Annotated in this window: 50 protein-coding genes and 3 pseudogenes; 26 read left to right on the forward strand and 27 right to left on the reverse strand. The window is 73.3% G+C overall.

All coding sequences use genetic code 11. From position 1 onward, the window contains the following. Positions 1-148: 148 nt before the first annotated feature. On the reverse strand, positions 149-991 hold the full coding sequence (locus tag ACRWNP_RS29230; protein ID WP_431966576.1) for a nitrilase-related carbon-nitrogen hydrolase: 843 nt from the start codon (positions 989-991) through the stop codon (positions 149-151). Positions 992-1291: 300 nt separating this feature from the next. Here ACRWNP_RS29230 and ACRWNP_RS29235 point away from each other — a divergent pair, with 300 nt between their 5' ends. Together ACRWNP_RS29235 and ACRWNP_RS29240 are read left to right on the forward strand one after the other, a co-directional pair. After that, positions 1292-1948, forward strand: coding sequence for an ArsR/SmtB family transcription factor (locus ACRWNP_RS29235; protein WP_431966578.1), 657 nt, complete (start codon positions 1292-1294; stop codon positions 1946-1948). 169 nt (positions 1949-2117) lie between these two features. Next, positions 2118-2846: an SRPBCC family protein gene (locus tag ACRWNP_RS29240; protein WP_431966580.1), complete on the forward strand. Its 729-nt coding sequence runs from the start codon at positions 2118-2120 to the stop codon at positions 2844-2846. Between the two features lie 119 nt (positions 2847-2965). Here the strand turns inward: ACRWNP_RS29240 and ACRWNP_RS29245 are convergent, their stop codons facing one another. Continuing rightward, the gene (locus ACRWNP_RS29245; protein ID WP_431966582.1) at positions 2966-5185 is read right to left on the reverse strand and encodes an NADP-dependent isocitrate dehydrogenase; all 2220 of its coding nucleotides are present in this window, start codon (positions 5183-5185) and stop codon (positions 2966-2968) included. Between the two features lie 268 nt (positions 5186-5453). On the opposite strand from ACRWNP_RS29245, the gene ACRWNP_RS29250 reads away from it, so the two are divergent. Continuing rightward, a complete protein-coding gene (locus ACRWNP_RS29250; protein ID WP_431966584.1) occupies positions 5454-6830 on the forward strand; it encodes an MFS transporter in 1377 nt (458 codons plus the stop codon). Between the two features lie 48 nt (positions 6831-6878). Then, positions 6879-7325, forward strand: a complete 447-nt coding sequence (locus ACRWNP_RS29255) for a VOC family protein (RefSeq protein WP_431966586.1) — start codon at positions 6879-6881, stop codon at positions 7323-7325. Here the strand turns inward: ACRWNP_RS29255 and ACRWNP_RS29260 are convergent. From ACRWNP_RS29260 to ACRWNP_RS29270, 3 genes are all read right to left on the reverse strand, one after another. Further along, the gene (locus tag ACRWNP_RS29260) at positions 7268-9247 is read right to left on the reverse strand and encodes a helix-turn-helix domain-containing protein (RefSeq protein WP_431966588.1); all 1980 of its coding nucleotides are present in this window, start codon (positions 9245-9247) and stop codon (positions 7268-7270) included. The genes ACRWNP_RS29255 and ACRWNP_RS29260 overlap by 58 nt on opposite strands. Positions 9248-9313: 66 nt before the next feature. After that, positions 9314-10138 carry a 3-hydroxybutyrate dehydrogenase gene (locus ACRWNP_RS29265; RefSeq protein WP_431966590.1) on the reverse strand — a complete coding sequence of 275 codons (825 nt, stop codon included), beginning with the start codon at positions 10136-10138 and terminating at the stop codon, positions 9314-9316. A gap of 85 nt (positions 10139-10223) precedes the next feature. Continuing rightward, complete coding sequence (locus tag ACRWNP_RS29270) at positions 10224-10709, reverse strand: NUDIX hydrolase (RefSeq protein ID WP_431966592.1); 486 nt, start codon at positions 10707-10709, stop codon at positions 10224-10226. A gap of 109 nt (positions 10710-10818) precedes the next feature. Between ACRWNP_RS29270 and ACRWNP_RS29275 the strand changes: the two genes are divergently transcribed. Further along, a complete protein-coding gene (locus ACRWNP_RS29275; protein WP_431966594.1) occupies positions 10819-11070 on the forward strand; it encodes a hypothetical protein in 252 nt (83 codons plus the stop codon). Between the two features lie 256 nt (positions 11071-11326). On the opposite strand, the gene ACRWNP_RS29280 is transcribed toward ACRWNP_RS29275, so the two are convergent. Then, positions 11327-11455, reverse strand: a complete 129-nt coding sequence (locus ACRWNP_RS29280; RefSeq protein ID WP_431966596.1) for a hypothetical protein — start codon at positions 11453-11455, stop codon at positions 11327-11329. Between the two features lie 221 nt (positions 11456-11676). Between ACRWNP_RS29280 and ACRWNP_RS29285 the strand changes: the two genes are divergently transcribed. From ACRWNP_RS29285 to ACRWNP_RS29295, 3 genes and pseudogenes are all read left to right on the forward strand, one after another. Then, positions 11677-12714: a LacI family DNA-binding transcriptional regulator gene (locus ACRWNP_RS29285; RefSeq protein WP_431966598.1), complete on the forward strand. Its 1038-nt coding sequence runs from the start codon at positions 11677-11679 to the stop codon at positions 12712-12714. A gap of 75 nt (positions 12715-12789) precedes the next feature. Next, positions 12790-14187, forward strand: coding sequence for a GH1 family beta-glucosidase (locus ACRWNP_RS29290; protein WP_431966600.1), 1398 nt, complete (start codon positions 12790-12792; stop codon positions 14185-14187). Positions 14188-14294: 107 nt separating this feature from the next. Then, positions 14295-15133: pseudogene (locus ACRWNP_RS29295) on the forward strand (TIM-barrel domain-containing protein); the annotation flags it as partial. A gap of 85 nt (positions 15134-15218) precedes the next feature. Here the strand turns inward: ACRWNP_RS29295 and ACRWNP_RS29300 are convergent. After that, the gene (locus ACRWNP_RS29300; RefSeq protein WP_431966602.1) at positions 15219-15746 is read right to left on the reverse strand and encodes a hypothetical protein; all 528 of its coding nucleotides are present in this window, start codon (positions 15744-15746) and stop codon (positions 15219-15221) included. A 107-nt stretch (positions 15747-15853) separates the two neighbouring features. Next, positions 15854-16642: a glutamate racemase gene (locus ACRWNP_RS29305; RefSeq protein WP_431966604.1), complete on the reverse strand. Its 789-nt coding sequence runs from the start codon at positions 16640-16642 to the stop codon at positions 15854-15856. 96 nt (positions 16643-16738) lie between these two features. Between ACRWNP_RS29305 and ACRWNP_RS29310 the strand changes: the two genes are divergently transcribed. After that, positions 16739-17920 (forward strand): glycosyltransferase, encoded by a 1182-nt coding sequence (locus tag ACRWNP_RS29310; protein WP_431966606.1) that lies wholly within the window; start codon positions 16739-16741, stop codon positions 17918-17920. Here ACRWNP_RS29310 and ACRWNP_RS29315 read toward each other — a convergent pair. Continuing rightward, positions 17884-19041 carry a glycosyltransferase family 4 protein gene (locus ACRWNP_RS29315; RefSeq protein ID WP_431966608.1) on the reverse strand — a complete coding sequence of 386 codons (1158 nt, stop codon included), beginning with the start codon at positions 19039-19041 and terminating at the stop codon, positions 17884-17886. The two genes, ACRWNP_RS29310 and ACRWNP_RS29315, sit on opposite strands and share 37 nt — an antisense overlap. A 320-nt stretch (positions 19042-19361) precedes the next feature. Between ACRWNP_RS29315 and ACRWNP_RS29320 the strand changes: the two genes are divergently transcribed. From ACRWNP_RS29320 to ACRWNP_RS29335, 4 genes are all read left to right on the forward strand, one after another. After that, complete coding sequence (locus ACRWNP_RS29320) at positions 19362-19871, forward strand: DUF6643 family protein (protein ID WP_431966610.1); 510 nt, start codon at positions 19362-19364, stop codon at positions 19869-19871. A gap of 60 nt (positions 19872-19931) precedes the next feature. Further along, entirely contained in the window at positions 19932-20768 is an 837-nt protein-coding gene (locus ACRWNP_RS29325; RefSeq protein ID WP_431966612.1) for an MOSC domain-containing protein, read from the forward strand. A 132-nt stretch (positions 20769-20900) separates the two neighbouring features. Continuing rightward, entirely contained in the window at positions 20901-21509 is a 609-nt protein-coding gene (locus ACRWNP_RS29330; protein ID WP_431966614.1) for an Rv1733c family protein, read from the forward strand. A gap of 168 nt (positions 21510-21677) precedes the next feature. Then, positions 21678-24110 carry a right-handed parallel beta-helix repeat-containing protein gene (locus ACRWNP_RS29335; protein ID WP_431966616.1) on the forward strand — a complete coding sequence of 811 codons (2433 nt, stop codon included), beginning with the start codon at positions 21678-21680 and terminating at the stop codon, positions 24108-24110. On the opposite strand, the gene ACRWNP_RS29340 is transcribed toward ACRWNP_RS29335, so the two are convergent. Then, complete coding sequence (locus tag ACRWNP_RS29340) at positions 24080-26377, reverse strand: hypothetical protein (protein WP_431966618.1); 2298 nt, start codon at positions 26375-26377, stop codon at positions 24080-24082. The genes ACRWNP_RS29335 and ACRWNP_RS29340 overlap by 31 nt on opposite strands. A gap of 248 nt (positions 26378-26625) precedes the next feature. Between ACRWNP_RS29340 and ACRWNP_RS29345 the strand changes: the two genes are divergently transcribed. Then, positions 26626-27489, forward strand: a complete 864-nt coding sequence (locus ACRWNP_RS29345; protein WP_431966620.1) for a DeoR/GlpR family DNA-binding transcription regulator — start codon at positions 26626-26628, stop codon at positions 27487-27489. A 482-nt stretch (positions 27490-27971) separates the two neighbouring features. Here ACRWNP_RS29345 and ACRWNP_RS29350 read toward each other — a convergent pair whose 3' ends face one another. The 3 genes from ACRWNP_RS29350 to ACRWNP_RS29360 all read right to left on the reverse strand — a co-directional run bounded on the left by ACRWNP_RS29350 (position 27972) and on the right by ACRWNP_RS29360 (position 31856). Further along, on the reverse strand, positions 27972-29171 hold the full coding sequence (locus ACRWNP_RS29350; protein ID WP_431966622.1) for a hypothetical protein: 1200 nt from the start codon (positions 29169-29171) through the stop codon (positions 27972-27974). 89 nt (positions 29172-29260) lie between these two features. Further along, on the reverse strand, positions 29261-30661 hold the full coding sequence (locus ACRWNP_RS29355; RefSeq protein WP_431966624.1) for a hypothetical protein: 1401 nt from the start codon (positions 30659-30661) through the stop codon (positions 29261-29263). Between the two features lie 97 nt (positions 30662-30758). After that, positions 30759-31856: a PLP-dependent cysteine synthase family protein gene (locus ACRWNP_RS29360; RefSeq protein WP_431966671.1), complete on the reverse strand. Its 1098-nt coding sequence runs from the start codon at positions 31854-31856 to the stop codon at positions 30759-30761. A 158-nt stretch (positions 31857-32014) separates the two neighbouring features. Here ACRWNP_RS29360 and ACRWNP_RS29365 point away from each other — a divergent pair, with 158 nt between their 5' ends. Both ACRWNP_RS29365 and ACRWNP_RS29370 read left to right on the forward strand, forming a co-directional pair. Then, positions 32015-32323, forward strand: coding sequence for a hypothetical protein (locus ACRWNP_RS29365; protein ID WP_431966626.1), 309 nt, complete (start codon positions 32015-32017; stop codon positions 32321-32323). A 187-nt stretch (positions 32324-32510) separates the two neighbouring features. Then, a complete protein-coding gene (locus tag ACRWNP_RS29370) occupies positions 32511-33068 on the forward strand; it encodes an ATP-binding protein (protein WP_431966628.1) in 558 nt (185 codons plus the stop codon). Between the two features lie 301 nt (positions 33069-33369). Here the strand turns inward: ACRWNP_RS29370 and ACRWNP_RS29375 are convergent, their stop codons facing one another. After that, positions 33370-33675, reverse strand: coding sequence for an SHOCT domain-containing protein (locus ACRWNP_RS29375; protein WP_431966630.1), 306 nt, complete (start codon positions 33673-33675; stop codon positions 33370-33372). Between the two features lie 156 nt (positions 33676-33831). On the opposite strand from ACRWNP_RS29375, the gene ACRWNP_RS29380 reads away from it, so the two are divergent. Beyond that, positions 33832-34728 carry a DUF2797 domain-containing protein gene (locus ACRWNP_RS29380; RefSeq protein WP_431966632.1) on the forward strand — a complete coding sequence of 299 codons (897 nt, stop codon included), beginning with the start codon at positions 33832-33834 and terminating at the stop codon, positions 34726-34728. A 23-nt stretch (positions 34729-34751) separates the two neighbouring features. Here the strand turns inward: ACRWNP_RS29380 and ACRWNP_RS29385 are convergent, their stop codons facing one another. After that, a complete protein-coding gene (locus tag ACRWNP_RS29385; protein ID WP_431966634.1) occupies positions 34752-35975 on the reverse strand; it encodes an ROK family protein in 1224 nt (407 codons plus the stop codon). Between the two features lie 17 nt (positions 35976-35992). On the opposite strand from ACRWNP_RS29385, the gene ACRWNP_RS29390 reads away from it, so the two are divergent. The 3 genes from ACRWNP_RS29390 to ACRWNP_RS29400 all read left to right on the forward strand — a co-directional run bounded on the left by ACRWNP_RS29390 (position 35993) and on the right by ACRWNP_RS29400 (position 38860). Next, on the forward strand, positions 35993-37231 hold the full coding sequence (locus tag ACRWNP_RS29390; protein ID WP_431966636.1) for an MFS transporter: 1239 nt from the start codon (positions 35993-35995) through the stop codon (positions 37229-37231). Between the two features lie 345 nt (positions 37232-37576). Next, complete coding sequence (locus tag ACRWNP_RS29395; RefSeq protein ID WP_431966638.1) at positions 37577-38323, forward strand: maleylpyruvate isomerase family mycothiol-dependent enzyme; 747 nt, start codon at positions 37577-37579, stop codon at positions 38321-38323. 69 nt (positions 38324-38392) lie between these two features. Continuing rightward, positions 38393-38860 (forward strand): DUF4442 domain-containing protein, encoded by a 468-nt coding sequence (locus ACRWNP_RS29400; protein WP_431966640.1) that lies wholly within the window; start codon positions 38393-38395, stop codon positions 38858-38860. A gap of 29 nt (positions 38861-38889) precedes the next feature. On the opposite strand, the gene ACRWNP_RS29405 is transcribed toward ACRWNP_RS29400, so the two are convergent. Beyond that, the gene (locus tag ACRWNP_RS29405) at positions 38890-39285 is read right to left on the reverse strand and encodes a MarR family winged helix-turn-helix transcriptional regulator (protein ID WP_431966642.1); all 396 of its coding nucleotides are present in this window, start codon (positions 39283-39285) and stop codon (positions 38890-38892) included. A gap of 87 nt (positions 39286-39372) precedes the next feature. Here ACRWNP_RS29405 and ACRWNP_RS29410 point away from each other — a divergent pair, with 87 nt between their 5' ends. Further along, on the forward strand, positions 39373-40869 hold the full coding sequence (locus ACRWNP_RS29410) for an MFS transporter (protein WP_431966644.1): 1497 nt from the start codon (positions 39373-39375) through the stop codon (positions 40867-40869). A gap of 57 nt (positions 40870-40926) precedes the next feature. Here the strand turns inward: ACRWNP_RS29410 and ACRWNP_RS29415 are convergent, their stop codons facing one another. From ACRWNP_RS29415 to ACRWNP_RS29425, 3 genes are read right to left on the reverse strand one after another with little or no spacing between them, the layout of a single operon-like run. Further along, the gene (locus ACRWNP_RS29415; RefSeq protein WP_431966646.1) at positions 40927-41592 is read right to left on the reverse strand and encodes a response regulator; all 666 of its coding nucleotides are present in this window, start codon (positions 41590-41592) and stop codon (positions 40927-40929) included. Further along, on the reverse strand, positions 41589-42857 hold the full coding sequence (locus ACRWNP_RS29420; RefSeq protein WP_431966648.1) for a sensor histidine kinase: 1269 nt from the start codon (positions 42855-42857) through the stop codon (positions 41589-41591). The genes ACRWNP_RS29415 and ACRWNP_RS29420 overlap by 4 nt, the downstream gene beginning before the upstream one ends. A gap of 57 nt (positions 42858-42914) precedes the next feature. Further along, positions 42915-43637 carry a TetR/AcrR family transcriptional regulator gene (locus ACRWNP_RS29425; protein ID WP_431966650.1) on the reverse strand — a complete coding sequence of 241 codons (723 nt, stop codon included), beginning with the start codon at positions 43635-43637 and terminating at the stop codon, positions 42915-42917. A gap of 150 nt (positions 43638-43787) precedes the next feature. Between ACRWNP_RS29425 and ACRWNP_RS29430 the strand changes: the two genes are divergently transcribed. After that, positions 43788-44246 carry a nitroreductase family deazaflavin-dependent oxidoreductase gene (locus ACRWNP_RS29430; protein WP_431966652.1) on the forward strand — a complete coding sequence of 153 codons (459 nt, stop codon included), beginning with the start codon at positions 43788-43790 and terminating at the stop codon, positions 44244-44246. Here ACRWNP_RS29430 and ACRWNP_RS29435 read toward each other — a convergent pair. Beyond that, positions 44239-44853, reverse strand: coding sequence for a DUF4230 domain-containing protein (locus ACRWNP_RS29435; protein WP_431966654.1), 615 nt, complete (start codon positions 44851-44853; stop codon positions 44239-44241). The two genes, ACRWNP_RS29430 and ACRWNP_RS29435, sit on opposite strands and share 8 nt — an antisense overlap. Positions 44854-44967: 114 nt before the next feature. Next, positions 44968-46197, reverse strand: coding sequence for a geranylgeranyl reductase family protein (locus tag ACRWNP_RS29440; RefSeq protein WP_431966656.1), 1230 nt, complete (start codon positions 46195-46197; stop codon positions 44968-44970). 156 nt (positions 46198-46353) lie between these two features. Between ACRWNP_RS29440 and ACRWNP_RS29445 the strand changes: the two genes are divergently transcribed. Then, positions 46354-47712 carry a dipeptidase gene (locus tag ACRWNP_RS29445; protein ID WP_431966657.1) on the forward strand — a complete coding sequence of 453 codons (1359 nt, stop codon included), beginning with the start codon at positions 46354-46356 and terminating at the stop codon, positions 47710-47712. 49 nt (positions 47713-47761) lie between these two features. Here ACRWNP_RS29445 and ACRWNP_RS29450 read toward each other — a convergent pair whose 3' ends face one another. The 3 genes and pseudogenes from ACRWNP_RS29450 to ACRWNP_RS29460 form a co-directional block, all read right to left on the reverse strand. Further along, positions 47762-48802: an NUDIX hydrolase gene (locus tag ACRWNP_RS29450; protein ID WP_431966659.1), complete on the reverse strand. Its 1041-nt coding sequence runs from the start codon at positions 48800-48802 to the stop codon at positions 47762-47764. Positions 48803-48926: 124 nt separating this feature from the next. Beyond that, positions 48927-49202: pseudogene (locus tag ACRWNP_RS29455) on the reverse strand (carbohydrate ABC transporter permease); the annotation flags it as partial. A 120-nt stretch (positions 49203-49322) separates the two neighbouring features. Further along, entirely contained in the window at positions 49323-50330 is a 1008-nt protein-coding gene (locus tag ACRWNP_RS29460) for an ROK family protein (protein ID WP_431966661.1), read from the reverse strand. 86 nt (positions 50331-50416) lie between these two features. On the opposite strand from ACRWNP_RS29460, the gene ACRWNP_RS29465 reads away from it, so the two are divergent. Next, positions 50417-51403: a LacI family DNA-binding transcriptional regulator gene (locus tag ACRWNP_RS29465; RefSeq protein WP_431966673.1), complete on the forward strand. Its 987-nt coding sequence runs from the start codon at positions 50417-50419 to the stop codon at positions 51401-51403. 138 nt (positions 51404-51541) lie between these two features. Continuing rightward, complete coding sequence (locus tag ACRWNP_RS29470; RefSeq protein WP_431966663.1) at positions 51542-51820, forward strand: acetylxylan esterase; 279 nt, start codon at positions 51542-51544, stop codon at positions 51818-51820. A gap of 24 nt (positions 51821-51844) precedes the next feature. Here the strand turns inward: ACRWNP_RS29470 and ACRWNP_RS29475 are convergent, their stop codons facing one another. Next, positions 51845-52255, reverse strand: a complete 411-nt coding sequence (locus tag ACRWNP_RS29475; protein ID WP_431966665.1) for a Fur family transcriptional regulator — start codon at positions 52253-52255, stop codon at positions 51845-51847. A gap of 381 nt (positions 52256-52636) precedes the next feature. Here ACRWNP_RS29475 and katG point away from each other — a divergent pair, with 381 nt between their 5' ends. Further along, complete coding sequence (katG, locus tag ACRWNP_RS29480) at positions 52637-54868, forward strand: catalase/peroxidase HPI (RefSeq protein WP_431966667.1); 2232 nt, start codon at positions 52637-52639, stop codon at positions 54866-54868. A gap of 67 nt (positions 54869-54935) precedes the next feature. Here the strand turns inward: katG and ACRWNP_RS29485 are convergent, their stop codons facing one another. Together ACRWNP_RS29485 and ACRWNP_RS29490 are read right to left on the reverse strand one after the other, a co-directional pair. Then, the gene (locus ACRWNP_RS29485) at positions 54936-56216 is read right to left on the reverse strand and encodes a DUF6986 family protein (RefSeq protein ID WP_431966669.1); all 1281 of its coding nucleotides are present in this window, start codon (positions 56214-56216) and stop codon (positions 54936-54938) included. A 137-nt stretch (positions 56217-56353) separates the two neighbouring features. Further along, a pseudogene (locus tag ACRWNP_RS29490) lies at positions 56354-56516 on the reverse strand (electron transfer flavoprotein subunit alpha/FixB family protein); the annotation flags it as partial.

Here is a 56516-nt window from a genome sequence, read left to right on the forward strand (position 1 = left end):
CGTCCAGCCCTCGGCGACCGTGCTGCCGGTGGCGGCGAGGGCGACGATCCTCTCGTCCTCGACGAGGACGTCGGCGTGGACCTCCTCTGCGGCGGTGATGACCAGTCCGCCGCGGATCAGGGTTCGGCTCACCGGTTTTCCCCTCCTCTCAGGCCTCGGTCAGCGGGCCGTAGGCGTCGGGGCGGCGGTCCCGGTAGAAGGCCCACTGCTGACGGACCTCCTCGATCTTTCCGAAGTCCAGGTCGCGCACGACGAGTTCCTCCTCCTTGTCGGAGGCGACGTCGCCCACGAACTGGCCGCGCGGGTCGACGAAGTAGGACGTGCCGTAGAAGTCGTTGTCGCCGTACTCCTCCTGGCCGACCCGGTTGATGGCGGCGACGAAGTACTCGTTGGCGACGGCCGCGGCCGGCTGCTCCAGCTGCCACAGGTACGCGGACAGCCCGCGCGAGGTGGCGGAGGGGTTGTAGACCAGCTCGGCGCCGGCGAGGCCCAGCGCCCGCCAGCCCTCGGGGAAGTGGCGGTCGTAGCAGATGTAGACGCCGACCTTGCCGACCGCCGTGTCGAAGACCGGCCACCCCAGGTTCCCGGGCTTGAAGTAGTACTTCTCCCAGAAGCCCTTCACCTGCGGGATGTGGTGCTTGCGGTACTTGCCGAGGTAGCTGCCGTCGGCGTCGATCACGGCGGCGGTGTTGTAGTAGAAGCCCGCCTGCTCGATCTCGTAGACCGGGACGACCATCACCATGCGGAGCTCCTTGGCGAGCGCCTGCATCCGCACGATCGTCGGGCCGTCGGGCACCGGCTCCGCCCACCGGTAGTGCTCGGGCTCCTGCACCTGGCAGAAGTACGGGGCGTTGAACACCTCCTGGAAGCCGATGACCTGCGCCCCCTGGGCGGCGGCCTCGCGGGCGTACCGCTCGTGCAGGTCGGTCATCGACTCCTTGTCGCCGGTCCACTTCGTCTGGACGAGCGCGGCGCGCACTACTCGACTCATCGGTCTTCCCTCCGACGTCGCGGCAATGAGCGGGCCGCGAAGGTGAACTCCGGGCCGCTTGACGGCTGACACTAAGAGCCGCGGGGTGCCGGGTGCAGTACCACGCTGTAACGCACTGGGCCTCCCGGCGTTCCGCCGCGTCACCTGCGCGGACACCGCCCACAGCGATGTCAGGGGCGTTCGCGCGGCAGGTGAGATCGGTGTTTCGTCCCGGGCGCCGGCGTTACCGGCGGGTGTCGCCCACTCCCCGACAAGAAAAGTGGGCTGGACAAAAAAAATTTTCGGTGAGACGGTTGAGCCATGTTGGACGTGAGTGTGATCGAGGACTCGGCGGCGGCCGCCGCCACGCTGGAGCCCGTACGGGCCCGCCTCCTCGCCGAGCTGGCGGAGGGGCCCGCGTCGGCGGCCATGCTCGCCGCCCGGGTCGGGCTGCCCCGGCAGAAGGTGAACTACCACCTGCGGACGCTTGAGGCGCACGGTCTGGTCGAGCTGGCCGGCGAGCGCCGCAAGGGCAACGTCACCGAGCGGCTGATGCGGGCCACCGCGGCCTCGTACGTGATCTCGCCGCTCGCGCTGGCCGCCGTCCAGCCGGACCCCGGGCGCTTCCGCGACCAGCTGTCCGCGCGCTGGCTGCTGGCCGTGGCCGCCCGCCTCGTACGCGACGTCGGCACCCTGATCACTGGCGCGGCCAGGGCCCGCAAGCGCCTCGCGACGTACGCCCTCGACGGGGAGGTGCGCTTCGCCTCCGCCGCCGACCGGGCCGCGTTCGTGGAGGAGCTGACCCGCGGGGTGAGCGCGCTGATCGCCAAGTACCACGACGCGGACGGCGAGGGCGGCCGCGACCACCGCATCGTGGTCGCGCTCCACCCCACCGTGAAGGACCCCGCGCCCACGGCCGGGGAGTCCGCGCCGGCCGTGGAAGGCCGCGCGCCGACGGCCATCGATGAGTCCTCGTGAGCCAAGTCCCCGTGTCGGAGTCCCCGTGAGCGGAGTCCCCGTGAACGGTCCGTGACCCCTTCACGGCCGCCCACGTACGGCGGAACACGAGCGCCACCACCCACCACCCACCCCCCCCACCACGCCGTCCGGGCGTCCGGGCCCGGTCCCACGAGGAGCAAGCAGCACCATGTCAAAGGAATTCGAGATCGTTCGCGAGTTCGAGACCGAGGCCAGTCCGGAGGAGGTCTGGGAGGCCGTCACCACCGGCTCCGCCGGCTGGCTGTGGCCCCAGGAGTTCGAGCCGCGCGAGGGCGGCGCCGCGCCCTTCGGCGGCACCCTCACCGCCTGGGACCCGCCGCACCACCTGATCGCCCGGTCGGAGGGCCTGGACGTCGCCCACAACCAGACCTTCAACCAGCTCGAGCACGTCATCGAGGAGCGCGAGGGCGGTGGTGCCTGGGTGCGCTACGTGCACAGCGGCGTCCTCGTCGACGACTGGGACAACCAGTACGACGGCGCGAGCAAGCACACCGACTTCTACCTGCACACCCTGCGCCAGTACCTGACCCACTTCGGCGGGCGGCCGGCGGCCTTCGCCACCGTGGCCGGCCCCGCCGCGTCCACCGCGCCGGACGCCCTCGAGGTCGTCAGCCGCGCCCTCGGGGTGCCGGACGACGCGGCCGAGGGCGCGACCGTACGCGTCGAACTGCCCGGCGCCGGGCCGGTGGAGGCCGTGGTCGACTACCGCAACCGCTACTTCGTCGGCCTGCGCACCAAAGACGCGATGTACCGGGTCTTCGGCCGCAACCACTTCGGCGCCCCGGTCGGCGTGAGCGTGCACGACTTCGCCCCCGGCGCCGACGGCGGGCGGGCCGGTGAGCGCTGGCAGGCGTGGCTGGACGGCGTCTTCGCCTGACGGTCCGCCGCGGCCCGCCCGTCCCTTGCACCTTGCACCTTGCGCGCGAACCGCCCCGGCTGGTGATCCAGCCGGGGCGGTTCCCGTCGTACTGCGGTTCGGCCGTGCCGAGGGTCGCGTCAGACGAGGCTCGCCAGCGCCTCGTTGAAGGTCGCGGACGGACGCATCACGGCGGCTGCCTCGGCCGGGTCGGGCTGGTAGTAGCCGCCGATCTCGACCGGGGAGCCCTGGACGGCGATCAGCTCGTCGACGATCGTCTGCTCCTTGTCGGTCAGCGTCTGGGCGAGCGGGCCGAAGGCCTTGGCCAGCTCCGCGTCGTCCGTCTGCCTGGCCAGCTCCTGGGCCCAGTACATGGCCAGGTAGAAGTGGCTGCCGCGGTTGTCGATGCCGCCGAGCTTACGGCTGGGCGACTTGTCCTCGTTGAGGAAGGTGCCCGTGGCGCGGTCGAGCGTGTCGGCCAGGACCTGGGCGCGGGCGTTGCCCGTGGTGGTCGCCAGGTGCTCGAAGCTGACCGCGAGCGCCAGGAACTCACCGAGGCTGTCCCAGCGCAGGTAGTTCTCCTTGACCAGCTGCTGCACGTGCTTGGGGGCGGAGCCGCCGGCGCCGGTCTCGAAGAGGCCGCCGCCGTTCATCAGCGGCACGACCGACAGCATCTTGGCGCTGGTGCCCAGCTCCAGGATCGGGAAGAGGTCGGTCAGGTAGTCGCGCAGCACGTTGCCGGTGACGGAGATCGTGTTCTCGCCGCGGCGGATGCGCTCGAGGGAGAACTTGGTCGCCTCGACCGGGGACTTGATCTCGATCTGCAGGCCCTCGGTGTCGTGCTCCGGGAGGTACTGCTTGACCTTGGCGATCAGGTTCGCGTCGTGGGCGCGCTCCTCGTCCAGCCAGAACACCGCCGGGTCGCCGGTCGCGCGGGCGCGGGTGACGGCGAGCTTGACCCAGTCCTTGATCGGGGCGTCCTTGGTCTGGCAGGCGCGGAAGATGTCGCCCGCGGAGACGGCCTGCTCCAGCACGACGTTGCCCGCCTGGTCGACCAGGCGCACGGTGCCGGTGTGCTGGATCTCGAAGGTCTTGTCGTGGCTGCCGTACTCCTCGGCCTTCTGCGCCATGAGGCCGACGTTGGGCACCGAGCCCATGGTGGCCGGGTCGAAGGCGCCGTGGGCGCGGCAGTCGTCGATGACGGCCTGGTAGATGCCGGCGTAGCTGCTGTCCGGGAGCACCGCGAGGGTGTCGGCCTCCTGGCCGTCCGGGCCCCACATGTGGCCGGAGGTGCGGATCATGGCCGGCATGGAGGCGTCGACGATGACGTCGCTGGGGACGTGCAGGTTGGTGATGCCGCGGTCGGAGTCGACCATGGCCAGGGCCGGGCCCTCGGCCAGCTCGGCCTCGAAGGAGGCCTTGATCGCGGCGCCGTCGGCCAGCGACTCGACGCCCTTGAGGATGCCGCCGAGGCCGTCGTTGGGGGTGAGGCCGGCCGCCGCGAAGGTCTCGCCGTACTGGGCGAAGGTCTTGGGGAAGAAGGCGCGCACGACGTGGCCGAAGATGATCGGGTCGGAGACCTTCATCATGGTGGCCTTCAGGTGCACGGAGAACAGGACGTCCTCGGCCTTGGCGCGAGCGACCTGCTCGCCGAGGAACTCGCGCAGCACGGCGACGCGCATGACGGAGGCGTCGACGACCTCGCCCGCGAGCACCGGCACGGACTCGCGCAGCACGGTGGTCGTACCGTCGTCACCGACCAGCTCGATACGCAGGGCGCCGTCCTCGGCGATGACGGCGGACCTCTCGGTGGACCGGAAGTCGTCGGCGGTCATGTGCGCGACATTGGTCTTGGAGTCGGCCGACCAGGCGCCCATGCGGTGCGGGTGCGCCTTGGCGTAGTTCTTGACCGACGCGGGGGCGCGGCGGTCGGAGTTGCCCTCGCGCAGGACGGGGTTGACGGCGCTGCCCTTGATCTTGTCGTAGCGGGCGCGGACGTCCTTGTCCTCGTCGGACTTCGGGTCGTCCGGGTAGTCCGGCAGCGCGTAGCCCTTTGCCTGCAGCTCGGCGATGGCGGCCTTCAGCTGCGGGATCGAGGCCGAGACGTTCGGCAGCTTGATGATGTTGGCGGCGGGGGTCTTGGCCAGCTCGCCGAGTTCGGCGAGGGCGTCGGGGATGCGCTGCCCCTCCTCCAGGTACTCGGGGAAGCTCGCGATGATGCGCCCGGCCAGGGAGATGTCACGGGTCTCCACGGCGACTCCGGCCGTGGAGGCGTACGCCTGGATCACGGGCAGGAACGAGTACGTCGCCAGCGCCGGCGCCTCGTCGGTGTGCGTATAGATGATGGTCGAGTCAGTCACCGGGTGCTCCGCTCCACGTCTGCAACATTGCTCGACATCAAGATATCTCGTGAGCGGCGGCCACTCGAATGGACCCTCTCGGGGCGCGCTCTCCGCCTCCGGTCACGCGCGGGCCCCCGCCGGGCACCCCGGGCCGTGCGCCCATGGTGCCCGCCCGGATACCCGTCCGCGTAACTGTGGTGTTCCACCACATGGGAGCGTGACGTGGCCGTTTCTACGGTGTGGCGACATCGGAAACGTCCCCGTCCCCCGCCCGGAAGTGGTGACCATGGCAACCCCGGCACCCGCGCCCACCGCACCCGGCTCGCTCCGCAGAATCGTCGCGGCGAGCCTCATCGGCACCACCATCGAGTGGTACGACTTCTTCCTCTACGGCTCCGCCGCCGCGCTGGTCTTCAACAAGCTGTTCTTCCCCAACGAGGAACCCCTGGTCGGCACGCTGCTGTCGTTCCTCACCTACGCGGTCGGCTTCGCCGCCCGCCCGGTGGGCGCGCTCGTCTTCGGCCACTACGGGGACCGTCTCGGCCGCAAGCGGCTGCTCGTGCTGAGTCTGCTGCTCATGGGCGGCGCGACCTTCTGCATCGGCCTGCTGCCCACGTTCGGCACGATCGGCGTCGCCGCTCCGGTGCTGCTCACCCTGCTCCGCCTGGTGCAGGGCTTCGCGCTCGGCGGCGAGTGGGGCGGCGCGGTGCTGCTGGTCTCGGAGCACGGCGACGCCAAGCGGCGCGGGTTCTGGGCGTCGTGGCCGCAGACGGGCGCCCCGGCCGGCCAGCTGCTGGCCACCGGTGTGCTGTCGGCGCTGACCGCGCTGCTCTCGGACGCCGCCTTCACGTCGTGGGGCTGGCGGATCCCCTTCCTGCTCTCGGGCGTGCTCGTGATGGTGGGGCTGTGGATCCGGCTGTCGGTCGACGAATCGCCGGTGTTCAAGGCGGCGCTGGCGAGGGCGGCGGCCCGCAAGGCGGAGGAGTCCGCGATCGAGCGGCTGCCGCTGCTGTCGGTGCTCCGTGACCACTGGCGGGACGTCCTGGTGGCCATGGGTGCCCGCATGGCGGAGAACATCAGCTACTACGTCATCACCGCCTTCGTCCTCGTCTACGCCGTCGAGCACGCGGCCCTGGGGAAGCAGACCGCGCTGAACGCCGTGCTCATCGCCTCCGCGGTGCACTTCGCCGTCATCCCGGCCTGGGGCGCCCTCTCCGACCGCGTCGGTCGCAGGCCGGTGTACCTGCTGGGTGCGGCGGGCGTGGGTCTGTGGGCCTTCCCCTTCTTCGCGCTGATCGACACGAAGAGCTTCCCGGCCCTGCTGTTGGCGGTCACGGGCGGTCTGGTGCTGCACGGTGCCATGTACGCGCCGCAGGCGGCCTTCTTCTCGGAGATGTTCGCGACCCGCATGCGCTACTCCGGCGCCTCGATCGGCGCCCAGTTCGCCTCCGTGGCCGCGGGCGCCCCGGCTCCGCTCATCGCGACCGCGCTGCTCGCGTCCTACGACAGCTCGGTCCCCATCTCGCTGTACGTCATCGCCGCCGCCCTGCTCACGCTGATCGCGGTCGGGCTGGCCAAGGAGACGCGCGGCCGGGACCTCGACGCCATCGAGGCCGAGACCTCGCAGGACTCCCCGCTGGCCCGGTCGGCCCACGCGGGCTGACGACGGCGACCACCGTTCCGCACCCCGACGCGTAGGCCCCGCCACGGAATGTCAGTGGCGGGGTCTACTGTCGTGACTGTGAGTGACAGGAGAGCGGGGACGGGGGTGCTGCACCATGTCGAGTTGTGGGTTCCGGAGCTGGAGCGCGCGGAGGCCGAATGGGGCTGGCTGCTGGGCGAGCTCGGCTACGTCCGGTACCAGCGGTGGGAGGCCGGGCGCAGCTGGCGTCTGGGAGCGGCCTATATCGTCGTCGAGCGGTCACCGGATCTCGTCGCCGGACCCCACGAGCGCCGCAGGGCGGGGCTGAACCACCTCGCGTTCCATGTGGCGGGCCGCGCGGAGCTGGAGGCGCTCGTGGCGCGCTCGCCGCGGCACGGCTGGACGCTGATGTTCCCCGAGCGGCATCCTTACGCCGGCGGCGAGGAGCACTACGCCGCCTACCTGGAGAACGGCGACGGGTTCGAGGTGGAGCTGGTCGCGGGCGCGGATCCCTGACCGGCCGGGCCTCGCGGCGGGCCCTCCCGCCCCGCCGAAAGGCCGTGCAGGCGCAGCGCGAGCTGGATCTCCAGCGCGCGGTCCGGGGACTGCCAGTCGGCGCCGAGCAGGTGGGAGATGCGCTCCAGGCGCTGCGCGACGGTGTTGACGTGCACGTGGAGGGCGTCTTTGGTGCGTACCGGGCTCATCCCGCTGGCGAAGTAGGCGTCCATGGTGCGCACGAGGTCGGTGCCCCGGCGGCGGTCGTAGTCGGCGACGGCGCCGATCGTGCGGTGCACAAAGCCGTCGACGTCGCGCGACTCAGTCAGCAGCAGTCCGAGGAAGCCGAAGTCGTCGCCCGCGGCACCCTCCCCGGCCCGGCCGAGGGCGCGCAGCGTGTCACCGCAGCGTTGTGCCTCCGCGTAGGCCAGGGCGACGGAACCGGGCCGGCCGACCGGCGCCCGGACGGGGCCGGACGCCCCCACGGTGACGGCCGCCCGCACCGCCGTGCCCAGTTGCTGGGCGATCCGGCGGGCGGTCGCGGAGGCGTCGGAGCCCGGCTCCAGCGGGAGCAGCAGCACGGTTCCGCCGTCGCGCGCGGCGGCCAGGCCGCGCCGGGTGGCGGCGAGGTGGGAGGCGGCCGACCACAGCCGCTGCCGGTCCGCGGCGGCCCCGGCGTGCTCCTCGTCGACGCGGGCGGCGAGGACGACGTGCGGGGCGTCGAGGTCGGCGCGGAGCCGGCCGGCGCGTTCCCGCAGCAGGCCGGGGTCGCGGTGCGGGGCGTCGAGCAGGTCGTCCAGGAGCTCGCCGCGGAAGCGCTGCTCGGCCTCGGCCGCGGTGCGCCGGGCGAGCAGGAGCAGGGAGGTGACCATGGCGGCCCGCTCCAGCGTGCGCTGGTCGACGGGGTCCAGTGCGGGGTGGCCGTGCAGCACGAGGGCGCCCAGCAGTTCCCCGCCCGCGGTGACGGCGGCCGTCCAGCTCTCGCCCTGCCGTACGGCGTGCCCGTCCTTCCGGGAGCGGGCGACGGCGTCGGCGAGCGCGTCGGGGACGGGGTCATGGTCGGTCCCGACGACCCGCACCGTCCCGGAGAGCACCTCGGCGACGGCTTCCGCGACGTCGTCGACACCGCCGCCGCGCAGCACGAGCTCGGTGAGCCGGTCGTGCACCTCGGAGGCCCGTTCCAGCACGGCGCTGTGGCTGCGGATGGTCTCGTTGGCGGTCCCGAGGTCGGCGAGCGCGGACCGGGTCTCCTCCAGCAGGTTCGCCGTGTCGATGGCGACGGCGGCGAGCGAGGCGAGGGAGGCGAGCAGGGCGATCTGGCCGCGCTCGAACACCCGGGCCCGGCGGTCCGCGGCGTACAGCACGCCGATGACGCCGGTACCCAGCACGAGGGGCACTCCGAGGATCGCCACTAGGCCCTCGTCGTGCACGGCCGAGTCGATCGGGTGGGTGTGCCGGAAGCGCTCGTCGTCGAAGTAGGACTCGGTGACGTAGGGCAGGGCGGTCTGCGCGACCAGGCCGCCGAGTCCCTCGCCCATCCCGAGTCGCACCCGCTGGAACTCGGCGGAGACCGAACCCTCGGTGACCCGCATGTAGGTGTCGCCGGCCTTGCGGTCGATCAGGCTGAGGTAGGCGACGTCCGTGCCGAGCAGCGATCTGGCCCGCTGCACGATGGCCTGCAGCACCGAGTCCAGGTCGCGCAGGCCCGCGAGGTCGCCGGCCGTCTCGAAGAGCGCCGACAGCTCGGCCTCGCGCCGCCGCCGGCCCTCCAGTTCCGCCCGCACTCGCAGCGCGAGCAGCTTGGCCTGCTCCATCTCCGCGAGCACGGCCGGGGGCGCGCCCTCGGCCCTGGCCGCGAGGACCGGCCGCTCGTACTCCTCGGCCGGTGCCCCGCGGGCGAGCAGCCGCAGGAAAGGTGCGTCGGAAGGGCTGTGGGGAGCCATGGTTCCGCCGTGGTCGTCGGGGGCTTCGTGTGAGTGGCGCGGCACGCTGTCAGGGATACCGGCAGATCAGTGTGCCGTCCATCCTCCGTCCATGGTGAGCGAGGCACCGGTGATGAAGGACGCCTGCCGCGAGCAGAGGTAGGCCGTCAGCTCGGCGACCTCCTCCGGCTCCAGCAGCCGCTTCACGGCGGAGTCGGCGAGCATGATCTCGGTGACGACCCGCTCGGGTTCGATGCCGTGCGCGGCCGCCTGGTCGGCGATCTGCCGCTCGACGAGCGGGGTGCGCACATAGGCGGGGCTGATGCAGTTCGAGGTGACGCCCCGTGCGGCGCCCTCCAGGGCGGCGGTCTTGGACAGGCCCTCCAGCCCGTGCTTGGCCGAGACGTAGGCGCTCTTGTAGGCCGAGGCCCGCAGACCGTGGACGGAGGAGATGTTCACGATCCGGCCCCAGCCCTGCCCGTACATGTGCGGCAGCGCCCCCCGGATCAGCCGGAAGGGGGCCTCGAGCATCACCCGCAGCACCGTGGCGAAGACGTCGGGCGGGAAGTCCTCGATGGGGCGGACGAGCTGCAGCCCCGCGTTGTTGACCAGGATGTCGGTGCCGGCGGCGGCCTGCTCGGCCGCGTCGAGGTCGGTCAGGTCCAGCGTCAGGGTCTCGACCGCGCCGGGGCGGCCGCCCGCCGCCGCCTGTGCCGCGAGCTCGGCCAGACCTTCGGCGTCCCGGTCGGCGGCCCGCACCTTGGCACCGGCGGCGGCCAGTCGCAGGACGCACGCGCGGCCGATACCGCCGGCGGCGCCGGTGACGAGCGCGGTGCGTCCGTCCAGGTCCGGAACTCCGGACGGCGCGACGGGGCCTGCTGCGGGACGGGGCGCGGGGGGCGTGAGCGTCATGCACTGCAGGCTAGGCAGCGCGCGGGTCCCGACCGATGTGTGCGCCGCCCACACTCGCGTCAGCGCCCGTGGGGGCGGCGCACACTCACCCCTGTGGCGGTCCCGCGGGCTCGAACCAGGTGGGGCTCCCGGACAGCGCGTGCTTGAGCCGCAGCCGCCCGTGGTTGCCGAGGTCGGGCAGGCCGTCCACGTCGAACCAGCCGACCTCCAGCGACTCGTCGTCCGCGACCCTGGCCCGCCCGCCGACGGCCCGGCAGCGGAAGGTGATGTCCACGTACTGGCAGCGGTCCCCGTTGGGGTAGAGGACGGGGTCGATCGTCTGGACGAGGACGACACGCTCCGCGACCGCGCGCACGCCGGTCTCCTCCAGCACTTCGCGTACGGCGGTCTGGGCGGGTTGCTCACCGGGTTCCGCGATGCCGCCGATGAGGGACCAGCGTCCGTTGTCCGCCCGCCGGTTCAGCAGGACGCGGTTCTCGTCGTCGAGCACGACCGCCGTGACACCGGGCAGGAGCAGCTGCCGGTGGCCGACGAGGGCCCGCAGCTCGCGAAGGAATTCGGGAATCGGCACGCCCTGAGCCTACGTCCCCCTGCCGCGCCCTCCCGTCGGTCCTCCCCGCCGGCGCGGCACTTGCCGTTCGCGCACGGGATCTGCACATCCCCGGGCCCCAGCGGTTACGGTGACCCCCGGGGTCGGGGGGGTCCCCGGGCTCGCCGCCTCCTACGTCTGGCTGCTCTGGGCGCTCCAGCGCTCTCCGCGCCCGACCCCGGTCGTCCTGACCGCCGCGGCCGCCCTGACCGGCCTGGCCATGCAGTCCGCCGTCGACCACGTCCTCAGCTACCCCGTCGTCACCGCGGCCGCGGGTCTCCTCGCCGGCCTCGCCACCTCCCGCCCCCTCGGCGCGACCCCGGACCGCGGCACCGGCACGTGAGCCCTCGGCCCGGAACAGCGCGTCGACGGCGTGAGCAAGTTCTCCCGCGGCCTCCATGACCGCGTCCGTGCCTCCAGCCGGACCGCGGCGAGTGCGGCGCCCATCGGGACGAGGCCCTGCCAGGCGGCGCCCCCCCGTTGTCCACGGGGTCGCCATGGTGGGCGGCGCGACGGCCGACCGCCGAGGCGAGTTCCTGGGTCGCGGCACGACAGGCGGCCATCAACGTCACATAGGCGTCGCGGCGGTCCTGCCGCTGTCAACGCCGGTCGCCGAGGTCCCGCTGCCGTACGGCCTGCCATCGCCTCGCCGCCCAGCCGGTGCCGCCGGTGACCACCGAACCGAATGCCCCGACCGCGGCGCCCAGCACCGCTGTTGCCTCTTCCACCCGGGACTCCCTCCCCGCCGGCCCGCCGCGGCCGCCCGCTCCGGCCCTACCCGGCTCGCGGCCCGCTGCACACCGGCGACGGGCCGGCCGCCGCGCCACGAGCCGAAGGGGCCGTTGTCGCACCCTGGGGTGTCGACATAACATCGTCCTCCGTAGTGGTCGAATCGATTCGACGAATCGATTCGACCACTACTGCACCTCAGGATCAGAAGGAGAGCCGCATGACCACGATCAAGGACGTCGCCGAACGCGCCGGGGTCGCGCCCAGCACCGTGTCGTACGTCCTGAGCGGCTCACGCAAGATCTCGGAGGACACCCGCCGCACCGTGCAGCAGGCGATCGACGACCTCGGTTACCACCCCCGCGCGAGCGCCCGCACCTTGCGCAGCACGCGCACCCATGTGCTGGCACTCGCGCTCCCCCGCGTGGCCGGGGGCTACCGGGCCGTCGACGGGCACTTCGCGATCGAGATCAGCGACGCAGCCCGCCACCACGGCTACGACGTCCTGCTCACCACGGCCCAGGAGGGCGTGCCGGGCCTGCGCCGCATCGCGCGCAGCGGCCAGGCGGACGCCGCGGTCCTGATGGCCGTCGAGATGGAGGACCCGCGCATCGCGGCCATGGTCGAACTCGGCTTCCCCAGCGCGCTGCTGGGGCGGTCCGCCGACGACTCCGCACTGCCGTGGACCGACCTGGACTGGGAGGCGGCCGCGGCCCTCGCCATCCGTGAAGTCGCCGCCGCCGGCCACCGGGACATCGCGTACCTCGCGACCACCGAGCACGAGATCCAGGCGCGCCGCGGCTACGCGATCCGGGGCCTGGACGGGGCCCGCCGCGGGGCGCCGGAGACGGGGGCCGACGTGCGCGTGCACCAGTCGACCAGGGACATGGCACGGCTCGCGCGGCGCATCGGCACCCTGCTGCACGGCGAACGCCCGCCCACCGCCCTGGTGGTGCAGCACGTGGCGGCGCTCCCGCACGTCCTCGCCGCGGTGGCGGCGGAGGGGCTGCGGGTGCCCGAGGACCTGGCGGTGGTGGCCGTCGGAAACCTGCCCGACGACCTCGGCGGCCAGGACCTGCCACGCATCGAACTGCCCGTCCCCGAGATGTCCGCAGAGGTGACGCGGCTCGCCGTGGAGGCGATCGCCGCGCACGCGCAGGGTGCGCCCCGGACCCCGCCGGGACACCGGTTGATCCCCCCGGTGCTCGTGCCGGGCCCGGGGATCGCCCCGCCCCGCTCAGGCGCGGCCGGCGCCTGAACCGCGCCCCGCTCTGCCGCTTTTCTCACCGTTCTGTTCCCCGCACACGCAGCGCACCAGCCAGGAGCATCCCCCATGCCCACCGACTTCCCGCTCTTCCCGCCCGGATTCCGCTTCGGCGCCGCCACCGCCGCCTACCAGATCGAGGGCGCCCACGACGAGGACGGCCGCGGGCCGTCCATCTGGGACACCTTCAGCCACACCCCCGGCCGTACCGCCGAGGGCGCCACCGGTGACGTGGCCTGCGACCACTACCACCGTCACGCCGAGGACGTACGCCTCCTCGCCGACCTGGGCGTGGATTCCTACCGCTTCTCCGTCGCCTGGCCGCGCGTCGTCCCGCAGGGCCGCGGCGCGGTCAACGGCAAGGGCCTGGACTTCTACGACCGTCTCACCGACGACCTGCTCGCCGCGGGCGTCTCCCCCGCGGTGACGCTCTACCACTGGGACCTCCCGCAGGCCCTGGAGGACGAGGGCGGCTGGCGCAACCGCGCCACGGCCGAGGCCTTCGCCGCGTACGCGGGCGTCGTCGCCGAGCGGCTCGGGGACCGCGTGGAGCGCTGGATCACCCTCAACGAGCCCTACTGCTCGGCCTTCGTCGGCTACGCCGAGGGCCGGCACGCCCCCGGCGCGCAGGAGGGCACCGGCGCCCTGGCCGCCGCCCACCACCTGCTGCTCGCCCACGGCCTGGCGGTGCGCACGCTGCGCGAGGCGGGCGCCCGCGAGGTCGGCATCACCCTCAACCTCGACCGCATCGAGGCCGCGAGCGACTCCGCCGCCGACCTGGCCGCGCTGCGCCGGGCCATGACGCTGCACAACGACACGTGGACCGAGCCGCTGTTCTCCGGCAGCTACCCCGTCGGCGAGGCCGAGACATGGGGCGCGCTCGCCGACGGCTCGTACCGCCGCGAGGGCGACCTGGAGATCATCGGAGCGCCGCTGGACTTCGTGGGCCTCAACTTCTACCGCCCTCTGACCGTCACCGACGCCCCGCACCGCGAGCCCGACCCGGCCCGCCGTACCGCCGTCGACATCGGTGTCCGCGAGACCGACCCGTACGGGACGCGGCACACCACCATGGGCTGGCCCGTCGTCCCCGAGTCCTTCACGGCGCTGCTGCTGGAACTCAAGGAGCGCTACCCGTCGCTGCCGCCCGCCTTCATCACGGAGAACGGCTCGGCCGAGGCCGACGTCCTGACCGCCGACGGCCGCGTCGACGACACCGACCGCGTGGCCTATCTCCGTGACCACCTCCACGCGCTCGTCGCCGCGGTGGACGCGGGCGTGGACGTGCGCGGCTACTACGTCTGGTCGCTGCTGGACAACTTCGAGTGGGCCCGCGGCTACGGCCAGCGCTTCGGCATCGTGCACGTCGACTACGACAACGACGCCAAGCGCACGCCCAAGGCCAGTTACGGCTGGTACCGGGACCTGATCGGCGCCCACCGGGCGGGACGGCCGGACCGGTTGTGAAGACACCGACGGCTTCTGGATGATGCGCCCGGGCGTCACGGCGAAGTACGCGGCCTCCGTCGCCGACGCCTCGGTCGCGGCGACCGGGGCGTCCTCCACGCGCCGTTGAAGCCGTGCTCTTCGCCCGCTCGGCGACCGCAGGCGGACAGCGGTTCCCGGTGCGCTGGGGCGGCGACTGCGCGTCGACGGTCACGGCGATGGCGGACAGCCTGCGCGGCGAACTGTCGCTGGGCCTGTCGGGCTTCGGCTTCTGCAACCACGACATCGGCGGATTCGAGGGCACGCCGCACCAGGCAGCCGGCTGCACAGCAGCAGGCCCCACCGCGTGCCGTGGGAGTTCGGGGACGTGGCCGTCGCCGTCACCCGCGACTTCACGCGGCTGAAGAACCCCCTCACGCCGTACCTGTATCGGGCCGCGCTGCAGGCCCGTGACCAGGGCACGCCGATGATGCGGGCGATGGTGCTGGAGTTCCCCGGCGACAGGGCCTGCCACCATCTGGACCGGCAGTGCATGCTCGGCGACGACCTGCTGGTCGCCCCGGTCCTCAGCGCGGACGGCGTGGTCGAGTACTACGTCCCGGCCTGCACCTGGACGCGCCTGCTGACCGGTGAGCGCGTCGAGGGCCCGCGCCGGCGGCGCGAGACGCCCGGCTTCGACACGCTCCCACTGCCGGCGAGGCCCGGCTCGGTGGTGCCCTTCGGCGCCGCCGGGGAGCGCCCGGAGTACGACTGGGCGGGCGGCGACGCGATCAAGGCCGTGCCGGCTACGGACGGCTCGACAGCCGCCGTCTCCCTCGTACGCCGTACGGGTGACACGGTCTCGGTCGAGGCCCAGGGCGAGCGCCCGCCGGCCGCCCCGTGGAACGTGCTGCTCGTCGGCGCGGACGACACGGGGGGGCCGAGGGAGCCGCATCGGCCGAGCGCCCGGGGCTGGGCGTGCTCTTGAGGTGCGCCGCGGTGACCGGACGGGGGCGGCGCGCTGGTCGTGAGCGCCCGCCGGCGGTGAAGGGGCCGCACCCCGGCCCCGAGGGCTACGGGCGCAGGCCCAGCCGGCTGCGGATGGCCCGGACGGCGCCCTCGGCGTCGTCCACGGTGACGGTGAAGTGCCGGCCGTTGCCGAGGTCGATCACGACACCGGGCCCGCGGCGGACCACGACCGCGGTGCCCTGTTCGGGCCGCCAGCGGTACCCCCAGCCGCCCCAGTGGCGGGGGCTGACCACGGGGGCGAGGTGCGCGTCGCTGATCTCCTCCCAGCGGATCCGGCGGCGGGGCACGCCGATGTGGCCGCAGCGCACCTGGAGCCCGTCGCGGTCCACGTTCACGCGGACGTGGGTGAACGCGACGGTTCCGAACAGCACCAGCAGCCCCGCCGCGATGCAGCCCACCACCGACATGACCAGCGGCACCGTGCCCGAGGTGTAGGGCGAGGCCACGGCGAGTTCGATGCCGAGCGCCAGGCAGGCCGCCCCCGCGGCCGCCAGGAGCCACTGGAAGCGGTTGCTCGCGTGGCCCGTCCACACCTGGGATGTACGCGCGTCGTCACGCTGCGCGTCCGTCATAGTGCGCAGCCTACTCATCCCACGGCCGGTTGGCACCGTTGCGCGGAGGGGAAGCGACGGAACGCGGCGGCAAGGCGGCGCCCCTCGCCCGAGGGCGTGGGGCGGGGTCAGCGCGCCTCGGCTGCGGCAGTGGCCACGCCGGCGCCGAGGGAGCGGCCCTCGGCGTAGGCCAGCGCCTCGGGCGTGACGGTGCCCGCCCGGCCGCTGAGGATCACCGTGAGGCTCCCGGTCGGTGCCGCGTCCGGGAGCGGCTCCGCGCCGATCCGGCGCAGCGTCTGGGCGGCGACGGCGTCCGCCGAGCCGTACAGCCGGGCCGGGCCGGCCAGGGCGGCCCGGATGCGGTCGGCCACCAGCTCGTAGTGAGTGCAGCCGAGGACGACCGCCTCGACGTCGGAGGGGGTGAGCGCGGCCGCGGCGGAGACGGCGGCGGCGGTCGCGGACTCGTCGGCCCGGTCGACGGCGTCGGCGAGGCCGGGGCACGGCACCTCGGTGATCTCTGCGCCGTTGCCGAAGTCCTCGATCAACCCGCGCTGATAGGGGCTGCCGGTGGTCGCCGGGGTCGCCCAGATCGCCACCTTGCGGGCCTCGGCGGCGGCGGGCTTGATCGCCGGGACGGTGCCGATCACCGGGATCGCGGGTTCGAGGGCCGCGCGCAGCGCGGGCAGGGCGTGCACCGTCGCGGTGTTGCAGGCCGCAATCAGCGCTTCCGGACGGTGCTCGGCGGCGGCGAGGGCGCAGGCCAGGGCGTGCGCGGTGACGTCCTCGGGGGTACGCGGACCCCAGGGCATGCCGTCGGGGTCGCAGGAGAGCACCAGGTCCGCGTCGGGCCGCAGCCGGCGGATGGCGGCGGCCGCGGCGAGCAGGCCGATACCGGAGTCCAACAGCGCGATCTTCACGGGGCACCACCTTACGCGATGCGATTGTCGGCCCGCCCCGCGGCCGTACCGGCGGAAATCACGCGCACATAGGGGCGGCGGCGGCACACTGCGGGAGTGACGTGGCTGACGTGGGTGACCGTGGGGTCGTTGCTGTCGTGGGTGTGGCTGCTCCTGGCGCAGGGCCTGTTCTGGCGGACGGACGTGCGGATGCCCGCCGTCGCGGCGGAGCCGCGGGAGTGGCCTGACGTGGCGGTGGTCGTCCCGGCGCGGGACGAGGCGGAGGTGCTGCCGCGGAGCCTGCCGAGCGTCCTGGCGCAGCGCTACCCGGGACGCGCCGAGGTCTTCCTGGTGGACGACGGCAGCACCGACGGCACTGGGGAACTGGCGCGTGAGCTGGCGCACCGGGCGGACGGGCTGCCGCTGCGCGTGGTCTGCCCGGCTCCTCCCCCGGAGGGCTGGACGGGGAAGTTGTGGGCGGTGCGGCACGGCATCGGGGCGGCCACGTCCTCCGGCCGCCCGGAGTTCCTGCTGCTGACGGACGCCGACATCGCGCACGGCCCGGACTCGCTGCGCCACCTGGTGGCCGCGGCGCAGGGCGCCGACCTGGACATGGTGTCGCAGATGGCGCGGCTGCGGGTCGCCACCGCCTGGGAGCGCCTGGTCGTCCCGGCCTTCGTCTACTTCTTCGCGCAGCTCTACCCGTTCCGCCGGGTGAACCGGCCGCGGGCCAGGACCGCCGCGGCCGCCGGCGGATGCGTGCTGATCCGCCGCGCGGCGGTGGAGCGGGCGGGTGTGCCCGACACGATCCGGCACGCGGTGATCGACGACGTGGCGCTGGCCCGGGCCGTCAAGCGCGCGGGCGGGCGGATCTGGCTGGGCCTGGCCGACGAGGTCGACAGCGTCCGCCCGTACCCCGGCCTCGCCGAGCTGTGGCGGATGGTCTCGCGGAGCGCCTACGCGCAGCTGCGGCACAGCGCGCTCCTCCTCACCGGCACGGTGCTCGGCCTGCTGCTGGTGTACGTGCTCCCGCCGCTCGCCGCGATCGGCGGGGCGCTCGCCGGCCACTGGGCGCTGTGCGCGGCGGGCGCTGCGGCGTGGGCCCTGATGTGCGGTACCTATGTGCCGATGCTCCGCTACTACCGGCAGCCGCCGTGGCCGGCGCTGCTGCTGCCGTTCACGGCGGTCCTCTACCTGCTGATGACGGTCGACTCGGCGGTGCAGCACGGCCGGGGCCGTGGGGCCGCGTGGAAGGGCCGCACCTATACGCGACCGCGGCCCGACGACGCCTCGGCGTAGACGACGGCGAGCCGGGCACCGACGACCGCGGTGCCGTAGCGGCGCCGGGTGCGCTCGGCGAGGGCCGTGGGCAGGCGGGCGGACAACCGGGCGGCGGCCTCCACGAGCGCCCGGCCGAGGGCGGAGGCGTCGCCGGGTTCGACGAGCACCCCGCCGTCGTGCCCGACGAGTTCGGGCAGTGCTCCGGTGCGGGTGCCGACGACGGGGGTACCGCAGCAGAGCGCGTCCAGGGCGCGCACGCAGAAGCTCTCCACATGGCTCGCCACGAGGAAGAGGTCGGCGTGCGCCACGGTGTGCAGCGCCTCGGCGCGGCCGCGAGCCCGGCGCACCGTGACGAAATGGGCCACTCCGCACTTGCGTATCAGCTCGCGCACATCGGCGGGGAGTTCGGCGGGCCCCTCGGCGATGACGTCCAGCCGCAGCCGCGGGTCCTTGACCCGCGCGGAGGCGAAGGCGTGGACCAGCACTTCCCAGCCCTCGTGACGCCCGAAGCGCCCGGCGGCCGCCACCCGCACCGGGTCCTGGCTGATCCGGGTGCGGGCGGGCACCGGCGGAAGCGCCTCGGGGCACACGGGGTGCGGGACCAGACGGTGCCGGCCGGGGAGGCGGAGTTCGCCGAGCCGCAGCAGCAGGGCGTCGCTGACGGCCAGGACCGCGGCGGCCTCGCGGTGGACCCGCGCACGGGCCCGCCGCGCGGGAAGGCCGGGGAGCGGGCAGGTGGGATGCCCGAACAGGGACGGGTCGTCCTCGGTGACCACGTACGGCAGCCCAACGGTCCGTGCGAGCCGGGGCAGCAGTTCCCCGGCGCCGGGCACATGGCCGTGGAGGAGATCGAACCTGCCGCACTCGGCCGCCTCGTGGCGCAGCACGCCCCCGACGCGGCCCGCGGTGACGCGGCGCGCCATGGCACCGCCGTGAGGGACGGCGACCTGGTAATGGTGCGGCCGCTCGGGGTCCCGACCGGCGTAGGGGAGTCCGCGGACGGCCGGCAAGGTCAACTCGCGGACGGCCACCACGTCGACCACGTCGGCGACGGTCGCAGCGGCCTTGCGCCATTCCTCCGGCCGCGCCGGCCGGTCCTGCCCGAAAAGCATGGCGACGCGCATGGCCCACTGTGGCATATCGGGGGCCTCCCGGGACGAAGTTCGACCGAGTCACGCAAACGCCTCGTTCCTCCTTCGTGCGGGTGACTTGTTGGTGCGCGAGAGTGTCGGTCCCGTCACTCTCCGACACCGCCCCGCCGGGTGCTTCCCCCCGTCCGTGTTCCCCCGTGACGAGCGGTTACGCCCCAGGCCCAGCGCCTTTACGCGATCCGAGCGGCGACCCTGGACCGATTTCCTCCGATTCGCTCGCAATAGGGGTCAGCCGTCACTCGCTGCACATGAAATGACCTGCTAATCGGTCTCCCCAACCAGCACATCGTGGGCTTAACTTATGGGCTATGAGCTCCCCCCGCGGTTCTTACAGCGGTGGCTACTACACGTCGCCGTTCTTCCCCGACACCCCCATCTACGACAGCCTGGTCGCAGAGCGGGGCACCCCCCAGATCGCGCCGATCCGCGTCCCGTCCGCGTACGAGACCACCGGCAGCAATCTCCCGGCCCTGCCGGCCGCGCTCCCCGCGCTGCCCCCCGGCCCCTCCCACCACGCCTCCGCGCCGAGCACGCCGTCGTACTCCGGCTACTCGGCGCCCGGTTACCAGCAGCCCCAGCTGCAGCAGGCACCGGCGCCCTACATCCCGCAGCAGGCCACCGCGCCCCGGCCCGCCGCCTTCAACGGCGGGTACCAGACACAGCAGGCCCCGCAGCAGTACCAGGGCCCGGCCGGGTACGAGCAGGTGCGCCCCGCCGTGGCGCCGCGTCCGGCGCCGCCGCGCCCCGCCGCGCCCGCCGGCTACGACGAGCAGCCGTACCAGCGGCGCAACCTCGGCCAGGGCTACTACTCCGGCTGACACCGGCGGGCGGCCCGGTCCCCGCCGACGGGTGACCGCGCCGCCTGGCACGATGGCGGAATGACGACTCCGACGCCCACACCCCGCCTCAGCGCACTGCACGTCCACCCTGTCAAGTCACTCGGTGGACAGCGGTTGTCCGAGGCACTGGTGGAGCCGTGGGGGCTCGCCGGAGACCGCCGGTGGATGCTCGCCGACACTGCGGGACGATGCGTCACGCAGCGGGAGCAACCCCGGTTGGCCCTGGCACGCGCGGAATCGTCCCCCGAGGGTGGGCTGCTGCTCACCGCGCCGGGAATGCCATTGCTGGACATCACCGCGCCGGAACCGTCCACGACGGTCCCGGTGCACATATGGGGCGACAAGGTGGAGGCCGTGCCCGCGGGAGACACGGCCGCCGCCTGGTTCGGCACGTATCTGGGGACAGAAGTCACCCTCGTCCACCTCGACGACCCGGGCCGCCGACGCCCGATCGACCCCGAGTACGCGCGTTCCGGTGAGACCGTCAGCTTCGCCGACGGCTTCCCCCTGCTCGTGACGACCGAGGCCTCGCTGGAAGCCCTCAACGCGCTGATCGCCGCGGGCGACCATCCCGGGGAGGGGCCGCTGCCGATGGACCGCTTCCGCCCCAACGCCGTCATCGCGGGAACCGACGCGTGGGCCGAGGACGATTGGAAGCGGATCCGCATCGGGGACGTCGAATTCCGCGTCGTGAAGCCCTGCGGGCGTTGCGTGGTGACGACAACGGACCAGCGCACCGCGGTCCGCGGCCGGGAGCCGCTGCGCACCCTCGCGCGCCACCGCAGATTCGGGGGCAGACTGGTTTTCGGACAGAATCTCGTGCCCGTACGACCCGGAACACTCCGGGTGGGAGACGCGTTGTCCCGTTTGGAGTGAACGCGTCCCGAGATCGCGGCACGGCCCGGGCCCCGGACGGGTGCCGGCGTGAGATGGCTCTCTCCCGCCCGGTCCATGCCGCGCATGTGCCGCGCCACGTGCGGCACTTGGACGGTGAAGGGGGTGCGCCCGATGGCGGCCACGCACGTGCGGTGGTGGCGGTGGCGGAAGAACAGCCTGCGCCGCCGTTCCGACGTGTTCGAAGCATGCGCCGGGGTCGCGGCCGGCTGCGCCATCGTGCTGGGGGCGCCCGCGGCGGGGCTGACAGCCGGGCTGGCCGTGGACCACTCCCTCCAGCACACCGTCGGCGTCGAGCACGCCACCCGCACCCAGGTCGGTGCCGTGGTCGTCAAAGCCGGGCCGCGTGAGGCCGCCGATCCCGACCCCGAGTCCGGCCGCGTCCGCGAGGAACGCCGCGACGCCCTGGTCCGCTGGACAGCTCCGGACGGCCGGGTCCACACCGCTCACGTGCGCGTGGGCGCCGCCTACGACAAGGGCGACCATGTGACGATGTGGACCGACAAGTCCGGTGCCGTGCCCGTGGCGGCGCCCCTGGACGCCCGGTCCGCCACCACGCATGCGATGCTCGCCGGGATCGGCACCTTCCTCGCCGCGAGCGTACTGGGGTTGATGGGGCGACAGGTACTCATGTGGCAGCTGATGCGCCGCAGGCTCGCCGAGTGGGAGCGGGAGTGGGCCGCGGCCGGGCAGAGCTGGGGCCGGGCCGGGGCGGGCGGCTGACCACGCCGGGTACGTGGGTGGGTGCTCCCCGATCACCCGCGATCGGCCTCATCCGGGCGGATCCATCAGGTGATCCATCAGCATCTGGGTGCTGGCGCGCGCCCGTCGCGCGCTACCGTTGAGGCCCCCAGGTCGGCGCAGTGCAAGAGGACGGGGCAGAGCATCTCCATGGCACAAGGCGTGGTTCAGGTGACGCACACCAGCAGCTCGCGGTGGCGCCGCCGCACAGGAGAGTACGAGAGCCTCGCCGCGGCCCTGGAGGCGGCCACCGAGGGTGATGTGCTCTCGGTCAACCCCGGGACCTACCGGGAGAACCTCGTCGTCGAGAAGGCCATAACGCTCCGCGCGGCCGAGGGGCCGGGCTCCGTGCGGATCGCCCCGTCGGCCGGCGTCGCGCTGACCGTACGGGCCGCCGCGACCGTCCAGGACCTCTCCGTCGAGGGCCAGGACACCTCCGCCGCGGCCCTGCTGGTCGAGGGGGCCTCGCCCGAACTCACCGGGCTGCGGGTCAGCACCCGTTCCGCGGTGGGCATAGAGGTCCGTGACGGGGCGCGGCCGACCGTGCGCCGCTGCACCGTGGACAACCCGGCCGGACTCGGGATCAGCGTCCTGGAGGCCGCGGGCGGCCTGTTCGAGGACTGCGAGGTGGTGGCCGCGGGCCAGACCGGCATCTCGGTGCGCGGCGGCTCCTCCCCACGGCTGGAACGCTGCCGGGTCCACAACGCCTCCGGCGCGGGGCTCGCCCTCACCGGCGAGGGCACCGTGGCCGAGGCGGTCGGCTGCGAGGTGTACGAGGTCAAGGGCGCCGGCGTACAGGTCGCCTCCCGCGCCACCGGCCATCTGACCGAGTGCCAGGTACACCGCACCACCGGCGACGGCATCACCCTGGACACCGACGCGGTCCTGACCCTCTCCGACTGCGACATCCACGACATCCCCGAGAACGCCGTGGATCTGCGGTCCCGTTCGGTGCTGACCCTCACCCGCACCACGGTGCGGCGCTTCGGCCGCAACGGCCTGTCGGTGTGGGACCCGGGCACCCGGGTGGACGCCAACCAGTGCGAGATCCACGACAGCCAGGGCGACTACCCGGCGGTCTGGGTCAGCGACGGGGCGGCCGCCGTCCTCGACTCATGCCGCGTGCACGACGTGCCCGACGCCCTGTTCGTGCTCGACCGGGGCTCGCGCGCCGACGTCGTCGACAGCGACATCTCCCAGGTCCGCAACACCGCGGTCTCGGTCAGCGACGGCGCCACCGTGCAGCTCGACGACTGCCGCATCCGCGAGGCCTCCACCGGCGCCTGGTTCCGCGACCACGGCAGCGGCGGCGCACTCTGCGCCTGCACCATCGACGACACGGCGACCGGTGTCATCGTCACCAAGGGCGCCGACCCCACACTGGAACGCTGCGTCGTCACCAACCCGGCCGAGGCCGGGTTCTACGTCTCCGCGGGCGGCCGCGGGACCTTCACCGGCTGCCGGGTCACGGGCAGCCGGGGATACGGCTTCCACATCATCGACGGCTGCCGCTCCGCGCTCACCCGCTGCCGCACCGAGCGCTGTGGGCGCGGCGGCTACGAGTTCGCCGAGCCGGGCCCGGTGACGGTGGACTGCACCGGGGACCAGAGCGGTGAGCGGCGCACCGTGCCGGAGCCCTCGGGCGTGCCGGCTCCGGCGGGCGAACGGCGGCCCGCGACCGCGTCGTTCGGGCTGCTCGGGGGACTGCCCGTGATGCCGACCGGCACCGCCGAGCCCCCGCCCGCGCCGGCCCCGGCCCCGGCCGGGGACACCCGTCCCTCGGACGAGGTGCTGGCCGAACTCGACGCGTTGGTGGGCCTGGAGAACGTCAAGCGCGAGGTGCGCTCCCTGATCGACCTCATCGCGGTGGGCCGCAGACGCCGCGAGGCCGGCCTCAAGGCCCCCTCCCCGCGCCGCCACCTGGTCTTCACCGGCTCCCCCGGCACGGGCAAGACGACCGTCGCCCGGCTCTACGGCGAGATCCTGGCCACCCTGGGCGTGCTGGAGCGCGGCCACCTGGTGGAGGTGGCCCGCGTCGACCTGGTGGGCGAGCACATCGGCTCCACCGCCATCCGCACCCAGGAGGCCTTCGAGCGCGCCCGCGGCGGGGTGCTCTTCATCGACGAGGCGTACGCCCTCGCACCCGAGGACTCGGGCCGGGACTTCGGACGGGAGGCGATCGACACCCTGGTGAAGCTGATGGAGGACCACCGCGAGGCCGTCGTGGTGATCGTCGCCGGCTACACCGCGGAGATGGAGCACTTCCTGTCCGCCAACCCCGGTGTTGCCTCCAGGTTCTCGCGGACCATCACCTTCGACGACTACACCCCCGTCGAGCTGCTGCGGATCGTGCGGGCCCAGGCCGAGGAGCATGAGTACCAGCTGTCCGAGGACACCGGCGAGGCGCTCTACAAGTACTTCACCGCGATCCCCAAGGGCCCCGCCTTCGGCAACGGCCGCACCGCGCGGCAGACCTTCGAGGCCATGGTCGAGCGCCACGCGGGCCGGCTCGCCAGGATCAGCGAGCCCAGCCACGAGGAGCTTCAGCTGCTCTACCCGGAGGATCTTCCCCCGTTGCCCTGACCCTGCGGGGGCAGCGTCCCCTCCGTGTTCCGGTACAGCCAGCCGAGCAGCGCACCGCGCTCGGCCGCGAAGGCCGGATCGGCCTGGTAGTCGAAGTGGGTCAGCAGGGGCGCGGGCAGCGGGTGTTCCTCCGTTCGTCCGTACGCCGCCGGATCGGGCAGCGGCGCGCGGTCGACCGGTGGGCCGGGCTCGTCGAGGTGCACCGGGCCGCCGATCGGATCCGTACGGCGCCACAGGTTGCGCCAGGCGTGCAGCTCGCCGTGGAGCGAGGTCAGCGCGGGAGGCCCGAAGTAGGCGGGGAACCAGCGCCCGTACAAGCGGCCCAGCGGCGAGCCGTAGGTGAGCAGGGCGATCCGTGCCCGGGTCGCCGGATCCAGTTGCCAGACGGCCGCCGCGGCCAGGACGCTCCCCTGGGAGTGTCCGGAGAGGATGATCCGGCCGCGGTGCGCTCGCGTCCAGGTCGTCATGCGCCAGGTCAGGTCGGGCACGGCGCGCTCGGCGTAGCAGGGCGGGGCGAAGGGGTGGGCGGCGCGCGGCCAGAACGTGCCGACGTCCCAGAGGATGCCGACGGTGCGGCGCGCCCCGGCGTCGCGGTAGGCCCGGCGCCCGAGCGCGATCAGGGCGACCACTCCGGCGCCGACCAGCCAGGAGCCGAGGCCCTGGGCCGTCTCCGCGACCGTGCGCAGCCATCCGGGCGCACCGGCCCCGGCCCGCCCGGGGACGGCGCCGCTCAGCCAGGCCCCGGCGAGCGCCCCCGCGCCCAGCAGGAAGGCCACGGCCCCGATGACCCCGATGAACAGTGCCGCCTGATCGGTGAGTTCGGCTCTGGCCCGGGCCATGGCGATCTGGCGGCTGCGCGGCGGATCGTGCTCCTCTCCCGGATAGTCCGACTCCACCTTCGGCACCAGCGCCCGGGTCCGGCGCAGCAGTCTCCTGCCGCGCACGACGACCACCACGGCCAGCACCAGCAGCAGGACCGGGATCGCCGAGGCCTGCCAGGACAGCAGCACCGGCGGCCCGGCGACGGCGCCGCCGCTGCCCGGCGTGGCGCCGCGGTCCAGCCAGTCCGCGACCCGCTGCGCGATCCCTCCGGTGAGCACTCCGCCGAGCGAGCACGCGAGCAGGGCGATCGCCGGCCCCCCGAGACCGCGCAGCTCAGCCCGGCCGCCGCCGGAGCAGTGCATCAGATGGGCGACGCACGCGAGCATCACGAGCAACAGCCCCTGCACCAGGGCGAGCCAGCCGAAGGCCTCCCCGGCCGGCAGCCGCCCACCGGCGTTCCATCCCTGGCGGTGCCAGCAGGCGTATCCGGCCGTGGCGAGCAGGGCTGCGGCCGTCCCGCCGAGCATCGCGCGGGCCAGCCGCGGATCCAGGGCCTCGTCCGGCGCGTGCTCGCTGCGTCCCATGCCGCAGGTCACGGCGATCACCGCGATCGTCAACCCGGCCAGTACGCCCGTCAGCAGCCAGCCGACCGCGGCGAGTATCCCGATTCCCCCGACATCGATGTCCCGTTCCAGCGGCGGAACGACCAGGGCGACCGCGACCGTGAGCAGCCCGGCCGCCGTGTGGGCCGCACGGAGCCGGGCGACCAGCCGCCGCCCGTACCAGAAGCCGCGCCGGGCCAGCGGTGTGACCTCCGGGCCCTCCCGCTCGTCCGGCTGCGGGCCGGGCAGCGGCCGCTGGGACTCGTAGGCGTACCAGGTGCGCCGGGAGAGCCACCACAGCAGCAGGGTCAGCCCGACGGGCAGCGCGGCCCCGGCGGCGATCCGGCGCCCCGGCTCGCCGGCGGCGAGGAAGGAGAGCCGGCTCTTCCCGCCCGCGCAGGCCGCGTTGCCCGCGCACTGCCAGGCCACCAGGTCCATCGCGACCTCGCAGGCCGCCGCCACCAGTAGCACCGTCAGCGACAGCGCCAGCAGCCGCACCAGCACGTCGTACGCACGGTCAAGTCCCGGGCGGGAGACCGGCGGCCGCATCCAGTGGGCCAGGTTGGCCACCATGAAGGGGAGCAGGAGCAGCCACAGCGCACGGCTGCCGTCCCCGGACGTCAGATTGCACCATGAGTAGGCGTCGGGCACCGGGCTCTCGCCGTACTCCCGCGGACGGCGCTCCGCGTCGGCGTCCTCGGCACGCCGGTAGATCCCGGCGGTGTCGTCACCGCAGACGCGCGTGACGCGCGGGTCGTTGAGCATCGTCTGCGGCGTCGTCCCGCCGACGCCGTGGACCAGCAACTCGAGCGACAGCTCCGTCCGTACCGTATCCGACCGCATCGCGATCGCCTCCCGTACTTTCCCCGTGGCGCGCGTACGGCATCGCGCGTATTCAGAATCGGGCACGCGTACCAGTACTGGACAGAGGTGTTCACGAATGCCACCCGAACGTGTCACAGGCGGTGCTTGTGGGACCGGTCACCCCGCGCCCTTCACCCCCTGTCCGGCGGGGGAGGTCGTGGAAGGATGGCGAGACTGCCGGTCCGGGCAGCATCGGGATCACATCAGAGGATGGGACGGGACCTCGGGTGAGCGACAACCAGAACCTGCTCGCGGAACAGCGGCGTGCGCTGATCCTGGACGAGGTCCGGCGGCGCGGCGGGGTCCGGGTCAACGAGCTGACCCGGAAGCTGAACGTGTCGGACATGACCGTGCGCCGCGACCTCGACGCGCTCGCCCGTCAGGGCGTGGTCGAGAAGGTCCACGGCGGCGCCGTGCCGGTCGCCCCGGCCAGCAGCCACGAACCGGGCTTCGAGGCGAAGGCGGGCCTGGAACCCGGGGCCAAGGAGGCCATCGCCCGCGCCGCCGCGCGTCTGGTCACCCCCGGCAGCGCGATCGCGCTCACCGGCGGCACGACGACGTACGCCCTCGCCCGCCACCTGCTCGACGTGCCCGACCTCACCGTGGTCACCAACTCCGTGCGCGTCGCCGACGTCTTCCACTTCGCGGCCCGCGGCGCGGCCGGCGGCCGCGAGGGCGCCGCGACCGTCGTCCTCACCGGCGGTGTGCGCACCCCCTCGGACTCCCTCGTCGGCCCCGTCGCGGACCGGGCGATCGGCTCGCTCCACTTCGACCTGCTCTTCCTCGGCGTCCACGGGATCTCGGTCGAGGCGGGCCTGTCCACCCCCAACCTCGCCGAGGCGGAGACCAACCGGCGCTTCGTCCGCTCCGCCCGCCGGGTGGTCGTCATCGCCGACCACACCAAGTGGGGCACCGTGGGCCTGAGCTCCTTCGCCTCGCTGGAGGACGTGGACACCCTCGTCACGGACGCGGGCATCCCCGAGGTGCTCCGGGCGGAGATCGCCGAGCACCTGTCGGACCTGATCGTCGCCGGCGAGCCAGGGGACGCGGAGCCGGGCGGAGCTCCCGGCGAGGGTCACGCAGACAACTGACGAGACGTCAACTGCCCTCCCATGACGCGCGCGGTGCGCCCCACACGCCGAATCGGCCTGGGATTCCTCACCACGGCGCCGCACCGCCTCGCCTCCGCCGCCGATGTCACGGCACCGCCCGACGCCGTCCACGCCGCGCTCGCCAAGGAAACCGAGTGCTGGACGGCGTGGTTCGGCGCCGTCACGGCCGCCGTCACGGCCGCCGTCCCGACCGACCAAGACCGTGCCCGCCGACGAGCCCCCGCGGCGCTTCGCCCACCGCGTCGATGCCACCAACGCCCCGGGCCTGCGCGCCCTGCCGGAGGAGTGGGCGCTCTCCCCCGGCCGGTTGCACCCCGTGTGCGCTGGACCTTCACCGCCGACGGTCCACCGCCCCCGCGCACCTTCCTGCTCCCGTCCCACACCCGGGCCTCGGCCTGTCTTCCGGTTCCGCGGTCCGCGCGCTGGACCGCCGGCCGGCCTCCCGAGCAGGGCCGCAGGCCTCAGGTGCGGGAGACCGTGCCGCAGCCCTCGAACCGGGACCGTTCGGCCTTGAGGTCCCTGCTGCGGTCGTAGGGATCCACGGTGGGTCCCGACCGGCCCGCGTCGTCACCCGACGAGGCGTCGGAGGCGAACTGCGGGTGGAGCCAGCCGTCGTGGACGAAGCAGGCCGAGTTGGCGACGTCGTCGTCGTAGCGGGTGATCGCGAACTTGCCCGGCGTCACCCGGTAGCGGGACGGGTCCGGGAACTCCACGTCCAGGATGCGGCGGATGATCGTCCGGGCGACCTCGGTGGATTCCGGCTCCGCCTTCACCACGGGGTACACGAAGGTGTAGTCGGCGTGCACGACGACGGCGCGGTCCTTGCCCTTCGTGAAGGTCATCCGGCCGCGGGTCTTGACCACGTCCCCGGCCAGGACGACTTCTGAGGGCTTGAAGCGTACCGCGAGCCGGAGCGGGTCGTTCTTCTCGGTCGGCTTGCGGAAGGCCGTCTCGAACCGGGAGCGCAGCTCTCGCTGGCTCGGGTCGAGCATCCCCAGGGCGTCGTCCGGCCGTTCGCCCCGCAGCGTCGCCGGGTCGAGGTTGGTGTCGACCAGGTACGCCTTGACCTTCTTCAGGGCCGCCGTCACCTGCGCCGACGTCATCCAGCCGGCCGGCCGCGCCTTCGGCGGGACGATCCCCTCGGCGCCGTCGGCGTACCGCTTCGCCGGGGAGCCTGCGAAGGGGTCCTTGAGCGTGGGCGTGTCGGGGAACGCCTCCTGCGACGGGGCGCCCGTCGGCTTCGCCGTCTCCACGGGGAGCGGCGTGGGTTCCGGATCCGCGCTGCCGCCGCCGCTGCCACGCAGCGCGTCCAGCGCCCAGCCCGGGTTGAGAGCGAACAGCAGCACCCCTGCCGCGACGAGGACGCCGGCCAGTCCGAGCCACCTGCGGCGCCGGGAGCCGCGTTCCTCGACCTCGTAGACGGCGGGGCCGGTGCGCCAGCCCTCGGGCCGGGCGGGCAGCGGGGTCCCGCGCCCCCGGCGCTTGGCGCGGCGCGCCGCCTCCTCGTCCTGCCGCCGCAGCCGTTCGGTGACCATGCGGGCCCGCGCGGAGGGTTCCTTGGGCGCCGACGCCCGGATCTCCGCCTCGGTGTCCTGCATGAACCGGGCCCAGACGTCGTCGGGCACTGAGGGGTCGTCGGGGGGCGGCGGGGTGGTGGTCACCGGAGGCTCTTTCACAAGATCGGGCTGACAGGACTTTCTATAGCCGAACACAGTTTCCCGACAAGCCCCGCCGGCACCGTTCTCCTACCTCACCGGTACTCCGCGAGCCGCGGCCGCACACCCACCACGACAAGGGCCGCGGCGATGCCGAGGACAACCGGGGGAACGACGGGCCAGCCGTCGAGCGCGGAGTGCGCGGCATCCGTGCGGGCGTGGAAGTCGGCCAGCTGGTCCTGGGCGAGGACCTCCAGGGTCGTCGCGAAGTCCCAGAAGTCGAACCCCACCTCGCCGCGCCCGACGTCCGTGAGCACCACGGCCGCCTGGTCGACCCGCTCGGCGGCCATCAGCTCGACGAGCCTGCGGTCGTCGGTGCGGAAGTGCCCGTAGCGCTCGTTGACGTCGGCATACACGGGGCGCTCGTCCGCCGCGGCCCAGCCGCCGGGGGCGAGCAGACCGTCCAGCCTCCGGTTGAGCGCGTCGAGTTCGGCGCGCTGCTGCGGCTCGGCGCCGCCCACGAACCAGCGGCTCTGTGTGGCGGCGGCGTCCGCCGCCACCGCGCGTGCCTGTGCGAGCCGGGACCAGGGGCGCAGCCCGTCCCGGGTGCCGGCCTCGAGGTCGGCGGCGGCGCCGGTGAAGGAGACCACACCGGCGAGGGTGACCCCGAGCGCCGCGGCCGTGGCGGCGACCAGCGCCGGGTTCAGGATCCGGCGGTACCGGCGCGTCAGGTCCCGCTGCCACCATAGGAGTACGGCGACGGCCACCAGGCCGAGGATGCCGACGGCCACGGCCGAACGCACGGCGGCGTCCCGCGCGGTGCGCGACGCCATGGTGGCCTGGGCGTCGTAGTCCTCCGCCAGGGCCGCGAGCTTGGGCAGCAGGTGGCTGTGCATGATGTCGCCCGCCTCGGCGGAGAACGCGACGGCGGCCGCCGGTGGGTGGCCCGCGGCCCGGTCATGGTGCTGTTCGTCGACGTAGGCGGCGCGCCCGCTGGCCTCGTCGTAGCGTCCGAGCAGGTCGAGGATGCCGCGCACCTGCGCGGCATGGGCCTCGTCGCCGCCCAGCTGCCGGAGGAGGTCGCTGACCTGGGCACGGCGCTGCTGCGCGGTGATGAGCGCGAGGAGGCGGTTGCCGACCGACACTTCGGGGTCGTCGACCGCGTGGCCGGGCACCAGTTGGTTGGCGCGCTGGGCGTCCAGGTCGGCCAGGGCGAAGCGGAGTTCGGCTGCGACGGCGGCGCGGTGCGCGGAGGTGTCGCGCAGCTGCTCGGCGTCCGACCGGACGGTGACCGCCCCGATGACCGCGGCGAGGCACAGGGCGAGGACGGCGACCAGTGCGGCGGTCGCCTGGACGGCCAGCCGCGCCGGGGGCGGCATACGCCGTCGCCGCTCCCGGACGGGCGGTACCGGCGCCCGGCCCGCCGGCGGCGCGGGGGCACCGGGCACGGGGGGCGGCGGCGCGACCGCCGGAGGCGCCACTTGAGAGATCGTCATATCGGGACGCTAAGAGCGCCCGGAGAAGGGAAGCCGGTACTCCGGCGGACCCCGGGTGACCGCGACGTAACAGAACGGAACGGACGGACCGGGTCAGTCAGTCCGGCCAGCTCCCCGACCTCAGGAAGGCGTCGATGGTGACGGCGTACGGCGCGATGTCCAGGCCCTGTTCGGCGACCCAGGCATCGGAATAGTACTTGTCGAGGTACCGGTCGCCAGGGTCGCACAGCAAGGTGACGACACTGCCCGTGCGGCCCGCCGCGACCATCTCCGAGACGATCCTGAAGGCGCTCCACAGGCCGGTGCCCGTCGACCCCCCGGCCTTGCGCCCGATGGCCGCCTCCAGGGCACGGACCGCCGCCACGGACGCCGCGTCCGGCACCTTCATCATCCGGTCTATGGCACCGGGCACGAAGCTCGGCTCCACCCTGGGGCGGCCGATGCCCTCGATCCGTGAACCCCGGTCGCAGCACACGGAGTCGTCGCCGCTCACCCAGCCGTCGAAGAACACCGAGTTCTCCGGGTCCGCGACGCACACCAGGGTGTCGTACTGCAGGTAGTGGACGTAGCGGGCGATCGTGGCCGACGTGCCGCCGGTGCCCGCGGTCGCCACGATCCACGCGGGACAGGGGTTCCGCTCCAGGCGCAGTTGCTGGTAGATCGACTCGGCGATGTTGTTGTTGCCGCGCCAGTCGGTGGCGCGCTCGGCGTAGGTGAACTGGTCCATGTAGTGCCCGCCGGTCTCCTGCGCGAGGCGGGCCGAGACTTCGTAGACCGTCCGCGGGTCGTCCACCAGGTGGCACCGGCCGCCGTGGAACTCGATCAGCCGCTGCTTCTCCCAGCTGGTGGTGCGCGGGATGACGGCGATGAACGGCACGCCGATCAGGGCGGCGAAGTACGCCTCGGACACCGCGGTCGAGCCGCTGGAGGCCTCGATGACGGGCTTGCCCGGCCGGATCCAGCCGTTGCACAGGCCGTAGAGGAAGAGCGAGCGGGCGAGGCGGTGCTTGAGGCTGCCGGTCGGGTGGGTCGACTCGTCCTTCAGGTATAGGTCGATGCCCCAGGCGTCGGGGAGCGGGAAGCGCAACAGGTGCGTGTCGGCGGAGCGGTTGGCGTCCGCCTGGACCTTGCGCACGGCCTCTTTGAGCCACCCTCGGTAGTCCGGGTCGGTCCGGTCCACGTCGATGGTGGCCATGGCCTCCGGCGTCCTCGTACGGTCTTCGCGATCACCCTTCTCGCTGCTGCTCACCTGCGCCGCCTTCCGTTCGCGCCTGTGTCCCGATCATAGGCGGACGCTGGTGCGGCGCCCCCCGGAGCGGGCAGACTGCGAGCGGACGAAGGAGGGGATGCACCGTGGCCGAAGCGGAGTTCACCGCCACAGGGGTGCGGATCGGGCGGCGGCTGCGGTCGCTCACCCGGGGCGGGCAGGTCCTGATCCAGGACGGCCGTCTGGTGCTGCTCACCAGCCGCGGACGGGAGATCGACAGCGCGCCTGTGGAGGAAGTCCACGCCCTGACCCCGCGTTTCGCGGTGCGGCGCCGCACTTTGACACGGCTCAACGGCACCGGCTACCTGCTGACGCTACGCACGCAGGGCGCGGCGTCGGCGGGCCGCTTCCTGGAAGCGCTGCGCACGGCCCGGGAGCGGGTCGTGCGCCGCTGAGACGAACGGAACGGCACTCTCCGCGTTCGCGGAGTTGCGGTAAGCATCCATCGGGGTGATCCTTGAGTGGCGTCACGGAGTCTCTGCAGCAGTCACTCACAGCAATCCCGCAAAGGTGTTCCCATTCCATGCGGGCGGGGCATGCCCCGATCACAGGGGCGCCCTCACCGCGGAGGGAGTCGCAGCCGTGATCAGCTCAGAAGGCAGTAAGCGGCAGTGTGCTCTGGAACTTGAGGCACTGCCGTCCCGGATCCAGCAGGTACGCCGAATCGTCGCCGCTCAGCTGCGGTACTGGCGGCTGGACCCCCTGATCGACCCCACTCTGCTGGGTATCACCGAACTGCTCGGCAACGTCCACCGGCACGCCCGGCCGGACAAGCGCTGTTCCGTCGAGCTGAGCTTCGCCTCCGGCTGGCTCACCGTCGCCGTCTCGGACAACGATCCGCGCCTGCCGCGGGTCCGCGAGTTCGAGCCCCTGGCCACCTGCGGCCGCGGCCTCGCCATGGTCGTGTCGATGAGCGACAGCTGGGGCACCGAGACCCTCAACGACGGTGGAAAGGTCGTGTGGTTCACGCTCCGGGCCGAGGCCACGGTCTCGTCCAGGACGATGACCGAGCAGGTGTCGGCGGCCGTCGTCCGCAAGCTCGCCCCGCGGACGCTGCCGGTGCTTCCCGAGACGCCGGAGGCCTGGCCCCCGGTGCTCGATCGCCTGGTCCCGGCCGCGGCCGAACCGGTTCTGGTCTGACGCGCGGCCGCCGCACCCCCGGAGGGGCACGGCGGCCGTGGCCCTCCGGGCCGTCGTCGGCGGAGTCATTCCGCGGCGATGGCCCTCCCGTACGTCCAGGCGGCGCGCGGCGGGCCGGGCGCCATCATGCCAGGACCCCGGCGACGAGGCCGACCAGCACGACCCCCGCGAGCTGGACGGGCGGCACCGCGAAGGCGCTGGTGCCCGCGCCGTCCGAAGCGCCGTGACCCCGTCCAGGCGCGCATCCGGGCGTCGGCCGCCCCATAGGTCTTGACGGCGTCGACGACGCGGGCGGCGGTCATCACTCCCCGCCCTTGGAGAAGCGGCCGAACTGCTCGTCCAGGACGGACAGCCGGCGCCAGTACTCGTCCTCGTCGATCTCGCCCGCGGCGAAGCGGCGGCCCAGTACCGCGATCGGCGAGTGCTCGCCGATCGCGGCCCGGGCGTGCCAGGGGCCGCGGCCGGGGCCACGCCGCCACCCGGTGCGGCGCAGCACGAATGCGACGCCCCCGATGACGGCGGCCCAGATCAGCGGGAAGAACAGCATCCAGGGGCCGGGCCCCCCGTCCCAGTGGTCGGCGAGCGGGGTCAGTGCGGTGGCGTCCATCGCGAGGCGTCTCCTTGGTGATGCCGTGTTTCCCGAGTTTCCCGACACCACGAGACTGGTCCGTGCGGGCCCGCCGGTCGTCCTACGGCCAGCGGCACCGCGGATACCACCCGGGGAGTACGGCCGCTGTCGGTGCCTGCGCCTAGCATGCGGATCATGTGGCGATGCACAGGTCTGCGATGGGTGTCCGGGGGTCCGGTGTGGACCTGGTGGCACCCGCGCCACGGCGACCGGCGCAGTCCCGTGCGCCTCGGCGACCCTCTTGCGCTGGCCGTGCAGCCGGGCGCGGTGCGGCAGTGCGTGGGCGTGTGGCGTTCGGGGCGCTGGACTCCGTGCCCGCAGGCCCGCGAACTGCGGGCGCAGTCCCGCAGTGACCAGTGCGCGCAGTGCGCGGCGCTGGACCGCTCCAGGTCCGTGGCCGCGGACACGCGGCTGGACGACCCGCGCCCCTTCGCGGTGTACCTGGCCTGGTTCGGTCCGGGTCTGGGCAAGGTCGGCATCACGGCGGCCGAGCGGGGCAGTGCGCGGCTGCTCGAACAGGCCGCGATCTGCTTCACGTTCCTCGGCCGGGGCCCGCTGATGGCCGCGCGTCGTGCCGAGTCGGTCCTCGGGACGGTGCTGGGTGTCCCGGACCGGGTGGCGACGTCCGCGAAGCGCGCCGCCCGCGCCGCGCTGCCTCCCGCGCCCGCGCGATCGGCCGAGCTGCGGGCCCTCCACGAGGCGGCGGCGGCCGTCCCCGACTGGCGGGACACGCTGACCGCCACCGGGTTCCAACCCGTCGATCATGCGGCGGTGTTCGGCCTGGAGCCCGACGCGCCGCAGGCCGGCGCCACGGTGACCCGGCTCGCCCCGGGCACCGCCCTGGGCGGCACCGTGGTGGCGGTGGCCGGAGGCGACCTCTACCTCCGCACCGCCGGCCCGGCCGGCGGTGTCCTGCTGCTCGACACGCACCTGGTGCAGGGGTGGCCGCTCACCGCGTCGGCGGAGGGCCTGCCGGCGCCGCCCACCAGAGCTCTGCCGCAGGCCACCGAACCGCCGGAGCCACTGTTCTGACGCCTGCCGGCGGCCCCGAGCCCTTAGGCGCCGAGCGCAGTGAGCGGGTCGTCCAGGACGGGCTGCCAGGCCAGTTCGGCGGCCCCGACGAGGCTGTTGTGGTCCAGCGCGCAGGCGAGCAGCGGGATGGCGCCGCTGCGCCCCCACAGGCTGCGTTCGGCGACGACGGCGCGCAACCGCTCGGGGGCCGCGTCGAGCAGCCAGCGGTGCAGGCCGCCGAGCAGGATCCGGTCGGGGTTGAGAACGTTGACCAGTCCCGCCAGTCCCTGACCGAGGTGGTCGATGAGGCGGTCGGCGGCGCGGCGGACCGCGGGGTCGTCGTACTCCTCGCGGAGCAGGGCACGGCACTGGTCGGGCAGCGAGCCCTCGGGGCCGGGGACGCGGCCGGCGGCCTCCAGGAAGGCCAGGGGGTCCACCTCGACGTCGAGGCAGCCGCGGCTGCCGCAATGGCAGGGGCGGCCCTCGGGGTTGACGGTGAGGTGACCGACCTCGAGGGCGAGTCCGGCACTGCCGGTGTGCAGCCTGCCGTGCAGGACGAGGGCGCCGCCCACGCCGCGGTGGCCGGTGGCGACGACCAGCAGGTGCTCGGCTCCCTGGCCGGCGCCGTGCCGGTGCTCGGCGAGCGCGGCGACGTTGACGTCGTTGCCGACGAAGCTCGGCGGCGGCGCCCCGTTGGGGGCGATGATGCCGGATCGCTCGATCTGTTCACGGAAGATGTCCAGCACGGGCGCGCCCGCGGGCCACGCGAGGTGCAGGGGGTTGAGCGCGGCACCCTCCGGCTCGGCGACGGCGGAGGGCACGGCGAGACCGGCGCCCGCGCACGCCCGGCCGGAGGCGCGCAGCAGCTCCGCCCCGGCCTCGACGACGGCGCCGAGGACCCGGGCGGGGTCCGCGGGCACGGTCATGGTGACCGGCGTGGACGCGAGGATGTGGCCGCCGAGGCCGACCAGGGCGGCGCGGAATCCGTCGGCGTGGATCTGCGCGGCGAGGACGACGGGTCCCTCGGGGTTGACGGCGAGCCGGTGGGAGGGCCGGCCCTGCGTGCCGGCGGGTCCGCCCGGCCGGGTGTCGACACGGATCAGACGCAGTGCCTCCAGTTCGGCGGCGACGGCCCCCGCGGTCGCCCGCGTCACGCCGAGTTCGGCGGTGAGCACGGCGCGGGTGGGGGCACGCCCGGTGTGCACGAGCGCGAGCGCGGGACCGAGCGCACCGCGGCCCCGCTCCAACCTTGTCCGAGTCTGGGTCACAGTCCTATTCTCACTTTGTGCCGAGCCTAAACAAAATACGGAGCGTACTCGCGCAGCAAGATCGCGCAAGTCCGCCGCTGCCATTGCGGCGCCTCCGTGTCGCCCTCACCGCGTTCTTCGCCCTCGACGGATTCGTCTTCGCCGGCTGGGTCGTTCGCATTCCCGCCGTCAAGGAGCAGGTCGGCGCCTCGGCGGGAGCGCTCGGCCTCGCGCTGCTCGGCGTGTCGGCGGGTGCGGTCGCCACCATGATCCCCAGCGGGCGGCTGTGCCGGCGCTTCGGGGCCCGGCAGGTGACCATCGGCACCGGTGCCGTCCTGTCACTGAGCGTCGCGCTGCCTCCGTTCACCCACTCCCCCCTCGCCCTCGGTCTCGTGCTGCTCCTGCTCGGCGTGGGCTTCGGCGGCATGAACGTCGCGATGAACAGCGTCGCCGTCGACCTGGTGACCGCGCTGCGGCGCCCCATCATGCCCGGTTTCCACGCGGCGTACAGCCTCGGCGGACTCGTCGGGGCCGGCGTCGGCGGACCGCTGGCGGCACGGCTGACGCCTGCGCAGCACCTCGTCGGCGTCGCGGTGTTCGGGCTCGTGTTCACCGCGCTGCTCGGGCGGCTCCTGCTCAGGTACCCGGTCCCCCGTCCCTCGGAGCCCGCGGCCCCCTCGGCCGTCACCGGGGAGGGCGCCCACGGCACGGCGCGTCCCGGCGGCGCCCGGCGGACGGTGGCCGTCTTCGGGCTGATCGCGCTGTGCACCGCCTACGGCGAGGGCGCGCTGACCGAATGGGGTCCGCTCCACCTGCAGGAGGACCTGCACACCGGCCCGGCGCTCGCGGCCGCCGGATACGCCGCCGTCGCCCTCGCGATGACCGTCGGACGGCTCTCCGGCACCGCCCTTCTGCTGCGGTTCGGCCCGACCCGGGCGGTTGTGCTGGGCGGGCTGACGGCGTGCGCCGGGATGCTGCTGGGGGCGTTCGGCCCCGCGGCCTGGCTCGTCCTGACCGGCTTCGCGCTCACCGGGCTCGGGCTCGCCAACGTCTTCCCCGTGGCCATCGGCCGGGCCGGCGCCCTCGGCGGCCCCGGTGGTGTGGCCACCGCCTCCACCCTGGGGTACGCGGGCTTCCTGCTCGGGCCGCCCACCATCGGTTTCCTCGCCGACGCCTTCGGGCTGCCGGTCGCGCTGACCACGGTCGCCGCTCTGGCGGCGGTGGCCGCCGCGGTCGCGCACACGACCCGCAATTCGTCCCTGGCCGCCGGAGCCTGACGCGCCGCCTCGGGGCTCCCCGCGTACGGGGAGCGCCATGGCGGGCGGTTCCCCGTGGGCCGCCTGGCAGTCGGAGGGAACATGCCCGTCCCCTGAGGGCTCCGGGCCGCCGCCGCCCGGTCTGGGACCACTCGTCCTGCTCACCTTGCCGTGACGCCCGTGTCCCGGTCGCCCGTCGAGGCCATCGGCGGTCCGGTCTCGGGCCGGCCGAAGCCGCCCACGGCCGTAGAGGCCGGATGGCGTCGATGGCGGCGGCCGCTGCGCCGGCGGTCCTCGGCGCCGTGCCGCCATGTGCGCAGCGCCGGTGCGGGCCCGCCTGTCAGTGCCTGCTGCCACAATCGTTGCATGGAGACAGCCGAGTTCATCGAGGTGCTGCGACGCGACGGAGGACTGCTCGGCGACGCGGCGGAAGCGGCCGGGCTCGACACCGAGGTGCCGTCCTGCCCCGGCTGGCGCGTACGCGAACTGGTCCGCCATCAAGGGGTCGTGCACCGCTGGGCGACCCGTTTCGTCGCGGAGGGACGTCGGCGGCCGGAGCCCATCGAGGCCGAGGTCCCGGAGGGTGACGCCTCGCTGCTCCCCTGGTTCCGCGAGGGCCACCGGGCACTGGTCGCGGCCCTTGACGCGGCGCCTGCCGACCTGGACTGCTGGCACTTCCTCAAGGCCCCCTCGCCGCGGGCCTTCTGGGCGCGGCGTCAGGCGCACGAGACGGCGATCCACCGGGTGGACGCGGAACTGGCCCTGGGCCGGGCCCCGTCCCCGATGGATCCGGATTTCGCGGCCGACGGGGTCGATGAGTTGCTCGCGGGTTTTCACGTACGGCCGCGGAGCCGGGTCCGCAGCGGGACGCCCAGGACACTGCGCGTGCGCGCGACGGACACCGACGCCGCGCGGGACGACTGGCTCGCGCGCCTGTCGGCCGATCCCCTGGTCGTCGAGCGGCCCGCGCCGGGCGCGGCTGACTGCACGGTGAGCGGCACCGCCGAGGAGCTCTACCTCACCCTCTGGAACCGGGGCGCGTACGAGAAGTTGCAGGTGACGGGAGATGCCTCCGTGATCGACCTGTGGCGGCGCACCGCGGCGATCGGCTGAGTCGGCACGCCCCGCGCGGGGCGAACGCTCCAACTACCGGCGAGTAACTTCTCGTGCTAGCGTCGGCGCATGGCACGACGTTCCCTGACACCCGCCACCCTGCGTCGCGCGATCACCTGGTGGCCGCCCTACCTGTTCTCCGGCATCCGCGTCCTGCACATCGCCGACGACTGGAGTTCGGCCCGGGTCCGGCTGCGGCTCCACCGGTTCAACCGCAACTACGTGGGTACCCACTTCGGCGGGTCGCTCTTCTCGATGAGCGACCCCTTCTGGATGCTGCTGGTCATGAACCGTCTCGGGCGCGACTACCTGGTCTGGGACCGCGCGGCCGAGATCGACTTCGTCTCACCCGGCAAGGGGGACGTGTTCGCGGACTTCAAGCTGACCGAGGACCGGCTCCAGGAGATCAGGGAGCTCACCGCGGGCGGCGACAAGGCCCTGGTGTGGTTCGAGAACGACGTCGTCACCGGCGACGGAACGGTTGTGGCCAGGGTCCGCAAGCAGTTGTACGTCCGCCTGAAGCACGACTCCCGCTGAACGAAAGACCCCCGGCGTCGGCCGAGCCCTCAGGCCTGGCCGAGAATCCGTTCCAGAACGGCCCGTTGCACCGGCTTGGCCTCCTCGTGACGCGCCCGGCCGGCGTCGGTCAGCGCGACCTGCACCCCCCGCCGGTCCTCGCTGCAGATGCCCCGGCTGACGAGGCCGTCCTTCTCCAGCCTGCCGACCAGCCGGGAGAGCGCACTCTGGCTCAGGTGCACGCGGTCCGCGAGCTCCTGGACACGGTAGGTGCAGCCCCCCTCGTCGGGATTGCCCTCGGCAAGCAGGTCGAGCACCTCGAAGTCACTCGCGCCGAGCCCGTGCGGGTTCAGCTCACGGTCGAGTTCGCACGCGGTGCGCGCGTGCAGGGAGAGGACCTCCCGCCACCGCTCCACGAGCACATGCTCACTCTTCACGCCGGTCATGGCCGCAGGATAGCAGAAAATCAACACTAGATGTACGCACATTAAATGCACCTGCATGTTATGCACTTGCATGTAGTGTTCCTCGGCATGACCTCTCCGCGCACCCCCGTCCCTGGTTCCGACGGGCGCTGGAGCGCCCGGCAATGGGGCACCTTGCTGGTGCTCTGTGCCGCGCTCTTCCTCGACGCCCTGGACGTCTCGATGGTCGGCGTGGCCCTCCCGTCCATCGCGGACGACCTCGATCTGTCCACCTCGTCGTTGCAGTGGGTCGTCAGCGGCTACATCCTCGGCTACGGCGGCCTGCTGCTGCTCGGCGGCCGCGCCGCCGACCTGCTCGGCCGGCGCCGGGTCTTCCTCGTCGCGCTGGCCGTGTTCGCCGTCGCCTCCCTGTTCGGCGGGGTCGTCGACTCCGGTGAACTGCTCATCGCCAGCCGCTTCGTCAAGGGCCTGAGCGCGGCGTTCACCGCCCCGGCGGGACTGTCCATCATCACCACGACGTTCGCCGAGGGGCCGGTCCGCAACCGTGCCCTCAGCATCTACACCACCTGCGGCGCGACCGGCTTCTCCATGGGCCTGGTCCTGTCCGGCCTGCTCACCGAAGTGGGCTGGCGCTGGACGATGCTGCTGCCCGCGCCCGTCGCCGTCCTGGCGCTCGTGGCCGGCATCCAGCTGATCCCGTCGAGCCCCCGAGAGCGGCACTCCGGCCGCGGTTACGACCTGCCCGGCGCCCTGACCGGCACCGGAGCGATGCTGCTGCTGGTCTTCACCGTCGTCCAGGCCCCCGAGGCGGGCTGGAGTTCGGCCCGCACCCTGCTCTCCTTCGCCTCCGTCGCGGCGCTGCTGGCCGCCTTCGCGGTGATCGAGCACCGCAGCGGCCACCCCCTCATCCGGCTGGGCGTCCTGCGCTCCCCCCAGCAGATCCGCGCCAACCTGGGCGGCGCCGCCTTCTTCGGCTCCTACGTGGGCTTCCAGTTCCTCGTCACCCAGTACATGCAGTCACTGCTGGGCTGGTCGGCGCTGCAGACCGCGCTGGCCTTCCTGCCCGCGGGGGCGCTGGTGGCACTCGCCTCCACGCGGATCGGTCCGCTGGTGGACCGTTTCGGCACACCGCGGGTGATCGCCGCCGGATTCTCCCTGCTGTTCCTGGGCTACGTCCTCTTCCTGCGCGTCGACCTCACCCCGAACTTCGCCGCGGTGATCCTGCCGTCCATGCTGCTGCTGGGCGCCGCGTGCGCGCTGGTCTTCCCGTCGCTCAACATCCAGGCCACCAACGGCGTCCGCGACGAGGAGCAGGGCATGGTCTCCGGCCTGCTCAACACCTCCTTCCAGGTGGGCGGCGCCATCTTCCTCGCCGTCGTGACCGCGGCGATCACCGCCGGGTCCGGCGACGGGTCCCCGGCCTCCCCGCAGGCCGTGCTCGACAGCTTCCGCCCGGGGCTGGTCGTGGTCAGCGCGATCGCCCTGGCCGGACTGCTGATCACCCTCACGGGGCTGCGCCGCAGGGTGTCGTACGGATTCGTGGTCGCCTCCTCGGCCACCGCCACCCCGGTGGGCGAGGAGCGCGAGGTCGCGGTGCGGGACTGACCCGCCCGCCACCGCAGCGGCCCGCGCGAACCGTCCGTTCCCGCGGGCCGCTGCGCTTCAGCCGAGCCAACCGGGTCGTACCAGGCCGGACTCGTAGGCCAGCACGACGAGCTGGGCCCGGTCCCGAGCGCCGAGCTTCACCATCGTGCGGCTGACGTGCGTCTTGGCGGTGAGCGGGCTCACCACCAGGCGGCGGGCGATCTCCTCGTTGGACAGGCCGACCCCGACCAGCGCCATCACCTCGCGCTCCCGCTCGGTGAGCCGGCCGAGTTCCGCCGCGGCCGAGGGCTCCTTGGACCGGGCGGCGAACTCGGCGATGAGCCGCCGGGTCACGCCGGGCGACAGCAGCGCGTCGCCGTCCACCACCGCCCGTACGGCACGCACCAGTTCCTCCGGCTCGGTGTCCTTGACCAGGAAGCCCGAGGCGCCCGCCCGGATGGCCTCGAAGACGTACTCGTCGAGCTCGAACGTGGTGAGGATGACGACCTTGACCCCGGTCAACGCCGCGTCCTCGGTGATCCGGCGGGTGGCCTCCAGTCCGTCCATGACGGGCATGCGGATGTCCATCAGCACCGCGTCCGGGGTGAGGTCGCGGACCAGCCGCAGCGCCTGGGCGCCGTCGGAGGCCTCCCCCACGACCTCGATGTCGGGCTGGGCGTCCAGCAGGGCGGCGAATCCCGCCCTCACCAGGAGCTGGTCGTCGGCGAGCAGTACCCGTGTCATGGGTTCTCCTTGTCGGGGACGGACACCGTCGCGGCGCCGGCGACGAGCGGCAGACGGGCCAGGACGCGGAAGCCGCCGTCGGCGCGGGGTCCGGCCTCGACCGTGCCGCCGAGCGCCGCCGCCCGCTCGTGCATGCCGAGCAGCCCGTTGCCGCCACCGGAATCGTGCGCGTGGTCGGCGGTCGTGGTCGCGGGGCCGTCGTCGTCGACCCGCAGCTCGACCACGCCCCGGCGCCGGGTGACCCGGATGCGGGCGGTACGGGAGCCGGAGTGGCGGATGACGTTGGTCAGCGCCTCCTGGACGATGCGGAACGCCGCCAGGTCCACGCCGGGCGGCAGGGCGCCGGCGCGGACGTCTCCCGTGATGTCGACGGCCAGCCCCGCGCCCGCGGCCTGTTCAAGCAGTTCGGGCAACCGGTCCAGGCCCGGGGCGGGTGAGCGCGGGGCCTCCCCGGGGCTGCGCAGGGTGCCCAGCACCTGGCGCACCTCGCCGAGCGCCTCCTTGCTGGCGGCCTTGATGGTGGTCAGCGCCTGCCGGGCCTGCTCGGGGCGCTCGTCCATGAGGGCGAGAGCCACCCCGGCCTGCACGTTGATGACCGAGATGCTGTGGGCGAGCACGTCGTGCAGCTCGCGGGCGATGCGCAGCCGCTCCTCGTCGGCGCGGCGGCGCTCGGCCTCGGCCCGCTCCCGCCGGTCGCGGACGAACTGCTCCCTGCGCAGCCGCCACAGCTCCGCGACGGCGAGGATGGCCAGCAGCCATGCGGCGGCCCCCGACACCTGCGCCCACGAGGCGGCCTTGTCCCCGGCGGGCGGCAGCCAGCGGTACAGCCACATCGTGATGAGCAGGTACCCCGTGTACAGGACACCCGCGATGATCAGGACGGCTCTGCGGCGGCCGGCCCCGGCGGCCGTGAAGTAGGCGGCGATGATGCTCAGGAAGACCGGCCCGTACGGGTAACCGGCCGCGACGTACGCGAGCGTCACCGCCGAGACGGCGGCGGCGACCGCCAGGGGCGCGCGGTCGCGCCACAGGAGCAGGACGGGCCCGGCGAGCAGGAGCGCGTATCCGAAGTGGTCCAGGGCGACCCGGCCGGACGCGTTGTGCGAGGCGGCCGTGGTGCCGACCACCTGGACGACGGCGATGACCGACGACGAGATCCACGGATGGCGCAGGCGCTCGTCGCCTCCGTGAGCGCGTCCGGGCGCGGTGTGGCGCCACCAGGGCCCCCGGGGCGGGCCGCCTCCCCGTGCCGAGTCTTCCGTCATGCGGCCACGCTAGACCGGGGGCGGCGGGCCGGCGTCCGGTCAGCGGGGTGATCGCGTCTACTCCCCGCGGAGTACGCGCTCACGGCGGAGCCCTGCCTGGTGCGCGAGGCCCGCGACGGCCTGGTCGAAGAAGTCGTCGCGCGCCTCGACCACCTTGTTGAACTGGCCGAACACCTCGAAGCTGACCAGACCGAAGAGCTGCGCCCAGGCGGCGACGAGGGGGGGGATCGCCCGTGGCGGCAGGTCGCGGTCCAGGTCCTTGCTGAGCCGCCAGGCGTCGGCGTGGGCGGCGTCGGACAACGGCTCGTCGGGCGAGGGCACGGCGAGCGCCCCCGCGGCGTGTGCCTGCTCGGCCACGGCGAGGAGTGCGAGCGGGACCCGGGAGGCGGGTCCGATCGTGTCGAGCGGGGCGGAGTAGCCGGGCACGGGGGATCCGTAGATGAGCGCGTACTCGTGTGGATGGCCGAGGGCCCAACGGCGCACGGCCCGGCAGACCTCGCGCCAGCGCTCGACGGGCTCGTCACCGCCGGCGCGGGCCAGGGCCTCCTCGGCGGCGGCCCCCACGGCGTCGTAGGCGTCCACGATGAGGGCGGTGAGCAGCTCGTCCCGGCTCGGGAAGTAGCGGTAGAGCGCGGACGAGACCATCCCCAGCTCCCGCGCGACGGCGCGGAGCGAGAGCCTGGAGGCGCCCTCGTCGGCGAGCTGCCGGCGCGCCTCTTCCTTGATGGCCGCGGTCACTTCGTCGCGGGCCCGTTCCCTGGCCGTTCGGATGACGCTCATGGGATCAGTGTAGGCGCGAATGGAGCAACGACCAATAACGAGAGCACCGCTCTTGCCAGGGAGCGCCGGGATGTGCACACTGTTCTCAAGCGAGAGCACCGCTCACGGACCGCCTTCGGTCCACGACGCGCGCATCACGGAGGAGTCCTCATGTCCGAGCACGTCATCAAGCCCGGCTGGTTCGTGGTCAACGTCTTGAACCGCGCGGTGGCCTGGCTGACCCGCCGCGGCCTCAGTGTGTGGGGCTCCCGCGTGCTGGCCGTCCGCGGGCGCAAGAGCGGGGAGTGGCGGCGCACCCCGGTCAACCTCCTGGAGGTGAACGGGGAGCGCTACCTCGTTGCGCCCCGCGGGCACGTCCAGTGGACGCACAACATGCGGGCCGCCGGCGGGGGTCGGCTGCTGCTGGGCAAAAAGGTCGAGGAGTTCAGTGCGACGGAGGTCGGTGACGACGCCAAACCCGAGGTGCTGCGTGCCTACCTCAAGCGCTGGAAGGCCGAGGTGGGCGTGTTCTTCGGCGGTGTGGGGGCGGATTCCTCCGACGAGGAACTGCGTGCCATAGCCCACAAGCACCCGGTCTTCCGCATCACTGAACTCCGGCCCGTCAGCTGAAGCGGACCTCCACCTTCTCGAACCCCAGCGAGGTCAGCAGCCGTTCCAGCATGGCCCGGGTGTTGGTCTCCGCACGCTTGGTCAGCTCGGTGGACTTCGCCGCCTGCTGGATCTTCTTCGCGGCGAGTTGCTGGACCTGGTGTTCGTCCCCCGGATGGGAGGAGAAGAAGTCGCCGAGCCGGTCGAAGAAGCCGCGCTCCTGGGCCACCACGTACGAACGGTCAACGTCGAGCGAGGTCCGCCCGAGTTCGGCGTGGGGCAGGGTGAGGACGGCGGAGGTCCGGTCCTCGGAAACGGTGACGCCCTTCGGGCCCACGTCACCGAGGTCAACGTAGGCGTCGACGCTGCCGGCCCCCACGTAGAGCGTGCGCCTGCCGCGCACCGCGTCGGGAAGGAACTTGGCGTCCTTCTCCAGGTCGACCACGACCTGGAACTGGCCGCTCGCCCCTTCGAAGCGGTTCATGTCCTGGATGGCCTTGAGCACCACGGGACCGGTGCGGTCCTTGGTCTCCTCGGCGAAGGGGTTCGGCAGACCCGGTATCAGGTCGGCGCGCGCGACCAGGAACAGAAGTCCGCCGAGCACCACGAGCCCGGTGAGTGTACGCACCCACCACGGCAGTCTTCCGTCTACGTTCCTCAAGGGCATGACGAGGACACCTCCCACAACGTCTCTGCCCCTCAACTCCGCCTTTATGACGCCCGGGAGGGTGCCATGAGGAGGTCAACGACGGTCGAACGACTCCAGCGCGCGACGGGCCAGCGGATGAGTACGGACCAGCTCGGCGAGCGAACTGGAACCGCGGGTGATCTTAGCGAAGGCGTTCCATGCCGGGGGGAGGGTTGTGAGAGCCGCGTGCAGCAGACCCGGACGCTTCTCGAAGACGCCCAACATGCGGCGGCCGACGCCCATTTCGACGCCGAGGCCGGCTTTGACGGCGAAGGCGTAGTTCAGTGCCTGGCGACGTGCGTCCACCGCGTCGTGCGCCTCGGCGATCCGCGCCGCCCACTCCCCCGCCAGGCGGCCGGAGCGCAGCGCGAAGGAGATGCCCTCGCGGGTCCACGGCTCCAGCAGACCCGCCGCGTCTCCGCACACCAGCACACGGCCCCGCGAGAGCGGGGAGTCGTCGGCGCGGCAGCGCGTGAGGTGGCCGGAGGAGATGCTCGGCTCGAAGCCCGCCAGTCCGAGCCGGCCCACGAAGTCCTCCAGATACCGCTTGGTGGCGGCACCGTCGCCACGCGCCGAGATGACGCCGACGGTCAGGGTTTCGCCCTTGGGGAAGACCCAGCCGTAACTGCCGGGCAGCGGGCCCCAGTCGATGAGAACGCGGCCCGCCCAGTCCTCGGCGACCTCGGCGGGCACCGGGATCTCGGCCTCGAGCCCCAGGTCCACCTGGGCCATCTTGACGCCGACATGGGCGCCTATCCGGCTCGCCGAGCCGTCGGCGCCGACCACCGCGCGGGCGAGGATGGTCTCGCCGTCGTTGAGGACGACCGCGACGGTCCGCCGGTCCGGGACGGAGGTGCCGTGCTGCTCGACCCGGGAGACCGAGGCCCCGGTCCGCAGCCGCGCGCCCGCGTCGACTGCCGTGTCCACGAGCCGGGCGTCGAACTCGGGTCGGTTGATCAGCCCGAAGAGCATCTGCCGCGACCGGCGGGTCCGGCTGAGCCTGCCGTTGAGGCTGAAGGTCACCGCGTGCACCCGGTCGCGCAGCGGGAGTTCGAAGCCTGGCGGCAGCGCGTCGCGGGAGGGCCCGATGATGCCACCACCGCAGGTCTTGTAGCGCGGCAGTTCGGCCTTCTCCAGCAGGAGCACCCGGCGTCCCGCACTCGCCGCGGCGTAGGCCGCCGAGGCCCCGGCCGGCCCGGCACCCACCACGACGACGTCCCACACCTGCGTGCCGTCGGCGCCGTCCGCCGAACCGCCGTCCTGCGCCTGGTACTCGCTGCTCACGTGTGCTTCCGCTCCCGTTCGACCCGCCGACTGCCGCCGCCCCTGCTCAGCCGCATACTAATCCGCGGGGTGAGCGCGGCTGCCTGTGGCACCATCGATCACGACCACCGGTCCCCGAACATCGCGTTCGACCTGTCCCACGCACCAGGAGCGCCCATGTCCGCCGCACCTCTCGCCGCAACCGTCGCCGCACTCATGCCGCGGGCCCGGACCGAGCTGGCCGAGCTGGTGTCGTACCGCTCGGTGGCCGACCCGCGGCAGTTCCCCAGGAGCGAGTGCGAGCGGGCCGCCTCCTGGATCGCCGACGCGCTGCGCGCGGAGGGCTTCGAGGACGTCGCCCTGCTGGACACGCCGGACGGCACGCAGTCGGTGTACGGCTACCTGCCGGGCCCTGAGGGCGCGCCCACGGTGCTGCTGTACGCGCACTACGACGTGCAGCCGCCGCTGGACGAGGCCGGCTGGCTGTCGCCGCCGTTCGAGCTCACCGAGCGCGACGGCCGCTGGTACGGTCGCGGCGCGGCCGACTGCAAGGGCGGCCTGATCATGCACCTCACCGCGCTGCGCGCGCTGCGTGAGAACGGCGGGGTCCCGGTCGGCGTGAAAATCATCGCCGAGGGCTCGGAGGAGCAGAGCACCGGCGGCCTGGAGCGCTACGCGGAGGAGCACCCGGAGCTGCTGGCCGCCGACGCCATCGTCATCGGCGACTCCGGCAACTTCCGCGTCGGCCTGCCGACCGTCACGGCGACCCTGCGCGGCATGGCGCTGGTGGACGTCAAGGTCACCACCCTGGAGGGCAATCTGCACTCCGGCCAGTTCGGCGGCGCCGCGCCGGACGCGCTGGCCGCTCTGGTCCGCATCCTGCACACACTCCACGACGACTCCGGCGCCTCCGCTGTGACGGGCCTCACCGCCGACGCCGCCTGGGACGGGCTCCAGTACGCAGAGGAGACCTTCCGCTCCGACGCCAAGGTGCTCGACGGTGTGAACCTGATGGGCTCCGGCACGGTAGCGGACCGCCTCTGGGCCCGCCCGTCGGTCACCGTCATAGGCATCGACGCGCCTCCCGTGGTCGGCGCCACTCCGTCCGTCCAGGCCACCGCGGGCGCCAAGGTCAGCCTTCGGGTCCCGCCGGGCGTGGACGCGCAGCAGGCGGCCAAGCTGCTGATCGCCCACCTGGAGGCGGCCGCCCCCTGGGGCGCCCGCGTGGAGGTCACCCAGGTCGGCAGCGGCCAGCCGTTCCGCGCGGACACCTCCAGCCCGGCGTACGCCTCGATGGCGGAGGCCATGCGCGCCGCGTACGGCACCGAGATGGAGATCGCCGGCATGGGCGGCTCCATCCCGCTCTGCAACACCCTGGCGACGCTCTACCCCGAGTCGGAGATCCTGCTGATCGGCCTGAGCGAGCCGGAGGCGCAGATCCATGCGGTGAACGAGAGTGTCTCCCCCGAGGAGCTGGAGAGGCTCTCGCTCACCGAGGCGCTCTTCCTGCAGAAGTACGCCGCCAAGGCGGTCTGAGCCCGGCGGACGGCCGGGACGCGCCAGTCGCCTCTCGGCCGCCCGCCTCTCAGCCGCCCACCGGCACCCCGGCCTCCAGGTTGAGCACGGTGGCCCGCTCGCGCGCCCGCAGCGCCCAGCGCAGCCGGGTGTGCCGGACGGGCGGCAGCATGGAGGCGGCCTCGTCCTCCGTGGCGAAACGCCAGCCCCGCAGCTCGGCGCCGGGCAGCAGCAGGCGCTCGGCGTCGGCGGCGGGCAGCAGCCCGCCGTCGAAGAGCAGCCGCAGACCGCCGTATCCCGGCGGCAGCGGCGGTTCCCAGTCGACGACCAGGAGCCGGGGCACCGCCGGGAGCCGTAGGCCGAGTTCCTCGGCGACCTCCCGCATGCCGGCCCGCGCGGGCGGCTCACCGGGCTCGACTACCCCGCCGGGGAACTCCCAGCCGGGCTTGTAGGTCGGGTCGACCAGCAGCACCCGGTCGTCCTCGTCGAAGAGCAGCACGCCCGCGGCGAGGGTCTCGGCGGTGGGCTCCGGGGTCTGCACGATGTCGCAAGCGCCGGCCCCCTCCCGTATCGCCTCGGCGATCCGCTCGGCGGTCGTACGGGGGGCGAGCCCCGCGGTGTCGACGACATGGGCGTCCGCCGTGAGCCAGGGCAGTGCCTCCTGGTAGGCGGGCAGGTGGTCCAGGCACCAGTCGCGGACCCCCGCACTGGCCTCGGCGTCGCCCGGTATCTCGGCGCGCTGGTCGATCCGCTCGCGCAGAACCGTTTCCTCAGCGTGCAGCAGCACATGCCGCACAGTGATCCGGCGGGCCGCGAGCCCGCCGAAGATCTCGTCCCGGTACTCCTGCCGCAGCAGGGTCATCGGCACCACCAGAGGTCCTCCGCCGACCTCGGCGAGCAGCGCGGCGGCGGTGTCGACGACCAGCCGCCGCCACGCGGGCAGTTCCTGGTAGTCGCAGACCTCGCCCAGCCGCTTCTCCGGAAGCATCAGCCGCAGCCCGCTGCCGATGAGTTCCGGATCGTAGAGCACGCTGCCCGGCAGCAGTTCGAGCAGTTCGCGTGCCGCAGTGGTCTTCCCCGCGCCGAACGTGCCGTTGAGCCAGACGATCACGGTGCCCCCTCTTCCGTAGCCTGGTAGCCCCCTACGAATTGCCCGGATCATCGGCGTCGGCAAACGCGCAGACCCGGCCATCGGCGCATACCGGTGGCTTCGGCACCCCTGAAGACGGTGGTCGGCCCTTGCTGGCCCCCAGGGTCGGTCCGGCGGTGAACTGCCGCCGCAGCAGCATGAACACCAGGACGGGCGGCAGCGCCACCAGCACCGAGCCGGCCGCCCACAGGTTGTAATCGGTGAAAAACAGGCCCCGCAGGTTGGTCAGGGCTGAGGTCACCGGCGGTTTGTCGCCGTCGGGGATGAAGACCAGGGCCCACAGGAAGTCGTTGCGCTTCCAGGTGAACTGCAGCGTGGCCAGAGCCGCGAGGGCCGGCCGGCACAGCGGGGGCGTGATCCGGCCCCGTCACGGGCCTCGCGCACCAGGCAGGGCCTCGCCCTGAGCGTGTGCCCGCGGAAAAGTGGGAGCACCACGCCGCAACCGGACCGCAAACGGGGGAGGCTCCCCCTGCGGGAGCCCTTAGGCGCCGGTCGCGAAGGCCTCCAGGCGCAGCGCCTGCGCCGCGGCCGCTGCCGCGCCGACCAGGCCCGCGTCCGTGCCGAGCACGGCGGGAACGACCTTCACCCCGGACGCGAACGACAACGTGGCGTACCGGCGCATATGCGTGCGGAGGGGCTCGAAGAGCAGCGGGCCCGCGCCCGCGACACCGCCACCGATCACCGCCACGTCGATCTCCACCAGGGTGGCCGTCGCGGCGATGCCCGCGGCCAGCGCCTGCGCCGCGCGGTCGTACGAGGCGAGGGCGAGGGCGTCGCCTTCTCGGGCCGCCCGGGCGACGGCGGCGGCGTCGGACTCCTCGCCGTGAGCCGGACGCCAGCCGGACTCCAGGGCGCGCCGGACGATGTTCGGCCCGCTGGCAAGGCGCTCGACGCAGCCACGGCTGCCGCAGGGGCACACGTCCCCGTCGAGGTCGACGCTGATGTGGCCGATGTGCCCCGCGTTGCCGGTCGGCCCGGGGTGCAGCTTGCCGCCGAGGACGAGACCGCCGCCGACCCCGGTCGACACCACCATGCACAGCGCGTTGTCGTGCCCGCGGGCGGCGCCCTGCCAGTGCTCCGCCGCGGTGATCGCGATGCCGTCACCGGTGAGCACCACCGGCAGCCCGCCGACCCGCTCGCCGACCTCGGCGACCACCGGGAAATCGCGCCAGCCGGCGATGTTGACCGGGCTCACCGTGCCGCGCGAGGCGTCGATCGGACCGGCGCTGCCGATGCCCACCGCGACGACCCTGGGCCAGCCCGCGGACTCCCGCAGCCCGGCCAGCACCTTCGCGAGCGATCCCATCACCGTCGCCGCGTCCCGGTCGGCGGGCGTCGGGCGCTGCACGCGCACGAGCAACTCGCCGCGGGCGTCCACCAGGGCGCCCGCGATCTTGGTGCCGCCGATGTCCACGGCGGCGATCAGCGGACCCGCGCCGGCGGCACCCGACGGCGGGACGATGGACTCGGCAGAGCTCTCGAACGGCATGGGCGTAGTGTCGCCCTTTGTTGACAACGTTGTCCAGCCCATAGGATCACGCCGTGACCGATATTCCGCGCACCGCCCGCCCCACCATGAAGGATGTCGCGGCCCGGGCCGGTGTCGGCCTGAAGACGGTATCGCGTGTCGTCAACGAGGAACCGGGCGTCACCGAGGACACGATCTCGCGTGTCCAGGCGGCCATCGACGCCCTCGGATTCCGCCGCAACGACAGCGCGCGGCTGCTCCGCAAGGGCCGTACGGCGAGCATCGGGCTGGTCCTGGAGGACCTCGCCGACCCCTTCTACTCCCCGCTCAGCCGTGCCGTCGAGGACCTGGCCCGCGCGCACTCGACGCTGCTGTTCACCGGATCGAGTGCCGAGGACGCCGACCGCGAGCAGGAACTCGTGCTCGCCTTCTGCGCCCGGCGTGTCGACGGGCTGGTCATCGTGCCCGCCAGCGAGGACCACCGCTACCTCGAACCGGAGATCGCGGCCGGCGTCGCCACCGTCTTCGTCGACCGCCCCGCGGGCGGCATCGACGCGGACGTGGTCCTCAGCGACAACGCCGGGGGCACCCGCGAGGGCGTCGCCCACCTCATCGCCCACGGGCACCGGCGCATCGGCTTCATCGGCGACCTTCCTCGCATCCACACCGCGGCCGAGCGTCTGCGGGGCTACCGGGAGGCGATGGACGCCGCCGGGCTGCCCGTGCACGAGGGCTGGGTCTCCTGCGGGCCCACGGCCCCGGGCCGCGTGCGCGCCGCCGTGGAGTCCATGCTGAGCGGCCCGGAGCCGGTCACCGCCCTGTTCGCCGGCAACAACCGGATCACCGTGACCGCGGTCCGGGTCCTCGCCGACCGGCCCAGCGTGGTCGCCCTCGTCGGCTTCGACGACTTCGAGCTCGCCGACCTGCTGCGTCCCGCGGTCACCGTCGTCGCCCAGGACCCGGGACAGCTCGGCCGCACCGCCGCCGGACTGCTCTTCCAGCGGCTCGACGGCGTCGCGGGCGCCCCCAAGCGGGTCGAGCTCGCCTGCCGGCTGATCCCGCGCGGTTCGGGCGAGCTTCCGCCCGTGCCGTAGCGGCGACGAGGGGATCAGGACGGCTGCTCTCCGACCGGGTCGCGGCGGCCCTGGTCGACGTGCCGTTCCTCTGCCACTACCGGCGGGCCGCGGAGAGCCACCGAGGGGCCGTACCCGGAGCTCGCCCAGTACCTCGGCGTGCACCGGCGCATCGACCCCGAACGGCTCTTCGGCACCCTCGACTACTTCGACGGCGTCCACTTCGCCCCACGCGCCACCGCACCGGCGCCGTTCAGCGTGGGCCTGATGGACCCCGCCTGCCCGCCCTCGACGGTGTTCGCGGCGTACAACCGCTACGCGGGGCCCAGGGACATCACGGTGCGGCGATTCGCGGACCACGGCGGACGCGGCTCCCAGCCGTACGAGCGGATGCTGTGGCTGCGCGGCCTCGGCCTCGCCCCGGCGGTCGGCCGGTAGCCGGCGCTCCCCCCGGCGGCTCGCTCAGGCGCAGGACGGGCACAGGCCGCGGTAGGTGACCTCGGCCTCGGAGACCGTGAAACCGAACCGCTCCTCGGCCGGGAGGTCGGCCAGCGGGTCGCCGGCAGGGTGGACGTCGCGGACGGTGCCGCAGCCCGAGCACACCAGGTGCTGGTGCGGACGGTGGGCGTTGGGGTCGTAGCGCTTGGCGCGGCCGTCGGTGGAGACCTCCATGACCTCGCCGAGGGAGACCAGCTCGCCCAGGGTGTTGTAGACCGTCGCCCGGGAGATCTCGGGCAGCAGCCGCGCCGCGCGGGCGTGCACTTCGTCGGCCGTGAGGTGCACGTGGTCGCCGTCGAGGACCTCCGCGACGACACGCCGCTGGGACGTCATGCGCCAGCCGCGCCCGCGCAGTCGCTCCAGCAGGTCGCTCATGTCTGCTCACCCATTCAGCTCGGTGGACGTCCGGAACTCACCCCGTGGACGCGTCCGGGTTCTGATCGCCTATGGAATTGACGCTCTTCTTGACTTGGACTGCGTCCATCGTAGGATCGGTTCCGGCGCCAGCCAAGGGACAGGAAGACCCCAGTACGGCAGAAGAGAGAGACGTGACGGGACCACCGCCGAGCAGCCGCGCGGTGCCGCCTGGTGACAGCGGGCATCCGCGTCGCACTGCCGCTGCCGGTCCGGGACCCTCTCTCCCTGTCATGCCGCCGGTGAGGCCCCGGTGCGCTCACCGCGGCGGCCCCCCGCCCGAACGCCTCCGACGGCCCGCAGCCCTGAGCACCGTGATCCGCCAGGTCCGGAAGGATTCCCATGTCTGAGAACCATGAAGCAATCGTCACAGACGCCAAGACGGAGGGTGTGGGCGGTTGCCCCGTCGCGCACGGGCGCGCTCCTCACCCGACCCAGGGCGGCGGAAACCGGCAGTGGTGGCCGGAGCGGCTGAACCTGAAGATCCTCGCCAAGAACCCGGCGGTGGCGAACCCGCTCGGTGGGGACTTCGACTACGCCGAGGCGTTCAAGGCGCTCGACCTCACGGCCGTGAAGAAGGACATCCTGGAGGTCCTGACGACCTCCCAGGACTGGTGGCCGGCGGACTTCGGCCACTACGGCCCGTTCATGATCCGCATGGCCTGGCACAGCGCCGGCACGTACCGCATCAGCGACGGCCGCGGCGGCGCCGGCGCCGGCCAGCAGCGCTTCGCCCCGCTCAACAGCTGGCCGGACAACGGCAACCTCGACAAGGCCCGCCGTCTGCTGTGGCCGGTGAAGAAGAAGTACGGCCAGAGCATCTCGTGGGCCGACCTCATGATCCTCACCGGCAACGTCGCGCTGGAGTCGATGGGCTTCAAGACCTTCGGCTTCGCCGGCGGCCGCGAGGACGTCTGGGAGCCGGAGGAGGACGTCTACTGGGGCCCCGAGTCCACCTGGCTCGGCGACCAGCGCTACACCGGCGACCGCCAGCTGGAGAGCCCGCTCGGCGCCGTCCAGATGGGTCTGATCTACGTCAACCCGGAGGGCCCCAACGGCAACCCGGACCCCATCGCCGCCGCGCGCGACATCCGTGAGACCTTCCGCCGGATGGCGATGAACGACGAGGAGACCGTCGCCCTCATCGCCGGCGGCCACACCTTCGGCAAGACCCACGGCGCCGGCCCGGCGGACAACGTCGGTCCGGCCCCCGAGGCCGCCTCGATGGAGGAGCAGGGCCTCGGCTGGCGGAACAGCTACGGCACCGGCAAGGGCGCCGACGCGATCACCAGCGGTCTCGAGGTCACCTGGACCAGCACCCCGACCCGCTGGGGCATGGGCTTCTTCGAGAACCTCTTCCGCTACGAGTGGGAGCTCACGACCAGCCCCGCCGGCGCCAACCAGTGGGTGGCGAAGGACGGTGCCGGCGCGGGCACCATCCCCGACGCGCACGACTCCTCCAAGAGCCAGGCACCGACGATGCTGACCACGGACCTCTCACTCCGGTTCGACCCGGTCTACGAGCAGATCTCGCGGCGCTTCCTGGAGAACCCGGACGAGTTCGCGGACGCCTTCGCCCGCGCGTGGTTCAAGCTGACCCACCGCGATATGGGCCCGGTCGTGCGCTACCTCGGGCCCGAGGTCCCGTCCGAGACCCTGCTGTGGCAGGACCCGCTGCCCGAGCGGACGCACGAGGTGGTCGACGCCGCCGACGTCGCCGCCCTGAAGGAGCAGGTCCTCGCCTCCGGCCTGACCGTGCCGCAGCTGGTGTCCACCGCGTGGGCGTCGGCCTCGTCCTTCCGCGGCAGCGACAAGCGCGGCGGCGCCAACGGCGCCCGTCTGCGCCTGGAGCCGCAGCGCGGCTGGGAGGTCAACGAGCCCGACCAGCTCGCCGTGGTGCTGCGCACCCTGGAGGGCATCCAGGAGTCCTTCAACGCGGCCCAGTCCGGCGGCAAGCGGATCTCGCTGGCCGACCTCATCGTGCTGGCCGGTTCCGCCGCCGTCGAGAAGGCCGCCGCGGACGGCGGTCACCCCGTCGAGGTGCCGTTCACGCCGGGTCGTGTGGACGCCGCGCAGGACCAGACGGACGTGGAGTCCTTCGCCGCGCTCGAGCCGGCCGCCGACGGGTTCCGCAACTACCTGGGCAAGGGCAACCGCCTGCCGGCCGAGTACCTGCTGCTCGACCGGGCGAACCTGCTGACCCTCAGCGCTCCCGAGATGACGGTGCTGGTCGGCGGTCTGCGCGTCCTGAGCGCCAACCACAAGCAGTCCTCGCACGGCGTCTTCACCGCGACCCCCGGGGCGCTGACCAACGACTTCTTCGTCAACCTGCTCGACCTGGGCACGTCGTGGAAGGCGACCTCCGAGGACCAGTCCACCTTCGAGGGCCGTGACAACGCCACGGGCGAGGTCAAGTGGACCGGCACCCGTGCCGACCTGGTCTTCGGCTCCAACTCCGAGCTGCGCGCGCTCGCGGAGGTCTACGCGAGCGATGACGCGAAGGCGAAGTTCGTCAACGACTTCGTCGCGGCGTGGGCGAAGGTCATGGACCTCGACCGGTTCGACCTCGTCTGACCGGTTCCCTGGGACGTCCGGGCCGGCCCCCTCGCGGGCCGGCCCGGACGTCTTCGTGTGCGGGCCCTCAGATGCCGCGGGACCGGCCCGCGAGGGCGTCGAGGTCGGCGCGGGTCAGCCCGGTCGCGGCGGCGACCTCGGCGAAGTCCACGGCGCCGCAGTCGAGTCCGCGCAGCAGGTAGCCGCTCAGGGCCCGGGCGGTGGCGGGCTCGTCCATGACGTCCCCGCCGGCCCTGGCGACGTACGCCGCCAACCGGGCCGCCGCCGCGTCCAGGCCCTCCCGGTAGAAGGCGTAGACCGCGGCGTAGCGCGTGGGCAGATGGGCGGGGTGCATGTCCCAGCCCTGGTAGTACGCACGGGCCAGCGAGCGCCGGACCAGGCCGTAGTGGTGCCGCCAGGCCTCGTGGACCTGGGCGCCGGGGCCGACGGGCAGCACATTGGTGGAGCCGTCGGACAGCCGCACGCCCGTGCCGGCGGCCGCCACCTGCATGACGGCCTTGGCGTGGTCGGCCACCGGGTGGTCCATGGACTGGTACGCCGCGCTGACCCCGCACGCGGCGCTGTAGTCGAAGGTCCCGTAGTGCAGCCCCGTGACGCGGCCCTCGGCGGCGTCGATCAGCCGGGCCACCGTGGCCGTGCCGTCGGGCCCGAGGATGGACTGGGTGGTCTCGATCTGGATCTCGAACCCGAGGCGTCCGGCCTGGAGTCCGCGTGCCTTCTCGAACTCTTCGGCGAGCCGGACGAACGCCGTCACCTGCTGGGGGAAGGTGACCTTGGGCAGGGTCAGCACCAGGCCGCCGGGCAGCCCTCCGGCCTCCATCAGGCCGGTGAGGAAGATGTCGAGGGTGCGGATGCCGCGGTCGCGCACGGCGGCCTCCATGCACTTCATGCGGATGCCGAAGTACGGGGGCGCGGTCCCGTCCGTGACGGCGGCGGCGACGAGCCGGGCGGCGCGGGCGGCCGCCGCGTCCTCCTCGGCGTCGGGCCGGAGGCCGTAACCGTCCTCGAAGTCGATCCGCAGGTCCTCGACCGGTTCGTGCCGCAGCTTGGCGCGTACGCGGTCGTGGACGGGCGCGGCGAGCGCGGGCGGCAGGCCCAGCACGCCGGCGAGCCGCTCCGCGTCGGGGGCGTGCTCGTCCAGGGCGGCCAGGGCGCGGTCGCCCCAGGTGCGCACGGTGTCGGCGGCGAAGGCGTCGGCAGGGACGTAGACGGTGTGAACGGGCTGCCGGGTACCGGGTTCGCCCGGATAGCGCCGGACGAGTTCGGCGTCGACGGCGGCGAGCGTGGCCCCGAGGCCCCGCCGGACCGCGTCGCCGAGCGATGTGCGGACCGTCTCGTTCTGCGCCATCCGGCACCCTCCCCCTCTTCAACAAATCGTTGAAGTGAAGCTAGCCGTCCCTCCGTCGCACCGTCAACGACCCCGGGGACGCCGGGAGCCCCGTGGTGCCGTCGGGGGCGTCACGGGGCTCCGGTGTGCTGCCGGGGTCAGCCCTTGCGGGCGGTGACCGCCTCGGTCAGCTGCGGCACCACGGCGAAAAGGTCACCGACCACGCCGTAATCGGCCAACTCGAAGATCGGCGCCTCCGGGTCCTTGTTGACCGCCACGATCGTCTTCGACGTCTGCATACCCGCCCGGTGCTGAATCGCA

The organism is Actinacidiphila sp. bgisy160, from assembly GCF_965342435.1.
Classification (GTDB): domain Bacteria; phylum Actinomycetota; class Actinomycetes; order Streptomycetales; family Streptomycetaceae; genus Actinacidiphila.

Coding starts and splice junctions, on each gene's coding strand:
- ACRWNP_RS29265 (WP_431966590.1), bottom strand. CDS start 10,138: ATGACGCTCACGCCCCCCGCGCCCCGTCCCGCAGCAGGCCCCGTCGCG.
- ACRWNP_RS29325 (WP_431966612.1), top strand. CDS start 19,932: ATGACGACTCCGACGCCCACACCCCGCCTCAGCGCACTGCACGTCCAC.
- ACRWNP_RS29425 (WP_431966650.1), bottom strand. CDS start 43,637: ATGAGCGTCATCCGAACGGCCAGGGAACGGGCCCGCGACGAAGTGACC.
- ACRWNP_RS29415 (WP_431966646.1), bottom strand. CDS start 41,592: ATGACACGGGTACTGCTCGCCGACGACCAGCTCCTGGTGAGGGCGGGA.
- ACRWNP_RS29300 (WP_431966602.1), bottom strand. CDS start 15,746: ATGACGGACGCGCAGCGTGACGACGCGCGTACATCCCAGGTGTGGACG.
- ACRWNP_RS29400 (WP_431966640.1), top strand. CDS start 38,393: ATGGCACGACGTTCCCTGACACCCGCCACCCTGCGTCGCGCGATCACC.
- ACRWNP_RS29230 (WP_431966576.1), bottom strand. CDS start 991: ATGAGTCGAGTAGTGCGCGCCGCGCTCGTCCAGACGAAGTGGACCGGC.
- ACRWNP_RS29445 (WP_431966657.1), top strand. CDS start 46,354: ATGTCCGCCGCACCTCTCGCCGCAACCGTCGCCGCACTCATGCCGCGG.
- ACRWNP_RS29260 (WP_431966588.1), bottom strand. CDS start 9,247: ATGGCTCCCCACAGCCCTTCCGACGCACCTTTCCTGCGGCTGCTCGCC.
- ACRWNP_RS29315 (WP_431966608.1), bottom strand. CDS start 19,041: ATGCCACAGTGGGCCATGCGCGTCGCCATGCTTTTCGGGCAGGACCGG.
- ACRWNP_RS29395 (WP_431966638.1), top strand. CDS start 37,577: ATGGAGACAGCCGAGTTCATCGAGGTGCTGCGACGCGACGGAGGACTG.
- ACRWNP_RS29235 (WP_431966578.1), top strand. CDS start 1,292: ATGTTGGACGTGAGTGTGATCGAGGACTCGGCGGCGGCCGCCGCCACG.
- ACRWNP_RS29335 (WP_431966616.1), top strand. CDS start 21,678: ATGGCACAAGGCGTGGTTCAGGTGACGCACACCAGCAGCTCGCGGTGG.
- ACRWNP_RS29420 (WP_431966648.1), bottom strand. CDS start 42,857: ATGACGGAAGACTCGGCACGGGGAGGCGGCCCGCCCCGGGGGCCCTGG.
- ACRWNP_RS29255 (WP_431966586.1), top strand. CDS start 6,879: ATGTCAGTGGCGGGGTCTACTGTCGTGACTGTGAGTGACAGGAGAGCG.
- ACRWNP_RS29330 (WP_431966614.1), top strand. CDS start 20,901: ATGGCGGCCACGCACGTGCGGTGGTGGCGGTGGCGGAAGAACAGCCTG.
- ACRWNP_RS29355 (WP_431966624.1), bottom strand. CDS start 30,661: ATGACGATCTCTCAAGTGGCGCCTCCGGCGGTCGCGCCGCCGCCCCCC.
- ACRWNP_RS29485 (WP_431966669.1), bottom strand. CDS start 56,216: ATGGCGCAGAACGAGACGGTCCGCACATCGCTCGGCGACGCGGTCCGG.
- ACRWNP_RS29285 (WP_431966598.1), top strand. CDS start 11,677: ATGACCACGATCAAGGACGTCGCCGAACGCGCCGGGGTCGCGCCCAGC.
- ACRWNP_RS29340 (WP_431966618.1), bottom strand. CDS start 26,377: ATGCGGTCGGATACGGTACGGACGGAGCTGTCGCTCGAGTTGCTGGTC.
- ACRWNP_RS29375 (WP_431966630.1), bottom strand. CDS start 33,675: ATGGACGCCACCGCACTGACCCCGCTCGCCGACCACTGGGACGGGGGG.
- katG (WP_431966667.1), top strand. CDS start 52,637: ATGTCTGAGAACCATGAAGCAATCGTCACAGACGCCAAGACGGAGGGT.
- ACRWNP_RS29320 (WP_431966610.1), top strand. CDS start 19,362: ATGAGCTCCCCCCGCGGTTCTTACAGCGGTGGCTACTACACGTCGCCG.
- ACRWNP_RS29410 (WP_431966644.1), top strand. CDS start 39,373: ATGACCTCTCCGCGCACCCCCGTCCCTGGTTCCGACGGGCGCTGGAGC.
- ACRWNP_RS29430 (WP_431966652.1), top strand. CDS start 43,788: ATGTCCGAGCACGTCATCAAGCCCGGCTGGTTCGTGGTCAACGTCTTG.
- ACRWNP_RS29250 (WP_431966584.1), top strand. CDS start 5,454: ATGGCAACCCCGGCACCCGCGCCCACCGCACCCGGCTCGCTCCGCAGA.
- ACRWNP_RS29360 (WP_431966671.1), bottom strand. CDS start 31,856: ATGGCCACCATCGACGTGGACCGGACCGACCCGGACTACCGAGGGTGG.
- ACRWNP_RS29475 (WP_431966665.1), bottom strand. CDS start 52,255: ATGAGCGACCTGCTGGAGCGACTGCGCGGGCGCGGCTGGCGCATGACG.
- ACRWNP_RS29240 (WP_431966580.1), top strand. CDS start 2,118: ATGTCAAAGGAATTCGAGATCGTTCGCGAGTTCGAGACCGAGGCCAGT.
- ACRWNP_RS29465 (WP_431966673.1), top strand. CDS start 50,417: ATGAAGGATGTCGCGGCCCGGGCCGGTGTCGGCCTGAAGACGGTATCG.
- ACRWNP_RS29290 (WP_431966600.1), top strand. CDS start 12,790: ATGCCCACCGACTTCCCGCTCTTCCCGCCCGGATTCCGCTTCGGCGCC.
- ACRWNP_RS29405 (WP_431966642.1), bottom strand. CDS start 39,285: ATGACCGGCGTGAAGAGTGAGCATGTGCTCGTGGAGCGGTGGCGGGAG.
- ACRWNP_RS29460 (WP_431966661.1), bottom strand. CDS start 50,330: ATGCCGTTCGAGAGCTCTGCCGAGTCCATCGTCCCGCCGTCGGGTGCC.
- ACRWNP_RS29380 (WP_431966632.1), top strand. CDS start 33,832: ATGTGGCGATGCACAGGTCTGCGATGGGTGTCCGGGGGTCCGGTGTGG.